This window comes from Pseudomonas sp. UYEF17, assembly GCF_040546125.1.
GTDB classification, from domain to species: Bacteria; Pseudomonadota; Gammaproteobacteria; order Pseudomonadales; family Pseudomonadaceae; genus Aquipseudomonas; species Aquipseudomonas putida_Z.
The window spans coordinates 1-55,428 of the sequence record NZ_JBEPNE010000024.1 but is presented as its reverse complement, the minus strand read 5'-3'; the positions used below and the strand labels follow the sequence as shown (position 1 = coordinate 55,428).

53 protein-coding genes (1 of these 53 only partly in view) are annotated in these 55,428 nt (G+C 63.4%); 29 read left to right on the top strand and 24 right to left on the bottom strand.

Annotated elements, in window-relative coordinates:
* The 4 genes from ABIB24_RS24580 to ABIB24_RS24565 form a co-directional block, all read right to left on the bottom strand.
* On the bottom strand, positions 1–924 hold the 5' portion of the coding sequence (locus ABIB24_RS24580) for an aldehyde dehydrogenase (NADP(+)) (protein ID WP_354317427.1). It extends 654 nt beyond the left edge of the window; only the first 924 of its 1,578 coding nucleotides appear in the window; it begins with the start codon at positions 922–924; its stop codon lies off the left edge, out of view.
* 189 nt (positions 925–1,113) lie between these two features.
* Positions 1,114–2,061, bottom strand: coding sequence for a dihydrodipicolinate synthase family protein (locus ABIB24_RS24575; protein WP_274079740.1), 948 nt, complete (start codon positions 2,059–2,061; stop codon positions 1,114–1,116).
* A 45-nt stretch (positions 2,062–2,106) separates the two neighbouring features.
* Positions 2,107–3,033: a 4-hydroxyproline epimerase gene (locus tag ABIB24_RS24570; protein WP_286918672.1), complete on the bottom strand. Its 927-nt coding sequence runs from the start codon at positions 3,031–3,033 to the stop codon at positions 2,107–2,109.
* 148 nt (positions 3,034–3,181) lie between these two features.
* Positions 3,182–4,798, bottom strand: coding sequence for an APC family permease (locus ABIB24_RS24565; RefSeq protein ID WP_354317425.1), 1,617 nt, complete (start codon positions 4,796–4,798; stop codon positions 3,182–3,184).
* Positions 4,799–5,176: 378 nt separating this feature from the next.
* Here ABIB24_RS24565 and ABIB24_RS24560 point away from each other — a divergent pair, with 378 nt between their 5' ends.
* A complete protein-coding gene (locus tag ABIB24_RS24560; RefSeq protein ID WP_238066829.1) occupies positions 5,177–5,959 on the top strand; it encodes an AraC family transcriptional regulator in 783 nt (260 codons plus the stop codon).
* Here ABIB24_RS24560 and ABIB24_RS24555 read toward each other — a convergent pair.
* Positions 5,947–6,834, bottom strand: a complete 888-nt coding sequence (locus tag ABIB24_RS24555; RefSeq protein ID WP_137164639.1) for a LysR family transcriptional regulator — start codon at positions 6,832–6,834, stop codon at positions 5,947–5,949. The genes ABIB24_RS24560 and ABIB24_RS24555 overlap by 13 nt on opposite strands.
* A 140-nt stretch (positions 6,835–6,974) precedes the next feature.
* On the opposite strand from ABIB24_RS24555, the gene moaB reads away from it, so the two are divergent.
* Entirely contained in the window at positions 6,975–7,514 is a 540-nt protein-coding gene (gene moaB, locus ABIB24_RS24550) for a molybdenum cofactor biosynthesis protein B (protein WP_003259533.1), read from the top strand.
* 130 nt (positions 7,515–7,644) lie between these two features.
* Here moaB and ABIB24_RS24545 read toward each other — a convergent pair whose 3' ends face one another.
* Both ABIB24_RS24545 and moaA read right to left on the bottom strand, forming a co-directional pair.
* Positions 7,645–8,544, bottom strand: coding sequence for a bestrophin family protein (locus ABIB24_RS24545; protein WP_137164638.1), 900 nt, complete (start codon positions 8,542–8,544; stop codon positions 7,645–7,647).
* A gap of 20 nt (positions 8,545–8,564) precedes the next feature.
* On the bottom strand, positions 8,565–9,569 hold the full coding sequence (moaA, locus tag ABIB24_RS24540; protein WP_075046042.1) for a GTP 3',8-cyclase MoaA: 1,005 nt from the start codon (positions 9,567–9,569) through the stop codon (positions 8,565–8,567).
* A 348-nt stretch (positions 9,570–9,917) separates the two neighbouring features.
* Between moaA and ABIB24_RS24535 the strand changes: the two genes are divergently transcribed.
* Entirely contained in the window at positions 9,918–12,248 is a 2,331-nt protein-coding gene (locus ABIB24_RS24535; protein ID WP_354317421.1) for an FdhF/YdeP family oxidoreductase, read from the top strand.
* A 116-nt stretch (positions 12,249–12,364) separates the two neighbouring features.
* Here ABIB24_RS24535 and ABIB24_RS24530 read toward each other — a convergent pair whose 3' ends face one another.
* On the bottom strand, positions 12,365–12,826 hold the full coding sequence (locus tag ABIB24_RS24530) for an Lrp/AsnC family transcriptional regulator (protein ID WP_039613985.1): 462 nt from the start codon (positions 12,824–12,826) through the stop codon (positions 12,365–12,367).
* A 92-nt stretch (positions 12,827–12,918) separates the two neighbouring features.
* Here ABIB24_RS24530 and ABIB24_RS24525 point away from each other — a divergent pair, with 92 nt between their 5' ends.
* Positions 12,919–14,100, top strand: coding sequence for a trans-sulfuration enzyme family protein (locus ABIB24_RS24525; RefSeq protein WP_354317419.1), 1,182 nt, complete (start codon positions 12,919–12,921; stop codon positions 14,098–14,100).
* 123 nt (positions 14,101–14,223) lie between these two features.
* Here ABIB24_RS24525 and ABIB24_RS24520 read toward each other — a convergent pair whose 3' ends face one another.
* Positions 14,224–14,460, bottom strand: a complete 237-nt coding sequence (locus ABIB24_RS24520) for an HP1242/YdcH family protein (protein WP_075046038.1) — start codon at positions 14,458–14,460, stop codon at positions 14,224–14,226.
* A gap of 116 nt (positions 14,461–14,576) precedes the next feature.
* Here ABIB24_RS24520 and ABIB24_RS24515 point away from each other — a divergent pair, with 116 nt between their 5' ends.
* The 5 genes from ABIB24_RS24515 to ABIB24_RS24495 all read left to right on the top strand — a co-directional run bounded on the left by ABIB24_RS24515 (position 14,577) and on the right by ABIB24_RS24495 (position 19,329).
* Complete coding sequence (locus tag ABIB24_RS24515; protein ID WP_137164634.1) at positions 14,577–14,942, top strand: 5-carboxymethyl-2-hydroxymuconate Delta-isomerase; 366 nt, start codon at positions 14,577–14,579, stop codon at positions 14,940–14,942.
* 165 nt (positions 14,943–15,107) lie between these two features.
* Positions 15,108–16,745 (top strand): phosphoethanolamine transferase, encoded by a 1,638-nt coding sequence (locus ABIB24_RS24510; RefSeq protein ID WP_137164633.1) that lies wholly within the window; start codon positions 15,108–15,110, stop codon positions 16,743–16,745.
* Between the two features lie 225 nt (positions 16,746–16,970).
* Complete coding sequence (rnd, locus tag ABIB24_RS24505; protein WP_075046034.1) at positions 16,971–18,104, top strand: ribonuclease D; 1,134 nt, start codon at positions 16,971–16,973, stop codon at positions 18,102–18,104.
* Positions 18,101–18,394 (top strand): YcgL domain-containing protein, encoded by a 294-nt coding sequence (locus ABIB24_RS24500; RefSeq protein ID WP_015271354.1) that lies wholly within the window; start codon positions 18,101–18,103, stop codon positions 18,392–18,394. The genes rnd and ABIB24_RS24500 overlap by 4 nt, the downstream gene beginning before the upstream one ends.
* A gap of 2 nt (positions 18,395–18,396) precedes the next feature.
* The gene (locus tag ABIB24_RS24495) at positions 18,397–19,329 is read left to right on the top strand and encodes a D-2-hydroxyacid dehydrogenase (protein WP_137164632.1); all 933 of its coding nucleotides are present in this window, start codon (positions 18,397–18,399) and stop codon (positions 19,327–19,329) included.
* Between the two features lie 114 nt (positions 19,330–19,443).
* Here ABIB24_RS24495 and ABIB24_RS24490 read toward each other — a convergent pair whose 3' ends face one another.
* Positions 19,444–20,037: a nitroreductase family protein gene (locus ABIB24_RS24490; RefSeq protein ID WP_075046033.1), complete on the bottom strand. Its 594-nt coding sequence runs from the start codon at positions 20,035–20,037 to the stop codon at positions 19,444–19,446.
* Between the two features lie 144 nt (positions 20,038–20,181).
* Here ABIB24_RS24490 and ABIB24_RS24485 point away from each other — a divergent pair, with 144 nt between their 5' ends.
* Positions 20,182–20,631, top strand: coding sequence for a YcgN family cysteine cluster protein (locus tag ABIB24_RS24485; RefSeq protein WP_025340222.1), 450 nt, complete (start codon positions 20,182–20,184; stop codon positions 20,629–20,631).
* Between the two features lie 41 nt (positions 20,632–20,672).
* Positions 20,673–21,881, top strand: a complete 1,209-nt coding sequence (locus ABIB24_RS24480) for a hypothetical protein (protein ID WP_137164631.1) — start codon at positions 20,673–20,675, stop codon at positions 21,879–21,881.
* A 240-nt stretch (positions 21,882–22,121) separates the two neighbouring features.
* Here the strand turns inward: ABIB24_RS24480 and ABIB24_RS24475 are convergent, their stop codons facing one another.
* Positions 22,122–22,463 carry a YgaP-like transmembrane domain gene (locus ABIB24_RS24475; protein WP_196178893.1) on the bottom strand — a complete coding sequence of 114 codons (342 nt, stop codon included), beginning with the start codon at positions 22,461–22,463 and terminating at the stop codon, positions 22,122–22,124.
* Positions 22,464–22,736: 273 nt separating this feature from the next.
* On the opposite strand from ABIB24_RS24475, the gene gabP reads away from it, so the two are divergent.
* From gabP to ABIB24_RS24445, 6 genes are all read left to right on the top strand, one after another.
* The gene (gabP, locus tag ABIB24_RS24470) at positions 22,737–24,134 is read left to right on the top strand and encodes a GABA permease (RefSeq protein ID WP_354317413.1); all 1,398 of its coding nucleotides are present in this window, start codon (positions 22,737–22,739) and stop codon (positions 24,132–24,134) included.
* A gap of 379 nt (positions 24,135–24,513) precedes the next feature.
* A complete protein-coding gene (locus tag ABIB24_RS24465; protein ID WP_075046029.1) occupies positions 24,514–25,230 on the top strand; it encodes a GntR family transcriptional regulator in 717 nt (238 codons plus the stop codon).
* A gap of 61 nt (positions 25,231–25,291) precedes the next feature.
* Positions 25,292–26,611: an NAD(P)/FAD-dependent oxidoreductase gene (locus ABIB24_RS24460; protein WP_274079730.1), complete on the top strand. Its 1,320-nt coding sequence runs from the start codon at positions 25,292–25,294 to the stop codon at positions 26,609–26,611.
* Between the two features lie 182 nt (positions 26,612–26,793).
* A complete protein-coding gene (locus ABIB24_RS24455; RefSeq protein WP_075046027.1) occupies positions 26,794–28,122 on the top strand; it encodes an MFS transporter in 1,329 nt (442 codons plus the stop codon).
* Between the two features lie 74 nt (positions 28,123–28,196).
* Positions 28,197–29,099: a dihydrodipicolinate synthase family protein gene (locus tag ABIB24_RS24450; RefSeq protein WP_025340215.1), complete on the top strand. Its 903-nt coding sequence runs from the start codon at positions 28,197–28,199 to the stop codon at positions 29,097–29,099.
* Between the two features lie 2 nt (positions 29,100–29,101).
* Complete coding sequence (locus ABIB24_RS24445; protein ID WP_025340214.1) at positions 29,102–30,592, top strand: aldehyde dehydrogenase; 1,491 nt, start codon at positions 29,102–29,104, stop codon at positions 30,590–30,592.
* 168 nt (positions 30,593–30,760) lie between these two features.
* On the opposite strand, the gene ABIB24_RS24440 is transcribed toward ABIB24_RS24445, so the two are convergent.
* Entirely contained in the window at positions 30,761–31,231 is a 471-nt protein-coding gene (locus ABIB24_RS24440; RefSeq protein WP_025340213.1) for an RNA methyltransferase, read from the bottom strand.
* A 72-nt stretch (positions 31,232–31,303) separates the two neighbouring features.
* Complete coding sequence (locus tag ABIB24_RS24435; protein WP_003259546.1) at positions 31,304–31,675, bottom strand: YajD family HNH nuclease; 372 nt, start codon at positions 31,673–31,675, stop codon at positions 31,304–31,306.
* A gap of 131 nt (positions 31,676–31,806) precedes the next feature.
* Between ABIB24_RS24435 and ABIB24_RS24430 the strand changes: the two genes are divergently transcribed.
* Positions 31,807–32,085 carry a hypothetical protein gene (locus tag ABIB24_RS24430; protein ID WP_137164629.1) on the top strand — a complete coding sequence of 93 codons (279 nt, stop codon included), beginning with the start codon at positions 31,807–31,809 and terminating at the stop codon, positions 32,083–32,085.
* Between the two features lie 158 nt (positions 32,086–32,243).
* Here ABIB24_RS24430 and ABIB24_RS24425 read toward each other — a convergent pair whose 3' ends face one another.
* Complete coding sequence (locus ABIB24_RS24425; RefSeq protein ID WP_075046023.1) at positions 32,244–34,286, bottom strand: S9 family peptidase; 2,043 nt, start codon at positions 34,284–34,286, stop codon at positions 32,244–32,246.
* A 246-nt stretch (positions 34,287–34,532) separates the two neighbouring features.
* Here ABIB24_RS24425 and ABIB24_RS24420 point away from each other — a divergent pair, with 246 nt between their 5' ends.
* The 3 genes from ABIB24_RS24420 to ABIB24_RS24410 are packed head-to-tail and all read left to right on the top strand — an operon-like array spanning position 34,533 to position 36,358.
* The gene (locus ABIB24_RS24420) at positions 34,533–35,039 is read left to right on the top strand and encodes a hypothetical protein (RefSeq protein ID WP_025340210.1); all 507 of its coding nucleotides are present in this window, start codon (positions 34,533–34,535) and stop codon (positions 35,037–35,039) included.
* Between the two features lie 14 nt (positions 35,040–35,053).
* The gene (locus ABIB24_RS24415) at positions 35,054–35,827 is read left to right on the top strand and encodes a class II glutamine amidotransferase (RefSeq protein ID WP_013973756.1); all 774 of its coding nucleotides are present in this window, start codon (positions 35,054–35,056) and stop codon (positions 35,825–35,827) included.
* Positions 35,828–35,836: 9 nt separating this feature from the next.
* A complete protein-coding gene (locus tag ABIB24_RS24410; RefSeq protein ID WP_137164628.1) occupies positions 35,837–36,358 on the top strand; it encodes a DUF2937 family protein in 522 nt (173 codons plus the stop codon).
* Between the two features lie 199 nt (positions 36,359–36,557).
* Here ABIB24_RS24410 and ABIB24_RS24405 read toward each other — a convergent pair whose 3' ends face one another.
* Complete coding sequence (locus ABIB24_RS24405) at positions 36,558–37,469, bottom strand: LysR family transcriptional regulator (RefSeq protein WP_274079911.1); 912 nt, start codon at positions 37,467–37,469, stop codon at positions 36,558–36,560.
* A gap of 129 nt (positions 37,470–37,598) precedes the next feature.
* Here ABIB24_RS24405 and ABIB24_RS24400 point away from each other — a divergent pair, with 129 nt between their 5' ends.
* The 4 genes from ABIB24_RS24400 to ABIB24_RS24385 are packed head-to-tail and all read left to right on the top strand — an operon-like array spanning position 37,599 to position 41,271.
* Complete coding sequence (locus ABIB24_RS24400) at positions 37,599–38,885, top strand: MFS transporter (protein ID WP_013973753.1); 1,287 nt, start codon at positions 37,599–37,601, stop codon at positions 38,883–38,885.
* A gap of 9 nt (positions 38,886–38,894) precedes the next feature.
* Positions 38,895–39,674, top strand: a complete 780-nt coding sequence (locus tag ABIB24_RS24395) for a 5-oxoprolinase subunit PxpA (RefSeq protein WP_085665286.1) — start codon at positions 38,895–38,897, stop codon at positions 39,672–39,674.
* Positions 39,671–40,357, top strand: a complete 687-nt coding sequence (gene pxpB / locus ABIB24_RS24390; RefSeq protein WP_137164626.1) for a 5-oxoprolinase subunit PxpB — start codon at positions 39,671–39,673, stop codon at positions 40,355–40,357. The genes ABIB24_RS24395 and pxpB overlap by 4 nt, the downstream gene beginning before the upstream one ends.
* Positions 40,354–41,271, top strand: coding sequence for a 5-oxoprolinase subunit C family protein (locus ABIB24_RS24385; RefSeq protein WP_137164625.1), 918 nt, complete (start codon positions 40,354–40,356; stop codon positions 41,269–41,271). Before pxpB ends, ABIB24_RS24385 begins: the two co-directional genes overlap by 4 nt.
* A 115-nt stretch (positions 41,272–41,386) precedes the next feature.
* Here the strand turns inward: ABIB24_RS24385 and ABIB24_RS24380 are convergent, their stop codons facing one another.
* The 3 genes from ABIB24_RS24380 to ABIB24_RS24370 form a co-directional block, all read right to left on the bottom strand.
* Positions 41,387–42,565, bottom strand: a complete 1,179-nt coding sequence (locus ABIB24_RS24380) for a vWA domain-containing protein (RefSeq protein ID WP_013973749.1) — start codon at positions 42,563–42,565, stop codon at positions 41,387–41,389.
* A gap of 13 nt (positions 42,566–42,578) precedes the next feature.
* On the bottom strand, positions 42,579–43,424 hold the full coding sequence (locus tag ABIB24_RS24375) for an AAA family ATPase (protein ID WP_013973748.1): 846 nt from the start codon (positions 43,422–43,424) through the stop codon (positions 42,579–42,581).
* Between the two features lie 221 nt (positions 43,425–43,645).
* Positions 43,646–44,719 carry a DUF748 domain-containing protein gene (locus tag ABIB24_RS24370; RefSeq protein WP_137164624.1) on the bottom strand — a complete coding sequence of 358 codons (1,074 nt, stop codon included), beginning with the start codon at positions 44,717–44,719 and terminating at the stop codon, positions 43,646–43,648.
* 134 nt (positions 44,720–44,853) lie between these two features.
* On the opposite strand from ABIB24_RS24370, the gene cysK reads away from it, so the two are divergent.
* Together cysK and ABIB24_RS24360 are read left to right on the top strand one after the other, a co-directional pair.
* Positions 44,854–45,828 carry a cysteine synthase A gene (cysK, locus tag ABIB24_RS24365; RefSeq protein WP_013973746.1) on the top strand — a complete coding sequence of 325 codons (975 nt, stop codon included), beginning with the start codon at positions 44,854–44,856 and terminating at the stop codon, positions 45,826–45,828.
* A gap of 172 nt (positions 45,829–46,000) precedes the next feature.
* Entirely contained in the window at positions 46,001–46,936 is a 936-nt protein-coding gene (locus ABIB24_RS24360) for an aspartyl/asparaginyl beta-hydroxylase domain-containing protein (protein ID WP_015271337.1), read from the top strand.
* A 136-nt stretch (positions 46,937–47,072) separates the two neighbouring features.
* Here the strand turns inward: ABIB24_RS24360 and ABIB24_RS24355 are convergent, their stop codons facing one another.
* The 3 genes from ABIB24_RS24355 to azu form a co-directional block, all read right to left on the bottom strand.
* Complete coding sequence (locus tag ABIB24_RS24355; protein WP_137164623.1) at positions 47,073–48,230, bottom strand: ATP-binding protein; 1,158 nt, start codon at positions 48,228–48,230, stop codon at positions 47,073–47,075.
* Positions 48,231–48,385: 155 nt separating this feature from the next.
* Entirely contained in the window at positions 48,386–50,038 is a 1,653-nt protein-coding gene (locus ABIB24_RS24350; RefSeq protein WP_013973744.1) for a cyclic peptide export ABC transporter, read from the bottom strand.
* A gap of 34 nt (positions 50,039–50,072) precedes the next feature.
* Positions 50,073–50,522: an azurin gene (azu, locus tag ABIB24_RS24345; RefSeq protein WP_274079914.1), complete on the bottom strand. Its 450-nt coding sequence runs from the start codon at positions 50,520–50,522 to the stop codon at positions 50,073–50,075.
* 181 nt (positions 50,523–50,703) lie between these two features.
* On the opposite strand from azu, the gene ABIB24_RS24340 reads away from it, so the two are divergent.
* Both ABIB24_RS24340 and ABIB24_RS24335 read left to right on the top strand, forming a co-directional pair.
* The gene (locus tag ABIB24_RS24340; protein WP_025340200.1) at positions 50,704–51,687 is read left to right on the top strand and encodes a TauD/TfdA family dioxygenase; all 984 of its coding nucleotides are present in this window, start codon (positions 50,704–50,706) and stop codon (positions 51,685–51,687) included.
* 646 nt (positions 51,688–52,333) lie between these two features.
* Positions 52,334–52,594: a DUF3077 domain-containing protein gene (locus tag ABIB24_RS24335; RefSeq protein ID WP_015271332.1), complete on the top strand. Its 261-nt coding sequence runs from the start codon at positions 52,334–52,336 to the stop codon at positions 52,592–52,594.
* Between the two features lie 357 nt (positions 52,595–52,951).
* Here the strand turns inward: ABIB24_RS24335 and ABIB24_RS24330 are convergent, their stop codons facing one another.
* The 3 genes from ABIB24_RS24330 to ABIB24_RS24320 form a co-directional block, all read right to left on the bottom strand.
* Positions 52,952–53,338 (bottom strand): hypothetical protein, encoded by a 387-nt coding sequence (locus tag ABIB24_RS24330; RefSeq protein ID WP_082888320.1) that lies wholly within the window; start codon positions 53,336–53,338, stop codon positions 52,952–52,954.
* Between the two features lie 495 nt (positions 53,339–53,833).
* A complete protein-coding gene (locus ABIB24_RS24325) occupies positions 53,834–55,141 on the bottom strand; it encodes a PAAR domain-containing protein (protein ID WP_346655014.1) in 1,308 nt (435 codons plus the stop codon).
* 107 nt (positions 55,142–55,248) lie between these two features.
* The coding region (locus ABIB24_RS24320; protein WP_354317403.1) for a hypothetical protein at positions 55,249–55,428 on the bottom strand (180 nt) is incomplete at its 5' end.

Below are 55,428 nucleotides of genomic sequence, written 5' to 3'. Positions count from 1 at the left end.
CACCAGGCCGGGGTTGGTGCAGAACTGGCCGGCACCCTGGGTCAGCGAGGCGACGAAGCCTTGTGCCAGTGCCTCGGCGCGGGTCTGCAGGGCGGTGTCGAACAGGAACACCGGGTTGATCGAGCTCATTTCGGCGTACACCGGGATCGGCTCCGGGCGGGCCTGGGCCGCCTGGCACAGCGCAATGCCACCGCTGCGCGAGCCGGTAAAGCCAACGGCCTTGATGCGCGGGTCGCTGACCAGCGCAATGCCCACTTCACGACCGGAGCCGTACAACAGCGAAAACACACCGGCCGGCAAGCCGCACTGCTTCACGGCCTTTGCCACTGCCTGGCCGACCAGCTCGCTGGTGCCCGGGTGGGCGCCGTGGGCCTTGACCACCACCGGGCAACCGGCGGCCAGGGCCGAGGCGGTGTCGCCACCGGCCACCGAGAAGGCCAATGGGAAGTTGCTGGCGCCGAATACCGCCACCGGCCCCAGGGCCACCTGGCGCTGGCGCAGGTCGGCACGCGGCAGGGGCTGGCGCTCAGGCAGGGCGTTGTCGACCCGCACGTCCAGCCATTCGCCGGCCCGCACCACACGGGCGAAGGTGCGCAGCTGGGTGCAGGTGCGGCCACGTTCGCCCTGGATGCGCGCCTTGGGCAGGCCGCTTTCGGCCACGGCGCGATCGATCAGGGCATCGCCCAGCGCTTCGATCTGCGTGGCGATGGTTTCGAGGAATTGTGCCCGTTGCTCGAGCGAGGTTTCGCGGTAGGCATCGAACGCCGCCCAGGCCAGGGCGCAGGCCTGGGCCACGTGTTCGCCGGTGCCGCCGAGGTAGGCCGGTTCCAGCGCCTGGCCGGTGGCCGGGTCGATGGCACGGATGGCGTCGCGGCTGCCGGTTACCGGCGTCTGGCCGATCAGCAGGTTGCCTGTGAGGGTCATGGAGCCTCCTTTGGAAATTACATGCAGTTGCAAGGGTGTACTGCTTACCCTGTGGGAGCGGGCACTTTCTGAGCCTCGCACCAAACCTGTGGGAGCGGGCGAGCCCGCGAACACCGGCAAAGCCGGTGCCAGGCACCGAGTCGCCTGCTTCGCGGGCATGCCCGCTCCCACAGAGAAAGCAGTGGCTGCTTAGGCGATGTTCTGCTCAGCCGACCAGCTGGCGTACCAGTTGCGGAACAGCGCGTACTGCTGCTCGGCATAGTTGCACTGGGCGTCGGTCAGCACGTCGGTCTCGTTGAAGTGCAGGCTGTATTCGCTGTCACCGTTCAGCACCATCAGGTGCTTGTAGTAGAGCACCAGGTCGCAGCCTTCATCGAACGACGACAGCACCGCCAGCGCCGCCTCCAGCTCACGCGCCAGGCGGCGGGCCTTGGCATCACCCTTGGCCGCCTGCTTGCTCAGGCTCACCAGGTGCAGCACCTCACGCGGCAGGGCGTTGCCGATGCCGGTGATGGCGCCGGTGGCGTTGCAGTTGACGAAGCCATGCACCACCTGGGTGTCGACGCCGACCATCAGGGTCACGTCGTCATCCTTGGAGGTGATGTGCTCGGCGGCGTAGCGCAGGTCGGCGCCACCGCCGAACTCCTTGAAGCCGATCAGGTTGGGGAACTCGCTGCGCAGTTCGAAGAACAGGTCGGCGCGGGTGGCGAAGCCGTAGTACGGGCTGTTGTAGATAACCGCCGGCAGCTTCGGCGCGGCTGCAAGGATGGCCGAGAAGTGGTGCTTCTGGGCAATCAGCGAGGCGCCGCGGCTGAGCACGCGGGGGATGACCATCAGGCCGGCGGCGCCAACCTTGGCCGCATGAGCGGCGTGGGATACCGCCTCACGGGTGTTCACCGCGCCGGTACCGACGATGGTCGGGATGCCGGCGGCCACCAGGCGCGCTACACCTTCCTGGCGCTCGGCTTCGGTCAGCAGCGGCCAGTCGCCCATCGAGCCGCAGTACACCACGGCGCTCATGCCGGCCTCGATCAGCTCGCGGCCCTTGCGCACCAGGGCGTCGAAGTCCGGCTTGCGCTCGGCGGTGCAGGGGGTCATCAGGGCGGGCATGGTGCCGGTGAAGATGTTGTTGGTCATTGTTGTCACTCCTCGCGATATTCGATTTTTTGGAAAAAGCCGGGGTCAGATGCCCCAGGCGAACGGGTCCTGTTCGTCGATCAGCAGTGTGCTGTCGGCGGTCATGTAGGCGCGGCCGGTGATGAACGGGCGAATGCGTTCGCCGTCGCGCTCGTAGCGGCCCTGGAACTGGCTGCCGGTGATACTGGCCTGTACCCAGGTCTGGCCTTCGTCGAGCTTGCCGTCGGCGGCCAGGCAGGCCAGCTTGGCGCTGGTGCCCGTGCCGCAGGGCGAGCGGTCGTAGGCCTTGCCGGGGCACATCACGAAGTTGCGGCTGTTGGCGTTGGCGTCGTCGGCGAACAGTTCGACGTGGTCGATGGGGGCACCGTTTTCACCGGTGATGCCCTGGGCTTCGAGGGCCTTGAGCATCGCCCAGGTGTACTCGGTCAGCGCCTCGCGGTTGCCCAGCTCTATGCGCTGGCCGTGTTCGGAGACGAGGAAAAACCAGTTGCCACCCCAGGCGATGTCGCCGCGCACCGGACCATGGCCGGGCACGTCCACCAGCACTTGCTGGCGGTAGCGGTAGGACGGCACGTTGCCAACGGTTATGGCGCCGTCTTCATGCAGGGTGGCGCTGACCTGGCCGACCGGGGTATCGATCTTGTGCACGCCCGGTGCGATCAGGCCCAGGTGCTGCAGCGAGGCGACCAGGCCGATGGTGCCGTGGCCGCACATGTTCAGGTAGCCAGCGTTGTTGAAGAAGATCACCCCGCAAGTGGCGTCGGCCGATACCGGTGGGCAGTACAGCGCACCGACCAGCACATCATTGCCACGTGGTTCCAGCAGGCAGGCGCGGCGCCACTGGTCGTGCAGCTCGCGCAGCTCGTCGCGCTGCTCGGCCATGCTGCGGCCATGCAGTTGCGGGAAGCCTTTCATCACCAGGCGAGTCGGTTCCCCGCCAGTGTGCGAGTCGATGACGTGAATCTGTTTCATGAGCTTGTCCATTCTTTGATCAGCCAAGTCTTGTGCTGTTTGTGCGGGCCTCATCGCCGGCAAGCCAGCTCCCACAGGTATTGCATCGGCCTCTGGGGCAGCGCGGCCCCTGTGGGAGCCGGCTTGCCGGCGATAGGGCCAGTAGCCGTTACGGAGCCAGTGCAGCCGGACGCTGGCCTACCAGAGGTTCATGGCTGGCTTCGCTTTCGTCCTCACCTTCCAGGCGCACCAGGTGGGCAGGCACGCCGGTGGCAGCGCCCCAGTAGTAGATGCCCAGCGCACAAGCGGCCACGACCACGGTGTCGAACGGGTGGCCGAGTACTCCCATGCCGCCGAAGCTGCCCAGCCACGACAGCAGGATGGTCACCGCGTAGAAGCCGATCAGCCACGCCGATGAGCGCACTTGCTGGGCCAGCGACAGGTGCTGGGTCGGCACGAAGCGGCCGCACAGCAGGTACAGCACGAACATCACGATCTGCAGGGCCAGCAGCCACGACACGGTTTTCCAGCCCGACCAGTACACGATCAGCGCGGCGATGATGAACGACAGCGGGCCGAGCACGCCCATGCCCTTGACCCGGAACGGGCGCGGCATGTCGGGGGCGTTGCGGCGCAGGGCGGCGACGGTGACCGGGGCCACGGCGTAGCTCAGTACCAGGGCGGCGGAAACCACGTTGATCAGCGCTTCCCAGGACGGGAACGGCAGGGTCCAGAACACCGACAGGCCAAAGGTCAGCCACAGCGCCGGGCGCGGGATGCCGGACTCGGCGTCGATACGGGTGAAGTACTTGAAGAAGGTGCCGGTCTGCGCCCAGCCATAGACCACGCGCGGGGTGGCGTTCATGTAGATGTTGCCGCAGCCGCTGGGCGAGATCACCGCGTCGGCCACCACCAGATAGGCCAGCCAGCCCACACCCAGGGCCAGGGCGATGTCGCGGTAGGGCAGGGCCAGTTCCTTGGTCACTGCGGCCCAGCCGTTGCTCAGCATTTCGGTCGGCACGCTGCCGAGGAAGGCCAGTTGCAGCAGGGCGTAGATCGCGGTGGACAGCAGTACCGAGAGGATCAGCGCGATGGGGATGGTGCGTTGCGGGTTCTTCACCTCGCTGGCCACCGAAATGATTGGCGTCAGGCCCAGGTAGGCGAAGATGATGCCACCGGCCGATACCGCCATTTCAACGCCGGACAGACCGAACGGGGCAAAGCCCTGGACCTCGAAGTTTTCCGGCTTGAAGAAGGTGAACAGCACGCCGATCACCAGCAGCGGCACGATGAACTTGAACACGCTGACCAGGTTGTTGGCCTTGGCGAAGGTTTTCACGCTGCGGTAGTTGAGGAAGAAGAACAGCCCCAACAGGGCGAACTGCACCAGCCAGCCGAGTACCGTCGGGTCGCTGGAGCCGGCCTTGGTCAGCCCGGGGAACCAGGCGGCGGCGTATTGGCGCGAAGCGACCACTTCGATGGCGATCAGGCTGGAAAAGGCGATCAGGGTGATGAAGCCCATCAAGTAGCCCAGCAGCGGGCCGTGGGAGTACACCGGGTAGCGCACCACGCCCCCGGCACGTGGCAGGGCGGCGCCCAGTTCGCAATAGACGATGCCCAGCAACAGTACGGCGAAGCCGCCAAGGAACCAGGACAGGATGCCGGCCGGGCCGGCGATGGCCGAGACGTGGCTGGCGGCGAACAGCCAGCCGGAGCCGAAGATGGCGCCTAGGCCGATGAAGGTGAGGTCCAGCAATGACAACTGTTTTTTGAATTTGCCTGACATGGGTTCGCCTTTTTGTTGGTTATTGGATAGGCAGGTCTGATGTCACGAGATGCGGCTTTTTGGGCCGCGCTCTTGTAGGACTTGGGGCGGCTTGCGTGGGGCATAGAGTGGACCGATCGGGGCGGCGGTTCTTGATGGTTTTCTGCAGGGGGGATGACGAAATCGGCACAGTTGCAAAAAAGAAATGGCGGGATGGCAAGGTGGTGGATAGGCTGTAAGCCATACCGAGCAAGGGCTGTAGAGGTATGTGGGTATCGTTGGCCTCTTCGCGGGCGCGCCCGCTCCCACAGGTACAGCACAGGATTCGAAATTTGTGGGGGACCTGTGGGAGCGGGCGTGCCCGCGAAAGGGCCGGCACAGCCAACAGAGAACCGACAGATGACCGACACCCCCCTGGCAACCCTGTACCAGTCCCTCGACCAACACCGCCCCGCCAACCTCGAGGCCCTGCTCGCCGGTGTGTCCCTGCTGCTGCCGATCCTCGACGCCATCCCCAACGCCGCGATCTTCATCAAGGACCCGGCCGCCCGCTATGTGCTGGCCAACAACACCTTGGTCCAGCGCTGTGGCCTCAAGCGCCTGCAACCGCTGCTGGGCAAGACCAGCGCCGAAGTGTTCCCGGCACAGCTGGGCCCCGGCTACACCGAGCAGGACCGTCGCGTTCTCAAGGAGGGCCTGGTGCTGGAAGACCAGCTGGAGCTGCACCTGTACGGCAGCCGAGAGCCTGGCTGGTGCCTTACCCACAAGCGCCCGCTGTACAACCAGGCCGGCGAGATCATCGGCCTGGTCGGCATCTCGGTCGACTTGCAGTCAGCCGCCGACAGCCACCCCGCCTACCAGCGCCTGGCGGCGGTGGACGAGCATATTCGTCGGCATTTCCACCAGCCGATCAGCATGGGCGAGCTGACCCGTATCGCCGGCATTTCCGTGGCCCAGCTGGAGCGCTACTGCAAGCGGGTGTTCCACCTCACGCCACGGCAGATGATCCACAAGGCGCGCCTGGAGCACGCCCACCGTTTGCTGCACTCGGAACTGCCGATCACTGAAGTGGCGATGTGCTGCGGCTATACCGACCACAGCGCCTTCAGCCGCCAGTTCAAGCAACTGACCGGCTTCACCCCGCGCCAGTACCGCCAGGCAACCAGCGATCAGTTGGCCTGAAACAGCGCCCGCGCCTCATCGAAGCACTGCTCGGCAATTGCCGAACGCGGCTCGCTGCGGCGCAGCAGAAGGCCGACCGGGCTGTGGATGGCGGCGTCGGCCACCGGCAGGATGCGCAGGTGTTCGCTCAAGTCTTCCAGGCCGCAGTCCAGCGGCATGACCGCGCAGCACATGCCGGTGTTGATGGCCTGGATCAGCTGGAAGCTCGAGTCGCTTTCCAGTACCGCATTCGGCTCCAGGCCACGGCTGCGGAAACTCAGGTCCAGCGACTGGCGGTAGTGCATGCCCTTGCTCAGCAGGCCCAGCGGAATGCCGCCCAGCTCGTCCCAGCGCAGGGTGTCGCTGGTGAACTTGAAGTGCCGGGTATCGTGCAGCAGGCCCATGGTGGTGGTGCCCAGTTCGATCACTTCGAAGAAGCTGGTGTTGACCTGGTCCAGGTAGCAGATGCCCAGGTCGAGCTGGTTGCGGCTGAGCCCGTCGATGACCTGTTCCGAGCTGAGCGAGCTGATCTGGAAGTGCAGCTCGGGGTATTTTTCACGCAGCGGCAGCAGCAGGTGCATGGGGTTGAAGCTGGCCAGCGGCACCGTGCCAAGGCGCAGGCTGCCGACCACCTGGCCGCGGCAGCTGGCGGCCTCGGCCTGCAGGCCGTCGTGGGCGGCGAGCAGCGTACGGGCCCAGGCCAGGATGCGCTCGCCGGCCTCGGTGAAACCTTCGAAGCGCTGGCCGCGCTTGACCAGCACCAGGTCCAGCTCGTCCTCCAGGTTGCGCAGGCGCATGGACAGCGTCGGCTGGGTGATATGGCATAGCGCCGCCGCCTGGCCGAAGTGGCGTGTCTGGTCGAGCGCGATGAGGAATTTGAGCTGCTTGATGTCCATGGAAGTGCCTGGTATCGGGTTATGCAGACCTTAACCCACGTCTGCGATAGATGTCATTGATCAGTCGGTACGCCATATCGATTGGACGCCCCCGGGCCATGCCTCTAGCGTGGCGGCAATGCCACTCGAGGAGCCCCACCGTGCGCGTCCAACCCGACGCGGTCTTCGTACCGCTCAATATCGCCGTGCTGACTGTCAGCGACACCCGTACCTACGACAACGACACCTCCGGTGAGCTGCTGGCCAGCCGCTCGGTGGAGATCGGCCACCGCCTGGTGGCGCGGGCGTTGCTCAAGGACGACCTTTACAAGATCCGCGCCCAGGTCGCCACCTGGATTGCCGACGAGCAGGTGCAGGTGGTGCTGATCACCGGCGGTACCGGTTTTACCGGGCGTGACAGCACGCCGGAAGCGGTCGAGTGCCTGCTGGACAAGCGCATCGATGGCTTTGGCGAACTGTTCCGGGCCCTGTCGATTCTCGATATCGGCACCTCGACCGTGCAGAGCCGGGCGCTGGCCGGGCTGTCCAACCGCACGTTGGTGTGCTGCCTGCCGGGCTCCACCGGGGCCTGCCGTACGGCGTGGGAGGGCATCCTGGCGGAGCAGCTGGATGCGCGGCACCGGCCGTGCAACTTCGTCAAGCACCTGAAACCGATCGAGGCCTGTGCAAGCCGGGGTTGAGTTTTCTCCTGTACCGGCCTCTTCGCGGGTAAACCCGCTCCCACAGGTACCGCGCAGGGTTCGAAACCTGTGGGGGCCCTGTGGGAGCGGGTTTACCCGCGAAAGGGCCGGCACAGGCCACTGCATTCAGTCAGCTCAATACATGGTCCACCGGCAACAACGCCGGCGGTAGCTGTTGTTCCCCCAACCCCGCCAGCACATCGCGCTCCACGGTCCGCACCATGGCGTCGGTCGGCAGGTCGTTCTCATCGCGCCCGAATGGGTCTTCCAGTTCGTTGCCAATCGCGTCCAGCCCGAAGAATGTGTACCCCACGATGGTGGTGAACAGCGGCGCCAGCCAGCCCAGCGGCTCGGCCAGGGCAAACGGCAGCAGCAGGCAGAAGATGTAGATGGTGCGGTGCAGCAACAGCGTGTAGGGGAACGGCAACGGTGTGCCCTTGATCCGCTCGCAGGTGGCCTGCACTTCGGTCAGGCCCACCAGCCGCTGCTCCAGCAGGCTGTAGCGCCAGTCACTGATCTGCTGCTGTGTTGCCAGCCGCGAGCAGTGCCCGCCGATTTCGCGCAGGATGGCGTCGCACACGTTGTGCGGGCTGATCGCTTCGGGCCGGGCCAGCCAGGGCCGGGCGGCGGCCAGTTCGTCCTCGCTGCGCAGCCGTGCATTCAGCGCATGGGCAAAGCCGCACAGGCTGCGCAACAGTTCGGCACGCAGGGTTTTGTCGGTAATCACCAGGCTTTCGCGCACGAACGAACGGGTTTCGATGATCAGCTTGCCCCAGGCCTTGCGCCCCTCCCACCAGCGGTCATAGCAGGCGTTGTTGCGAAAACTCATGAAAATCGACAGCGACAGGCCCAGCAAGGTGAACGGGGTGGCGCTGACCGGGTAGAAAAACGCCGGGAAATGCCGCTCGACCAACACGATCAGTGCGGCCAGCAGGGTGACCGTCAGGCAGCGCAGGGCAATGCGTTTGACGATCGAACCCTTGAGGGTGAACAGCACACGCAGCACATCGGGGGTGGGGTGGACGATCATGGAAATCCAGAGACGGCTGCCTAGCCGCCGGTCATGTTCATGAAGCGCAGAATCTGCACGTCGCCACCGACTTCGAAATGATGGCGGTAGGGCTTGAGGTGCAGCGAGTCACGAATGGCCTTTTCCAGGCGTTCGGGGTTGCCGGGGTGGGCGCGCAGCACCTGCTTCAGGTCTACCGAGTGTTCATTGCCCAGGCACAGCAGCAGGCGGCCTTCGACGGTGAGGCGTACGCGGTTGCAGGTGGCGCAGAAGTTGTGGCTGTGTGGCGAAATGAAGCCGACCCGAGTGTTGGCGGCTTCGGCCAGGCGCCAGTAGCGGGCCGGGCCCTGGGACGACTCGGTCGATTCGACCAGGGTGAACTGCTCGGCCAGCAGCGCACGTACTTCATCGCTGGAGCAGAACGACTCGCCGCGCTCATGTTCGCTGATCACGCCCAAGGGCATTTCTTCGATGAAGGTGATGTCCAGCTCGCGGTCGATGGCAAAGCGCACCAGGTCGACCAGTTCATGATCGTTGCGGCCCTTGAGGACCACGCAGTTGAGCTTGGTGCGCTTGAAGCCGGCCTGGCGGGCGGCGTCGATGCCGGCGATCACCTGGTGCAGGTCGCCGGTGCGGGTCAGTTGCTTGAAGCGCTCGGCGTCCAGGCTGTCGAGGCTGATGTTCAGGCGCGTGACCCCGGCGTCGAACAGCGGCTGGGCCAGGCGCCCGAGTTGCGAGCCGTTGCTGGTCAGGCACAATTCGCGCAGGCCGGGCAGGGCGGCGATGCGCCCGCACAGGTCGACGATGCCCTGGCGCACCAGCGGCTCGCCGCCGGTCAGGCGGATCTTGCGGGTGCCGAGGGCGACGAAGCGCTCGGCCACCTGAAACAGTTCCTCGAGGCTGAGGATTTGCTGGCGCGGCAGGAACTGCATGTCTTCGGCCATGCAGTACACGCAACGGAAGTCGCAGCGGTCGGTGACCGACATCCGCAGGTAGTCGATTTTCCGGTTGAAGCCGTCGATCAGGGCCCGGCTGTTCTGTTCCACGTTCGCGCTCGAATGGGTAGGGACTCGATTCAAGCTATAACTTGGGCGCAGGGCCGTCAAATTGCTTTGTCCGACCGATTGATCGATGGCCTCTATCATGGCTGCAGGCCACGTATTTCAAAGTGTTGACCGCGTCGCACCGTTCGCGGGCATGCCCGCTCCCACAGGGTTACCGCTGCTCTCGGGAACTGCACTGTACCTGTGGGAGCGGGCGCGCCCGCGAAGGCCGTGACGCGGTTCCAGCCCGTGATCGAAACCACCTATCACCCCGTAAGATCTTTCGATTGGACGGCTCTACCCCACGCTCCATAGGCTGAAAAAAAGCATCGAAGCGTGAGGATTCATCGCATGAGCCAGGACCAACACATCAGGGACTACAAGGGCGCCGCCGCCGGCTGGGGGGCGCTCAAGAGCGTGACCAAGAGCTGGCTGGGCAGCGACAATGCCTTCAAGAACCTGCGGGCCATGCTCAAGACCAACCAGAACGGCGGCTTCGACTGCCCCGGTTGCGCCTGGGGCGAGTCGCCGGAAAACGACATGGTCAAGTTCTGCGAGAACGGCGCCAAGGCAGTCAACTGGGAAGCCACCGGCCGCTCGGTGGACCCGGCGTTCTTCGCCAGGTACAGCGTCAGTGCGCTGGCCGAGCAGACCGACTACTGGCTGGAGTACCAGGGCCGCCTGACCCACCCGATGCGCTACGACGCGGCCACCGACCACTATGTGGAAACCAGCTGGGAAGAAGCCTTTGCGCTGGTTGCCCAACACTTGCGCGCACTCGAATCGCCCGACCAGGCCGAGTTCTACACCTCGGGCCGGGCCAGCAACGAGGCGGCGTTCCTCTATCAGCTGTTCGTCCGCGCCTACGGCACCAACAACTTCCCCGACTGCTCGAACATGTGCCATGAAGCCAGCGGCGTGGGCATGTCGGAAACCCTCGGCGTGGGCAAGGGCACCGTGGTGTTCCACGACCTGGAGCTGGCCGACGCCATCTTCGTCATCGGCCAGAACCCCGGCACCAACCACCCGCGCATGCTCGAGCCGCTGCGTGAAGCGGTGAAGCGTGGTGCCCAGGTAGTCTGCTTCAACCCGCTCAAGGAGCGCGGCCTGGAGCGCTTCCAGCACCCGCAGCACCCGTTCGAGATGCTCAGCAATGGCTCCGAACCAACCAACACGGCCTACTTCCGCCCGGCCCTGGGCGGCGACATGGCAGTGATGCGCGGCATTGCCAAGTACCTGCTGCAGTGGGAACGCGAAGCCCAGGCCAATGGTGAACCGGCGGTGTTCGACCATGCCTTCATCGCCGAGCACACCAGTGGCATCGACGCATACCTGGAAACCGTGGATGCCACGCCCTGGGCGCACATCGTCGAGCAATCGGGCCTGACCCAGGCCGAGATCGAACTGGCCGCGCGCATGTACCGCAAGGCCGAACGGGTAATCATGTGCTGGGCCATGGGCGTCACCCAGCACCGCCACTCGGTGCCGACCGTTCAGGAAATCGTCAACCTGCAGCTGCTGCGCGGCAACGTCGGCAAGCCCGGTGCTGGCCTGTCACCGGTTCGTGGCCACAGCAACGTGCAGGGCGACCGCACCATGGGCATCGACGAGAAGCCGGGGGCGGCGCTGCTCGATGCCATTGAAAAACGCTTCCAGTTCCGCGTGCCGCGTGCCCACGGGCACAACGCCGTGCTGGCGATCAAGGCCATGGAAGAGGGGCGGGCCAAGGTGTTCATCGGCCTGGGTGGCAACTTTGCCCAGGCCACGCCGGATACGCCGCGCACCCATGCGGCCATGCGCAATTGCGCGCTGACCGTGCAGATTTCCACCAAGCTCAACCGCTCGCACCTGGTCACCGGCCGCGATGCGTTGATCCTGCCGTGCCTGGGCCGTACCGAAATCGACATGCAGGCCAGCGGGCCGCAAGGCGTGACCGTGGAGGACACCTTCAGCATGGTGCACATCTCCCACGGCCAGCTGCGCCCGCGCTCGCCGCACCTGCGCTCGGAGCCTTGGATCATCGCCGGCATGGCCCAGGCGACCCTGGGCAAGCAGCCGATCGACTGGGAGTACGCAGTTGCCGACTATGGCCGTATCCGCAGCATGATTGCCGATGTGATCCCCGGCTTTACCGATTTCAACGAGCGTCTGCAGCACCCGGGCGGCTTCCACCTGGGCAACAATGCCGCCGACCGTACCTGGCGCACGGCCACAGGCAAGGCGCGCTTCAGCCCGCACCAGCTGCCGGAGCAACTGGTGAATGCCAAGGTGCTGGCGCGCGGTGACAAGCCCGACCTGATCCTGCAGACCCTGCGCTCGCACGACCAGTACAACACCACCCTGTATGGCCTGGACGACCGTTATCGCGGGGTGTTCGGCCTGCGTGAAGTGGTGTTCGTCAACGAGGTGGACATCCGCCGGATGGGCTTCGAGCCGGGCGAGCATGTGGACCTGGTGTCGCTGTGGGAGGATGGCGTGGAGCGGCGGGTGTCGGGCTTCCGCCTGGTGGCGTATGACGTACCCGAGGGGCAGGCGGCGGCCTATTACCCGGAGACCAACCCGCTGGTGCCGCTGGAAAGCTATGGCGAGGGGACCTATACCCCGACCTCGAAGTTCGTGGCGATCAAGGTCGAGAAAGCCAAGGCCGGGAACCGGATTGCGGCGGTGCTTGCTTCGGAATGATGGGTTGCCTGTACCGGCCTCTTCGCGGGTAAACCCGCTCCCACAGGGACCTCACAGGCCTGAGGGCACGGTGATCCTTGTGGGAGCGGGCAAGCCCGCGAAGAATCCAGCACCGATCAGGAACGATGCACCGGGTAAGCCGTGGTGTACTTCATCTGCTCCATGGCAAAACTGGAAGTGATGTTCGACAGCCCGTCAGTACTGGTGATCAGCTTTTTGTAAAACCGGTCATACGCCGCAATATCCCCCACCACCACCCGCAGCATGTAATCCCAGTCCCCCGACATGCGGTAGAACTCCATCACTTCCTCGAACCCGGTCACGGTCGCGGCAAACTGCTCCAGCCAGGCGCTGTCGTGGCGCTGGGTCTTGAGCTGGACGAACACCGTCAGCCCCAACCCCAGCCGTTCTGGGTCGAGCAGGGCGACACGGCCGACAATGTAGCCGTCTTCCTCCAGGCGCTTGACCCGCTTCCAGCACGGCGTGGTAGACAGGTTTACGGCCTCGGCCAGGTCCTTGAGCGAGATCGAGGCGTCGCGCTGAAGCAGGGTGAGAATGTGCTGGTCGAAGCTGTCCATATCGCGCGTGGGCCGTGGAGAAAAATATTTCACAGATTACCCCAAGGCTAGAAGATTTGGGTTGTGCGATAGTTGCAGCTTTCACTCTGCCAATGGGCCTGACCATGTCCGACAAGCCGCGCAATTTCGCCACCCGTACCATTCACGCCGGTGAGCAGTTCAGCGTCGCCGATAACGCTATTTTCCCGGCGATCGTCACCGCCAGTTCGTTCACCAAGCGCAGCCTGGACGACAAGCCGGAATACTCCTACAGCCGCGTCGGCAACCCCACCCGGCATGCCTATGAAACCTGTGTCGCCGCCCTGGAAGAGGGCGTTGGCGCGGTCGCCTGCGCCTCGGGCGTGAACGCCACCGCCACCGTGCTGGAGCTGCTGCCCAAGGATGCCCACGTGATGGTGATGAACGGCGTGTACGGCGGCACCTTCCGCATCATGGAAGACTACCGCAGCCGCACTTCGGGCCTGACCACCACCTACGTCGACCTGAACGACCTCGAGGCGGTGGCCGCCGCCATCAAGCCGGAAACCCAGCTGATCTGGATCGAATCGCCGACCAACCCGTTGCTGCACCTGGTCGACATCAAGGCGGTGTGCGACCTGGCCAAGGCGCGGGGCATCCTCACCTGTATCGACAATACCTTCTGCTCGCCGTGGAACCAGCGCCCGATCACCCTGGGCGTGGACCTGGTGATGCACTCGGCCAGCAAGTATATCGGCGGCCATTCCGACCTCACCGGTGGCGTGGTGGTAGCTGCCAATGATGCGCTGTTGGCGCGCCTGCGCCGCATCAGCATGGCGATTGGCGCAGTGCAGGGGCCGTTCGACTGCTACCTGGCCCTGCGCGGTCTGAAGACCCTGGATGTGCGCATGGAGCGCCAGTGTGCCAATGCCCTGCAGGTGGCGCGCTTCCTCGAAAGCCACGCGCAGATCGAGCAGGTGTATTACCCGGGGCTGGAGAGCCACCCGCAGCATGAGCTGTGCAAACGGCAGATGCGCAGTGGCGGGGCGGTGGTGGCGATGAAGGTCAAGGGCGACCGCGCCGCGCTCAACCGCCTGGTGGAGGCGCTGCAGATCTTCGTGCTGGCCGACTCGCTGGGCGGGGTGGAAAGCATGATCAACCACTCCTGGAGCATGTCGCACTGCTCGCTGAGCCCGGAGCAGAAGGGCGTGATGGGTATCAGCGAAAACCTGCTGCGGTTGTCGGTGGGGATCGAGGATTATCGCGACCTGGTCGAGGACCTGGATGGGGCGCTGAAGGCTGCGGCTGCTATGTGAGGGCTGCTGGCCTCTTCGCGGGTAAACCCGCTCCCACAGGGGCTCCGTTGCCTTCAGGTCTGGCGCTGTACCTGTGGGAGCGGGCTCACCCGCGAAGAGGCCGGTGGATTCAATGAATTCCTGTCAGGATTTGGGCGGATGAATGATCCGTTCGATCTTGTCCTTGATCAGCAACCGTTCCTTGCGCAGGCGGTTGACGGCTTCGTCGTTGGTGCCGTTGCCTTCGGCGGCGACCACCTCTTTGTCTTTGGCGTTGTATTCCTTGTGCAGTGAGTGCAGCGTCTGGTCCTTGTCCATGAGCGCCTGGAATGCATCAGCGGTAACGTGCAGGTCAGCGAGCAGATCATGCGGAACTGGCATTTCTTCACCTCTGTCGGGGGTTGGCGGATGGTTCTGACCTTTGAGGATAGTCGTCTTTGCGCAGGTAGGGGACTGGGGTAGGCTGTCGCATCTCCCCGTGCCCCGGAACCTGCGCCATGCCTCACCTGAACCTGGAATACAGCGAAAACCTGAGCGAGCTGAACGTCGACGTCCTGCTGCTGCGCCTGAACCATGCCCTTGTCGGCAGTGGCCAGTTCGCCGACGAGGCCGACATCAAGAGCCGCGCCCAGGCCTTCGGCCAGTTTCGCGTGGGTACCGCGCCCGGCGAGCGTGCCTTTGCCCATGTGCGCCTGGCCATCCTCAGCGGGCGCTCGCCCGAGGTGAAGACGCAACTGTCCGCCAGCCTGCTGGATGTGCTGCGTGAGGCCATCCCCGAGCAACCGGGGCTGGACATCCAGCTGTGCGTGGAAGTGCTGGACATCGACCGCGAGCCGTATGCCAAGGCACGCCTGCCAGGCTGAACAAGCGCTGAATGAACTTCTTTTAATGTAGAAAAGGCGCCTGCTCACGAATTTGTTGGCGTCTTTTTCACAAAATATTGATGGCACGCTTTCTAGAGTTCAGCCAAGTTTCCCCGGTGCCGCGCAGGCCCTCGGGCTGATAATCACTCTTGATTGCGAACACTGATGCTCAACTTCAAATCCCTGCGGACTGAATGGGTCACGCTGCTGGCCAGCCTTTACCTGCTGATCGGCTTCAATGTCTTCCTCTGGCAGCATCTTGAACAGGTCGTGCCGCCCGGTTTGCCGGGGCTTTGGCTGAGCCTGGCGTTTGCCGTGCTGATGCTGTTCGCGTTCAACCTGATCCTTACGTTGTTCGCCTTCCGTTATGTATTGAAGCCAATACTTATCGTGTTGTTCATGAGTGGCGCGGGCGTGGCTTACTTCATGAACCAGTACGGCGTACTTATTGACGCGGGCATGTTCCGTAATATCGCGGAAACCAACGTGGCGGAAGTGCGTGACCTGCTTTCGTTGAAGTTTGCCTTGTATATCCTGGGCCTCGGTGTAGTGCCTTCGGTGCTGTTGTGGAAGGCGCCGATCGCCTATCGCGCCTGGCACCGTGAACTGCTCGGCAAGCTGGTGGTTGGCGGTGCCTGCGTGGTGGCCCTGGGCTCGGTGGCACTGGTCAACTACCAGGGCCTGTCGTCGCTGTTTCGCAACCACCACGAACTGCGCCTGATGCTCACCCCCAGCAATATCGTGGGTGCCTCCATCGGTTATGTCAGCGAGCGCGTCGGTACCGCATCACGGCCCTTCCAGCATTATGGCGAAGATGCCAAGCGTGATGCTGCCTGGCAAAAGCACGAACGCAAGTCGCTGACCGTGCTGGTGGTGGGCGAAAGTGCGCGGGCAGACCACTTCGGCGTGCTTGGCTACAACCGCGATACCACACCGAACCTTGCCAGGGAACAGGGCCTGCTGGCGTTCTCCGATGTGCACTCCTGCGGCACGGAAACCGCCGTTTCGGTGCCGTGCATGTTCTCTGGCATGAAGCGCAAGGACTACGATGCCCGCGTGGCGAAGAACCGCGAAGGGTTGCTGGACATCCTCCAGCGTACCGGCCTGGCGGTGCAGTGGCGTGACAACCAGTCGGGCTGCAAGGGCACCTGCGACCGCGTGCAGTTCATCGATGTCAGCAAGCTCCAGGACCCGCAGTTGTGCGCTGATGGTGAATGCCATGACCAGATCCTGCTGCAGGGCCTGGGTGAGCTGATCGACAACCTCGACAAGGACACCGTGCTGGTGCTGCACCAGATGGGCAGCCACGGGCCTGAATACTTCAAGCGCTACCCCGGCGCCGACCAGCGCTTTGCCCCGGTGTGCCAGAGCAACGCGCTGGACCAGTGCAGCGAACAGGAAATCGTCAACGGCTACGACAACACCCTGGCCTATACCGACAAGGTGCTGGCCTCGCTGATCGACACCCTGCGCAGCAAGCAGGACAAGGTCGACACGGCGATGATCTACCTGTCCGACCATGGCGAGTCGCTGGGTGAGTACAACCTGTTCCTGCACGGCACGCCTTACGCCATCGCCCCCGAGCAGCAGAAGCACGTGCCGCTGCTGACCTGGTTCTCCGACAGCTACAAGGAGGACTTCGGCGTCGACACCGACTGCCTGGCCAAGCTCAGCGATGCACCGCTGTCGCAGGACAACCTGTTCCACTCGATGCTCGGCCTGTTGCAGGTACACACCGAGGTCTACCAACAGTCGCTGGACATGTTCGCCAGCTGCCGGCCATGGCTGGCGGCCAAGCGCTGAGTCTGACTGCACGCGGGCACTGTAGGAGCAGCCTTGTGCTGCGAAGGGGCCGGTACAGCCAATACAGCACCATGATCAGTGCTCCGGCCCTTTCGCAGCACAAGGCTGCTCCTACAAAAAAAACGCGCCGGTGCAGCACCGTTTATCTATTCCAGGGATGGCGCAGGTTTCACCAGCAGTGCCCGCGCCGTATATACTGCGCGCCAATGTTAGTGGGAGAGCCTCGTGGCCATCGAAATACACTGGATCCGTGACGACCAGAGCCTGGCCGAACACTGCCGCGACTGGCATCAGCTGCCCTTTGTCGCCGTCGACACCGAATTCATGCGGGTCGACACCTTCTACCCGAAAGCCGGGCTGATCCAGATCGGCGATGGTCAGCGTGCCTTCCTGATCGACCCGTTGCTGATCGGCAACTGGCAACCGCTGGCCGAACTGCTGGATGACAGCGGCGTGGTCAAGGTGCTGCACGCCTGCAGCGAAGACCTCGAAGTGCTGCTGCGCCTGACCGGCAAGCTGCCACAGCCGCTGTTCGACACCCAACTGGCCGCCGGCTACCTGAACCTGGGCTTCTCCATGGGCTATTCGCGCCTGGTGCAGGAAGTGCTGGGGATCGACCTGCCCAAGGGCGAAACCCGCTCCGACTGGCTGCAGCGCCCGCTCTCGGAAACCCAGGTCAGCTATGCCGCCGAGGATGCCGTGCACCTGGCCGAGCTGTTCACCGTGTTACGCCCGCGCCTGAGTGACGACAAGTACGCCTGGGTGCTGGAGGACGGCGCCGAGCTGGTGGCTGCATTGCGCCGCGAAGTCGAGCCCGAAAGCCTGTACCGCGACGTCAAGCTGGCCTGGAAGCTGGCTCCCCAGCAACTGGCAGTGCTGCGTGAGCTGTGCGCCTGGCGCGAGCGTGAAGCGCGCAACCGCGACGTGCCGCGCAACCGCATTCTCAAGGAGCACTCGCTGTGGCCCATGGCCAAGAGCCAGCCGAACAACCTGTCGGCACTGGCCAAGATCGACGAGATGCATCCGCGCACCATTCGTCAGGACGGTGAGTTCCTCATCCAGCTGATCAAGCGTGCCGCCAGCCTGCCAGCCGAGCAATGGCCACAGGCCTTGCCCGAGCCTTTGCCGATCGAGGCCAGCGGCATCCTCAAGCAGCTGCGTGCCATCGGCCAGGCCGAAGGTGAGCGCCTGGGCATTGCCCCCGAGCTGATGCTGCGCAAGAAAGCCCTGGAAGCGCTGCTCAAGAGCGGCTACCCCAATGGCCCCTATCAATTGCCCGATTCGCTGCGCGGCTGGCGCCGTGAGCGCATGGGCCAGGCCCTGCTGGACAGCCTGGCAGGCGCCGGAGAGACCCGATGAAACGCATTTGCTCTATCTACAAGAGCCCCCGCAAGAACGAAATGTACCTGTACGTGCTCAAGGCCGACGGCCTGGAGCGCGTGCCCGAAGGCCTGCTGCCGTTCTTCGGCACCCCCGTGCACGCCTTCGACCTGGTGCTTACCCCCGAGCGCAAGCTGGCCCGCGAGGATATCGCCAAGGTGCTGGAAAACCTCGACAACCAGGGTTACCACCTGCAGATGCCGCCGCCGGAAGACGACTACATCGAGCATCTGCCCGAAGAGTTGCTGCGCCGTAACGACCCTGCCTGATCATGCGAGTATTGATTGCTGAGCATGATCATGCTCGATACGCCGAGATTTTGCGTGCAGCCGCGCCAGAGCTGGAGATCCTGACCAGCGGCGACTCCGCCGAACTGGCCGGCCAGGCGCCACAGTGCCCGGTGTGGCTGGGCCAGCCGGACCTGCTGGCAAGCCTGCTGCGTCAGGGCCACAAGCCGGCCTGGATGCAGTCCACCTGGGCCGGTATCACCCCGCTGCTGGCCGAGGGCCTGCCGCGCGACTATCGCCTGACCCGCGCCGTGGGCATCTTTGGCCAGGTGATGGCTGAGTACATGCTCACCTACATGCTCGGCCATGAGCGCGAGGTGCTGTCGCGCCTGGTCAGCCAGGTCGAGCGGCGTTGGGACGACCGCCCGGGGCGTACCCTGGAAGGGCGCAAGGTGCTGATCGTCGGCACTGGCGACATTGGCCAGCGGGTGGCCGAGTTCCTGCAGGCGTTTGGCGTGGTGCTGTATGGCGTTGCCAGCAGCGCCCGCGAGCAGGCGCCGTTCGTCGAGGTAGCGGCGCTGGCCGACCTGCCGCGCATGGTTGGCCAGGTCGACTACGTGCTCAACCTGCTGCCGGATACCCCGGCCACCCACGACCTGTATGACGCGGCACTGTTCAAGTGCTTCCAGCCCACGGCGCTGTTCATCAATGCCGGGCGTGGGGCGGCGGTGGTCGACGCTGACCTGGTCGAGGCGCTGAAGGAAGGGCACCTGGCGGGGGCGGTGATCGATGTCTGCCGGCAGGAGCCGTTGCCCAGGCAACACCCGTTCTGGACGGCGTGGGGCTTGCTGCTGACCGGGCACAGCTCGGCGCCCACCTCGCCGGCGGCGATGGTGCGGTTGTTTGTCGAGAATGTGCGGGCGTATGAGGCGGGGCAGGGGTTGCGAGGTGAAGTGGACTTCGCCCGGGGCTATTGATTTTATAGTGCCTGTACCGGCCTCTTCGCAGCACAAGGCTGCTCCTACAGGTTTTTCACTTTGCTGTAGGAGCAGCCTTGTGCTGCGAAGAGGCCGGTACAGCCAATGCAAGGCTTACAGGCTGAAATCACCCTCGGCAGCCAGCTCGCTCAGTGGCTTGCGCGGGCTCGGTACTTCACGCGCCTGCAGGGCTTCGTCCAGGCTGGCCTTGTCACCCAGCTTGCCAATCGCCACCATGGCATGCAGCACGTAGCCTTCCGGAACCTTCAACTCCTGACGCGCCAGTTCCTGGTCGAAGCCGGCCATGCCATGGGTGTGCCAGCCGCTGATGCTGGCTTGCAGGGCCAGGTGCCCCCAGGCGGAACCTGTGTCGAAGGTGTGCCACAGCGCCGGCTTTTCTTCAGTGGCGCCGGGTGCCGCGAAGGTGGTCTTGGAAATGACCAGCACCAGCGCCGAAGCCTGTTGCGCCCAGCTGCGGTTGAACGGCACCAGCAGGTTCAGGTAGCGCTCCCAGTTCGGCGTGTCGCGGCGGGCATACAGGAAGCGCCAAGGCTGCGAGTTGTACGCCGACGGTGCCCAGCGTGCGGCTTCGAGGAAGCTCAGCAGGGTTTCTTCGCTGATCGGCTCGGCGGTGAAGGCACGTGGCGACCAGCGGTTGATGAATTGCTCGTTGATGGCGTAATCGGCAATGCGGGGGGTGGCGCTCATGGCGGCTCCTGCAAAAGGACGGGAAACGCGCACGCTACTGCGTCGCGTCGCGACTGACAAGCGGTCTGGCTTTGCCGAAGGCCAGGCTCTAGACTGGCGCCGCCGCGCGCCGTGGCCCCAAGATGAATGCAGGAAACCCGTGTCATGATCGCTGAAAACGCGCCGTTCTGGCGGCGCAAGACCCTCGAACAACTCAGCCCGCAAGAGTGGGAGTCGCTGTGCGACGGCTGCGGCCTGTGCTGCCTGCAAAAGCTCGAGGACGAAGACGACAACAGCGTCTATTACACGCGCATCGCCTGCAAACTGCTGGATCTGCACACCTGCCAGTGCAGCGATTACCCCAACCGCTTCGCCCAGGTACCTGACTGCATCCAGCTCACCCCGGGCAAGGCCGACCAGTTCAAGTGGTTGCCGAGCACCTGCGGCTACCGCCTGGTCAGTGAGGGCAAGGACCTGCCGGCCTGGCACCACCTGGTCTGCGGCGATCGCCAGCAGGTCCATGAACAGCGCATTTCCCAGTCGGGGCGCATGCTCAGTGAACACGATGTGCACGAAGACGACTGGGAAGACCACCTGATCTTCCGCGCCAGCTGACCGGCGCGGCCCGCTGCCACGGGGAAACAAGGAGTTTCTGTATGCGTTGCCAGCTGTTGTTGCTGTTTGGCCTGATGGCCAGTTCGCCGGCCTGGGCGAAAAAGGTCGACCTCGACTACCAGGTGCGCCTGTTGCCGGCCAGTGGCCAGGCGGAGGTCCGCCTCACCTTGGCCGAAGGCAGTGCCGTGCGCAGCCTGGACTTCGACCTGGGCAAGGCCGGGGCCTACAGCGGCTTCCAGGCTGATGGCCGATGGCAACTGCAGGGCCAGCGCGGCGTGTGGCAACCGGCGGCCGGCAAGACCAGCCTCAGCTACCGCGTGCAGCTGGACCAGAAACGCGGCAGCGGCGCCTATTCGTCGCGCATCACCCCGCATTGGGCGCTGTTCCTCGGCGACCAGCTGGTACCGCCTGCGCGCCTCGACCAGCAGGATGGCACCGAGCTGGTGGCGCGGCTGGCGTTCGACCTGCCCGAAGGCTGGAAGAGCATCGAGACTTCCTGGCCGCGCATCGGCAAGGACAAGTTCCGCATCGACAACGTTTCGCGCCTGTTCGACCGCCCCACCGGCTGGATGCTCGCCGGCGACTTGGGTAGCCGCCGCGCCCGCCTGGGCGAAACCGACGTCACCGTGGCCGCACCGGTGGGGCAGGGTATGCGGCGCATGGACAACCTGACCTTGCTGACCTTTGTCTGGCCGCAATTGCAGGCGGTGTTCCCGCGCAACCCGCCGAAGCTGCTGTTGGTCGGTGCCCGCGACGGCATGTGGCGCGGGGCGATGGCCGCGCAGGGCTCGTTGTACCTGCACAGTGCCCGGCCTATGGTCAGCGAGAACGGCAGCAGCCCGTTGCTGCGCGAAGTGGTGCAACTGTTTGCGCAGATCCATGGGCGTGACGGCAGTGACTGGCTGGTGGAAAGCCTGACCGACTACTACGCCAGCGAGTTGCTGCGCCGCTCGGGCGGGGTGAGTGACGACCGTTACCAGGCCTGGCAGGCGCGCCTGAGCAAGCAGGGCGCCAAGGTCACCCGGCTCAAGGGCGAGCATGCCACCCCGGCGCAAGTGGCGCGGGGGGTGATGTTGCTGCAGGCGCTGGACAAGGAAATCCGCATCCATACCCAGGCCAAACGCTCGCTGGACGATGTGGCGCGCGGGCTGATGCGCCTGCCCAGCGTCAGCACCGAAGACTTCATACAGATCAGCGAGAACGTGCTGGGGCGGCGCTCCGAGGTGTTGCAGAGCAAGGCGTTGCGCTGAGCACCTCTTTCGCCCGTACCGGCCTCTTCGCGGGTGAACCCGCTCCCACAGGTTTCTCGTTGCCCTGTAGGAGCAGCCTTGTGCTGCGAAGAGGCAATTACAGCCGCAGACCCTCTTTGATCATACTGGCCCTTTCGCAGCACAAGGCTGCTCCTACAGGTAATGTACTGCCCTCAAGACGGCGCCGTCCCTGTGGGAGCGGGTTCACCCGCGAAGAGGCCGGCACAGGCAGTGCAAAACTCAACTGCCAGCCAACGGATCCTTCCCGGTCACCGTCACCCCCTGCGTCGCCGCGTCGGCACTGGCCCTCAACGCCTCCAGCTCTGCCGCACTGCGCTCGATGTCCGCACGCAACCGCTGGTATTCCTGGCGATGCCGCTGCCACCAGGCCTTGGTCGAACAATGCCCGCTGACCCCGCGGGCCACCGCCAAACCTCCCACCACCATCTGCAGCAAGCCGACCAGGCCGCCATGGCGCATCCCCTTGGTGAACATCAGCGCCCCCCCGGCCAGCGAGCTGACCCGTTCCAGCCCATGAACATTGTGCTGCGACGATGCCGTCGCGGAATGGATATCGAGCATGGCATGGCCTCCTCGTGAAGTGTAAGCAGCTGACCCGCTGGCCGCCGTCATCGTTCACTCGGTATGCCGAACGACATCCCCTGTCGCATAGAAGGCTCTGCCATGCGCCTTTCAAAGGAGCCGATGTCACTTATGGTCAAGTCCGTGGCGGATCCAGGCAACTTGACCGCCCCCTCGCTGGCGTACCGTGACCGGGCGCGAAGCTCATCCACGCTGGGTTTCGATCCAGGAGCTTCACGTCCCCCCACAAAGAAAACAAAAGCAGGGATCAGGATGACAATGACAAGCGCGAGTGGCGCCAGCAATCAGCTGGCGCAAGGCTTCAAGCAACGCCATGTGACCATGCTCTCCATCGCCGGGGTGATCGGTGCCGGGTTGTTCATCGGCTCCGGGCACGCCATTGCGGCGGCCGGCCCTTCAGCCATCGTCGCCTATGCACTGGCCGGCGCGCTGGTGGTGCTGGTGATGCGCATGCTCGGGGAAATGGCCGTCGCCAGCCCCGATACCGGCTCGTTCTCCACCTACGCAGACCGCGCCATCGGCCGCTGGGCCGGCTTTACCATCGGCTGGCTGTACTGGTGGTTCTGGGTGCTGGTGATTCCCATCGAAGCCATTGCCGCCGGCGTGGTGCTCAACAACTGGTTCCCGCACATCGATGCCTGGTTCTTCGCCCTGAGCATGACCGTGCTGCTGACCGCCACCAACCTGTTCAGCGTGGCCAAGTACGGCGAGTTCGAGTTCTGGTTCGCCATGCTCAAGGTCATCGCCATCGTCGCCTTCATCGCCCTCGGCGCCGCAGCCCTGGCCGGCGTATTGCCGGGGCGTGAAGTCAGTGGCCTGCCACTTCTGCTGGAGCAGCAGGGCGGCTTCATGCCCAATGGCTGGACCGCGATCATCGGCGCCTTGCTGACCACCATGTTCAGCTACCTGGGCACCGAAGCGGTCACCATCGCCGCCTCCGAATCGAAAGACCCGGCGCGCAACATCGCCAAGGCCACCCGTTCGGTGATCTGGCGCATCAGCGTGTTCTACCTGCTGTCGATCTTCGTGATCATCTCTGTGGTGGCGTGGAACGACCCGCTGCTGCCGGTACAAGGTTCGTACCAGCGAGCGCTGGAAGTCATGAACATTCCTTACGCCAAGCAGCTGGTGGACATCGTGGTACTGGTGGCGGTGGCCAGTTGCCTGAACTCGTCGATCTACATTTCGTCGCGGATGCTCTACTCGCTGAGCAAGCGCGGTGATGCGCCAGGCTTCATCCAGCGCACCTCGAAGGTGGGCGTACCACGTGCGGCGGTGATCGGCAGCACGCTGATCGGCATGCTGGCGACGATCGTCAACTACTTTGCCCCGGCCGAGGTGTTTGCCTTCCTGCTGGCCAGTTCCGGGTCGATCGCGTTGCTGGTGTACCTGGCGATTGCCTTCTCGCAACTGCGCATGCGCGCCATCCTGCAGCGGCAGAATGTCGAGATTGCCTTCCGCATGTGGCTGTACCCATGGCTGACCTATGCAGTGATCGGTTTCATCATCTTTGCCCTCGGCACCATGTTCGTCATGCCCAAGCACCGCATGGAGGTATCGCTGACCCTGGCGCTGGCCCTGGTGATCCTGGTGCTGGGGGTGATTACCAGCAAGCGGCATGCGCGGCGGGAGGCCTTGGCAACCGCGTGAAGGGATTTGTATGAATGGAAGAGAGCCACCTGCCTGCAGGTGGCTTTTTTGTTTGTGCCGGCCCTTTCGCGGGTAAACCCGCTCCCACAGGGGTACCACTGTGCTCAGGTCCTGTGGTGATCCTGTGGGAGCGGGTTTACCCGCGAAAGGGCCGGCAAATTTTGCCCATTTGTCTGATCTGGATAATTTTCTGCCCGGTTTGGCAATGCAGCCCCAAGGGGTGTTTAATCTCACCCCTGAACCCGCTGGACCCCCTGAAAACAAAGGCCCAGACAGATTTCACCGTTCATCGAAAATGCTGTAGACATATTGTCTAACAGTGCCCTATAGTCGTTATACAAATAGTAGACACAGCTCTATGACAACAAAGAAGGCCGCCATGAAAGCCACCGTCCAACCACTCAGTGCAGAAGTGCCGCAGGACCGCAAGGCCGTCCTTGCCGAAGCGCTGCGCCGCCGGATCCTCAGCATGGAACTGGCCCCGGGCGCGGTGGTGGATGAACTGGCCCTGTGCGACGAGTTCGGCCTGTCGCGCCCGCCAGTGCGTGAGCTGCTGCGCCAGATCGCCGCCGAAGGCTACATCGAACTGGAAGCCAACCGCGCGCCACGTGTCGCTGCCATGAACCACGAGTCGCTGCACAGCTTCTTCGTCGCCGCCCCGCTGATCTACATCGCCACCACCCAGCTGGCCGCCACCTATGCCAGCGCCGCCGAGATCGAAGTGCTCAAAGGTATCCAGGCCCTGTTCCGCCAGGCCATCGAAGAGCGCGACGTGGAAAACCGTGTGCTCTACAACGACGCCTTCCACCTGGAAATCGGCAAGATGGCGCACAACGACTACCTGCTGCCAAGCCTGCGTCGCCTGCTGATCGACCACACCCGGCTGGGCAAGATTTTCTACCGCCACCCGACCACCGATGACATGCAGCACGACCTCGAGATCGCCTGCGAGCAGCACGAGCAGATGATCCAGGCCATCGAGCGCCGCGACCCGCAAGCTGCCGGCCAGCTGGTGCGCGAGCACTTCGAGCTGTCGCGCCGGCGCATGGCCGAGTACGCCGCGCCGCAAGGGCTGGATGTACCGATTCAGATATGAGTTACCAAGGTCAGGCAACTGGCGCTGACCACCCGTCGACAACAAGAACCAGGTTAGTGACATGACAAGAATTAGTTCGTTACCTGCCGATGATGCCACCTGTGGCTGGTATCACCTGAGCAAGCCCCGCACGCCAAGGCCGGCCCACAGTGGCCACAGCCAGGCGCGCTGGGTGGTGGTCGGCGCCGGTTTCACCGGCCTGGCTGCCGCACGGCAGCTGGCAACGAACTTCCCGGACGACGAGATCGTGCTGATCGAGGCCCAGGAGGTCGGCTTTGGCACCTCCGGGCGCAACGCCGGCTTTGCCATCGACCTGCCGCACGACATCGGCGCCGAGGACTACATCGGCGACATCGACATCGCCAAGACCATCCTCAAGCTCAACCTGGGTGGCCAGTCCTACATCAAGGAGCTGATCGAGCGCTACGATATCGAGTGCCAGTTCCGCCACTGCGGCAAGTACCAGGCGGCCGTCGAAGACCGCGGCATCGCCGTGCTGGATGCCTACCGCCGCGGCCTGGACAAGCTCGGCCAGCCCTACGAAGTGATCGAAGGCCGCGACCTGCCCGAGCACATCGGCACGCATTTCTACCGCAAGGGCCTGTTCACCCCCGGCACCGCCCTGCTGCAGCCGTCGGCGCTGGTCAAAGGCCTGGCCGACAGCCTGCCGTCCAACGTTTCGCTGTATGAACGCACGCCCATCACCGAGGTCGACTACGGCGACAAGGTAGTGCTGCGTCATGCCAACGGTTCGATCACCGCCGACAAGCTGGTGCTCACCACCAACGCCTTCGGCATGAGCTTCGGCTTCCTCAAGGGCCGCATGCTGCCGGTGTTCACCTACGGCAGCATCACCCGCCCGCTGACCGAGGAAGAGCAGGCGCGCCTGGGCGGCAAACCCTACTGGGGCGTGATCCCGGCCGACCCGTTCGGCACCACCATGCGCCGCACCGTCGACAACCGCCTGCTGATCCGCAACAGCTTCAGCTACAACCCCGACGGGCGCAGCAACCGCAAGTACCTGGACCGCTTCGTCCAGCGCCACCGCGAATCGTTCGCCCGGCGTTTCCCGATGCTGCCCGGGGTGAACTTCGAATATACCTGGGGCGGTGCACTGGCACTGTCGCGCAACCACATGGGGTTCTTTGGCAAGTTGGCGCCCAATGTTGTCGGCGCACTGTGCTGCAACGGCCTGGGTGTTACCCGTGGCACTGTCACCGGCAAGTTGCTGGCCGACTGGCTGGCCGGCGACAAGAACGAACTGATCGAGTTCTTGCTCAACGCTCCCGGGCCTTGTGCAAACCCGCCGCAGCCCTTGGTTTCCCTGGGCTTGAACGCCAACCTGATGTGGGGGCAGTTCCGCGCTGGCAAAGAAAGCTGACCGCTGACGGCGTTGCAACTTTGAACACTTGATGCCGGTGGCGATTTAGCCGGCACGGGCACCCTTTGCCCGAAATTGATGATCGGCCAACAGGCCGGTCACCCGGGGCTGAACGCTGTTTTCAGTTTCGCGGGCACGCTCGCCTTGAATATGTGCATGTAACAGAAGTGGCAGGAACAACAATGACAAGTCCAAATGTTTCGATTGAAGATGTACCGATCAACAACTTTCACCAGTTGCTGACCCTGCGTTCCGGTGGCGGCTCGTTCGTCGATGGCTATGTATTGAGCATCATCGGCGTTGCCATGGTGCAGATGTCGGCAGGCCTCAACCTGACCAGTTTCTGGCAGGGCATGATCGCCGCTTCGGCGCTGATCGGCATTTTCTTCGGTGGCTTCTTCGGCGGCTGGTTGACCGACCGCTTCGGCCGCAAGCGCGTGTTCTTCGTCGGCCCGACCCTGTTCATCCTGGCCTCGATCGCGCAGTTCTGGGTGGAATCGGCGATGGTCCTGTTCCTGCTGCGCTTCGCCATCGGCATCGCGGTGGGCATCGAATACCCGGTGGCCACCTCGCTGCTGGTGGAGTTCCTGCCCAAGAAGAACCGTGGCCCACGCCTGGCCACCCTGACCGTGCTGTGGTTCGCCGGTGCCGCCTGCGCCTACATGGTCGGTGAAGCGATCCTGCGCCACGGTGGCGACGATGCCTGGCGCCTGGTGCTGGCCAGTGCCTCGGTGATCGGCGCGCTGCTGTTCGCGATCCGTATAGGCACCCCCGAATCGCCGCGCTGGCTGATCAGCAAAGGCCGTTCGGCCGAAGCCGAGCAGGTGATCAAGCGCGTCTACGGCAGAGATTTCTCGCTGAAGAACCTGCCGGAAGAGCCCAAGACCCGCAAGCTGTCGTTCTTCAGCCTGCTGCACTCCGGCTATGGCAAGCGCATGCTGTTCGTCACCATGTTCTGGACCTGCTCGGTGATCCCGGTGTTCGCCGTCTACGCCTTCGCTCCGAAAGTGTTGGGTGCACTGAACCTGAAAGGGGACTGGGCCGCCATCGGCTCGGTCGCCATCACCTGCCTGTTCGTGGTCGGTTGCATCATCGGCACCCGTCTGCTGAACACCATTGGCCGCCGCACCACGCTGCTGCACAGCTTCTTCTGGTCGGGGCTGGCGTTGCTGGGCCTGGGCGCTTTCAGCAACGGCAACGAGATGCTGATCCTCGCCCTGTTCGGCGCCTACGCTCTGTTTATCGGTGGCGCCCAGGTGTTGCAGCTGGTGTACCCCAACGAACTGTTCCCTACCGAAATCCGTGCCGGTGCCGTTGGCGTGGGCACCTCGATGTCGCGGGTCGGTGCTGCGGTCGGCACTTGGCTGGTGCCCATCGCCCTCGATAGCTATGGCATCGGCGCCACCATGTATGCCGCCGCCGCGGTGACCTTCGTCGGCCTGGCGTTCTCCGTTGCCCTGGCCCCGGAAACCCGCTCGCTCAACCTGCAACAAGCGGCTTCGCTGAGCTGAATTCATGACGACCCGCCGCAGCGTCGATCCGCTGCGGCCTTTACAACACTGAGCAACGCACTGGAGAACCTACCGTGAAATTCGAAGGCATCTACACCCCGGCAATCACTCCGCTGGCTGCGGACGGCTCGATCGACAAGGCGGCGTTCGCCGAGGTCCTCGAATACCTGGTCGAGTCGAAAATCCACGGCGTCATCATTGGTGGCTCCACCGGCGAGTACTACGCCCACACCACCCAGGAGCGCATCGACCTGGCCGCCCAGGCCAAGGACGTGCTGGCCGGCCGCCTGCCACTGATCGTCGGCACCGGTGGCATCCGCACCGAAGACGCTGTGGCTTTCGCCCAGCACGCCAAGGAAATCAAGGCCGATGCACTGCTGGTGGGCACCCCGCCGTACGCACTGCCGACCCAGCAGGAAATCGCCCTGCACGTCAAAGCTGTCGACGCTGCCGCCGGCCTGCCGATCATGCTCTACAACTACCCGGGCCGCATGAGCGTGAGCATGGGCGAAGAGTTCTTCGACGCCGTGGCCGACGTGAAGAACATCGTCGCCATCAAGGAAAGCTCCGGTGACATGGGCCAGTTGCACCGCCTGGCTATCCAGCGCCCGAACATCCAGCTGTCGTGCGGCTGGGACGACCAGGCCCTGGAGTTCTTTGCCTGGGGTGCCAAGAGCTGGGTCTGCGCCGGCTCCAACTTCATCCCGCGCGAGCACGTGGCCCTGTACGAGGCCTGTGTGATCGAGAAGGACTTCGACAAAGGCCGCAAGATCATGGGCGCCATGATGCCGCTGATGGACTTCCTCGAAGGCGGCAAGTTCGTCCAGTCGATCAAGTACGGCTGCGCCCTCAATGGCCTGAGCACCGGTGGCGTACGCAAGCCGCTGTATGACCTGGATGCGGCCGAGAAGCAGGAACTGCAGCGCGTGGTCACTGAACTCAAGCGCAACATCGCACAGATCACCGGAGGTGCTTGAAAATGGCCGATTTGCTGAGCAAGGAACAATACGCGGCCCTCGCCGCCGAACTGCAACTGCGTACCCAGGCGTTCATCGACGGTGAGTTCCGCGATGCCATCTCGGGCAACACCTTCGTCACCACCAACCCGGCCACCGGCAAGCAGCTGGCCGAAGTCGCCGCCTGCGATGTCAACGACGTGAACGTGGCCGTGGCCGCCGCCAAGCGCGTGTTCGAACAGGGCACCTGGTCGAAGATGCAGCCGAACGACCGCAAGCACGTGCTGCTGAAGTTCGCCCAGCTGCTGGAAGACAACGCCCATGAACTGGCCGTGCTGGAAGCGCTGGACAGCGGCAAGCCGGTCAGCGAGTGCCAGAACGTCGACGTGCCGGAAACCATCCACACCATCCGCTGGCACGCCGAGCTGATCGACAAGATCTACGACGCCACGGCCCCGACCGGCAATGCCGCCGTGACCATGGTGGTGCGCGAGGCCATCGGCGTGGTCGGCCTGGTACTGCCGTGGAACTTCCCGCTGCTGATGCTGGCCTGGAAGATTGCCCCGTCGCTGGCCGCCGGTTGCTCGATCGTGGTCAAGCCAGCCAAGGAAACCACCCTCAGCGCCCTGCGCGTGGCCGAACTGGCCCATGAGGCGGGTATTCCTGCAGGCGTGTTCAATCTGGTACCTGGCGGTGGCCGTGAAGTGGGCGAGGCCATTGGCCGCCACATGGACATCCCGATGGTCAGCTTCACCGGCTCCACCGACACCGGCCGCCTGTTCCTGAAGTACGCCGCCGAGTCCAACCTCAAGCGCATCGTCCTGGAGCTGGGTGGCAAGAACCCGGCCGTGGTCATGAACGACTGCGAGGACCTGGACGAAGTGGCCCAGTTCGTCACCGCCGGTGCGTTCTGGAACATGGGCGAAAACTGCTCCGCTTCTTCGCGCCTGATCGTGCACAAGGACGTGAAGGACCAGCTGCTGGGCCTGATCGCCAAGCACCTGAAGGACTGGAAGCTGGGCGACCCGCTGGACCCGGACAACCGCCTGGGCGCCATGGTCAGCAAGTCGCACTTCGAGAAGGTCAAGTCGTACCTGGAATACGCCGCCGAGCACAAGCTCAGTATCGTCCAGGGTGGCGAGACCGAGGACGGCGTGTTCGTGCAGCCGACCATCGTCGACAACGTTGGCCGCGACAACAAGCTGTTCGTCGAGGAAATCTTCGGCCCGGTGCTGAGCGTGACCAGCTTCGAGACCATCGACGAGGCGATCGAGCTGGCCAACGACACCGTCTACGGCCTGGCGGCCTCGGCCTACACCGGCAGCCTGCGCAATGCGCTGCGCCTGTCGCGTGAAATCCGCGCGGGCGTGGTTACGGTCAACTGCTTCGGCGAAGGGGATGTCACCACGCCGTTCGGTGGCTACAAGGAGTCCGGCTTCGGTGGGCGCGACAAGTCCATCTGGGCCCATGACCAGTATACGGAGCTGAAGACCATCTGGATCAACGCTTCGTGACCTGAGCAAGACCGGTGCTGTTCTGACGGAGTTCGGCACCTGGCCGCCCTGTGTTGTCAGTGCCGGCCTCTTCGCGGGTAAACCCGCTCCCACAGCGAATGCACAGTCTGTGGGAGCGGGTTTACCCGCGAAAGGGCCGGTCCTGCTGCCGCAGTGGCGGCTTTTTTATTACTTGAACTTGGGCCCCGAACGGGTATTCAGCCCCTTGGCCATGCGGTCATACAGCACCACATTCACCGTCGCTGCCAGGTTCATGCAGCCCTCGGTCGGAATGTAGATGGTCTCTTCGCACCACGCCCGCACATCGGCACTGAGGCTGCCGTCTTCCGGCCCGAAGATGTAGATGGCCCGGTCCGGGTGGGTGTATTCCGGCAATGGCCGCGCGCCTTCCACCAATTCCACAGCCACCGGCGTGCAGCCCAGCGGGATGATGCGCTGCAGGTCGTCGATGCCGATCAGCGGGATGTCGTAGTGCACGCGCTTGGTGTCGGTGACGAAGTCACGGGCACGCTCGTAGCGTTTGCCGGTGTAGAACACCGAATTGACGCCGTAGCAACCCGCGGCGCGCATCACCGAGCCGACGTTTTCTGCCGACTTGGGGTTGAACAGGCCGATGCAGCTGTATCGTTTGTTTGCCACGTACCGGGGCCCTTCGCGAAAAAAAGCGCGATTATACGGGCTGCCCGGTAGCAGCGGGGGGCGAATCGATGGTCAGTCTTTCTTCAGCATGCCCGCCAGCCCGGCGAACGGGTTGTGGGTGGCCTTGGCGATGCTCGGGGTGCTGGTGGAGCCTTCGCTGAAGTACTGCTGGTCGGTGTAGCGCGAGTGCTCGTTGTCGTGGCAGTACAGGCACAGCAGCTCCCAGTTGGAGCCGTCCTGCGGGTTGTTGTCGTGGTTGTGGTCGCGGTGGTGCACGGTCAGCTCGCTCAGGCGCTTGCCGGAGAACTCGCGGGCGCAGCGGCCGCAGACGTGCGGGTACATTTTCAGGGCCTTGTCGCGGTAACCCATTTCCTTGTCGCGCTTGGCATCGGCCAGGATGCGGTCCAGGCGCGCGGTGGCGGCGGCGGAAGAGGTGGAGCTCATGGTGTTTCCTTTGTTCTGATCAGGCAAATGACGGTTATGCATTGAGTCTAGCGCGCTTGCGGGGCAGGCGGACAGGCGAAAGCCGTGATTTAGGCGTAGCCTGTAGGAAGGTTCCCGACAGGAGGTTGCTGATGTTTCGCGCGATCCTCGTTGTGCTGTTGTTCGCCGGCCTGCCCATGGCCGAAGCTGCCAGCACGCCACCCCGGTTGAGCACGCCGGTGCCCGGTGCACCGGGTACCCCTACGCCTACGCCATATCCGCAGATTACCCCGAGTACGCCGCCCAAAGCCTATGACAGCCGCCCGGGGGCGCCCCTGTTGCCGCCGATGCCGGTGCCCGGGCCGCCGAAGGACCAGCCATTGCCGGGGTTGCGCCAGGACCCGCCGAAGCCGGCGGTGCAGGATGATTGACTTAGAGGGCCGTGTTGGCTTTGGGATTTTGGGGCTGCTTTGCAGCCCATCGCGACACAAGGCCGCTCCTACAGGGATCGCGCAGGATTCAGGACATGCGCGATCCCTGTGGGAGCGGCCTTGTGTCGCGAAAGGGGCGCAAAGCGCCCCCGGCTCTCTCAAGCCAGACCTAGCTCACCAAACACGAACGCGTACTCAAGGGCCACATCCTTGAGCCCCTGATACCGCCCGCTCATCCCGCCATGCCCAGCCCCCATCTCGGTCTTGAGCAGCAGCAGGTTGTCGTCGGTCTTGTGCGTACGCAGCCGCGCCACCCACTTGGCCGCTTCCCAGTACTGCACGCGGCTGTCGTTGTAGCCCGCCACCACCAGCATCGCCGGGTAGGCCTGTGCCTTCACGTTCTCGTACGGTGCGTAGGCCTTGATCCGCTCATACACCTCCGGTTCCTCAGGGTTGCCCCATTCGTCGTACTCGGTCACGGTCAGCGGCAGCTCGGGGTCGAGCATGGTGTTGAGCACGTCGACGAACGGCACTTCGGCAATCGCACAGCGGAACAGCTCGGGGCGCAGGTTGAGCACCGCGCCCATCAGCAGGCCACCGGCGCTGCCGCCACTGATGGCCAGGCGGTCGGCAGCCGTGACACCCTCGGCGATCAGGTGCTCGGCACAGGCGATGAAGTCGCTGAAGGTGTTGTGCTTGTGCTCCTGCTTGCCGGCGCGGTACCAGGCTTCGCCCAGTTCGCCGCCGCCACGCACATGGGCGATGGCAAAGGCCACGCCGCGCTCCAGCAGGCTCAGGCGCGCGTGCGAGAACCACGGGTCGAGGCTTTCGCCATAGGCGCCGTAGCCATACAGGTACAGCGGCACGGTCTGGCCCAGGTCCTGGCGGCGGCGCACCAGGCTGATCGGCACCCGGGTGCCGTCCGCTGCGGTAGCCCACAGGCGCTCGCTGACATAGTCGTCGGCATCGAACGGCCCCAGCACCGGGGTTTGCTTGAGCACCGCCTGGGCACCGCTGGCCAGCTCCAGCTGGCGTACCTGGGCCGGGCGGTTGAGTGCTTCGTAGCGCAGGCGCAGGCGTGGGCTGGCGAACTCCAGGCTGTCCTGCACGTACAGGCTGTAGGCCGCGTCGGGCAGTTCGACGCGGTAGGCCGCCAGGCCCTGCGGGCGTACCTCGATGATCGGCAGGCCGCCTTCGCGCAGGCTCAGGGTCAGCGCGCCGGCATTCAGGCTGAGGCCTTCGAGCATGATCGCGTCGCGGTGCGCTACCAGCACCTGCCATTGCTCACGGCTGGGCACCGGTGCGACCGGGGCGTGGTACAAGGCGAAGTTGATGCCGTCCTGGTTGGTGCGGATGAACCAGCGCCACTGGCCGTCGAGCTGGCCGTGGTCGGGGAAGTACTCGTGGCCTTCGACCCGTGGCGCCAGGCAGGTGAACGGTGCCTGCGGGGTTTCCGCGTCCAGTACCCAGGCTTCGCTGGTGGTCTTGCTGTTGAGCAGCAGCACCAGCTGGCGTTCGGAGCTGGTGCGGTAGCAGTGCAGGAAGAAGCGCCCGTCGGGCTCCTCGAACACGGTCTGCGCGCCTTCGTTGCCCAGGGTGTGGCGACGCAGGCGCCACGGGCGGTGGGTGTCGTCCAGTTCGGCGAAGAACAGCGTCTGGCTGTCGTTGGCCCAGGTCAGGCTGCCGTCGCAGTCGTCGAAGGGCAGGGTAGTGACGCTGCCACTGGCCAGGTCCTTCACGTACAGGGTGAAGATTTCGTCGCCGCTGGTGTCCAGGCTGTAGGCCAGCAGGCGGTGGTCGGGGCTGACGTTGAACGCGCCGAGGGACAGGAAGCCGCCATTGGCCAGGGCGTTGGGGTCGAGCAGTAGTTGCTCCTGGCTTTCATCGACCGTGTTGGAGTCGTCGGCCGGGCGCGGGCAGCGGTAGTGGCGCGGGTACTCGTCGCCTGCGGTGGTACGGGTGTAGTACAGGTAGGGGCCCCAGGGCGCCGGCAGCGACAGGTCGGTTTCCAGGATGCGGCCCTTGATCTCTTCGAACAGTTGTTCACGCAGCGGCGCCTGGTCGGCCAGGCAGGCTTCCTGGTAGGCGTTCTCGGCCTGCAGGTAGGCAAGCACCTCGGGGGTGTCACGCTGTTGCAGCCAGGCGTACGGGTCGCTGGCCTGGGCCTGGTGGGCAATCGGGGGTTGGGGCTTGGTTGGCATTGAGGATCTCTTGATTGGGGTTGCCTGTGCCGGCCTCTTCGCGGGCTTGCCCGCTCCCACAGGGACCGCACAGCTTTCAAGAACTGTGGTGTTCCTGTGAGAGCCACAGGCACTGCACAGTTTCAAGATCTGTGGTGATCCTGTGGGAGCGGGTTTACCCGCGAAGAGGCCGGTACAGGCAAACGCTGTCTGCGCCCGGAAAAGTGTTTATCATAGGCATCTCTTTGCCTGGCTTGCACGAACACCATGACCGAGAACGACTACACCCTCGCCTGGGGCCTTTACGCCGTTGCCGCCCTGGGCTGCCTGATGGTGGGCTTCAAGCTCACCGGCTGGATGTGGCGCTGGCTGCGCGAACCGCTACGGGTGGTGCTGGCGGTGCTGCTGCTGACCCCGACCATCGTCGACCCGGTCAAGGACAGTTTTGCCCCGGCCATTGCCATCACCGCCCTGGATGTCGCCTTCAAGGTCGGCAACAACGCCTGGCGCGCGGTATCCGACTTCGCCATGTACGGCATGGGCGCGTTTTCCCTGTATTTCCTTTTCGTACTGCTGCGCTTGCCGCTGGAAAAGCGCGCCCGCGAGCGCCGCGCGCAGGCCGAGGCCGCTGCCCAGCGCCAGGCTGCCGAAGATGACCAGCTTGGCGCCCAGGGCCCGCTGGCCGCAGAGCGCCGCGACCGTTACCGTGATGCGCCACCCCCTGCCGCCCCAGCCGTCTCCCGAGGCGGCGGCCGGGTCGAGCCCCGTCTGTAAGCGGAGACACGCCTATGTGCGAACTGCTGGGCATGAGTGCCAACGTCCCCACCGACATCGTCTTCAGCTTCACCGGCCTGATGCAGCGCGGCGGCCGTACCGGCCCGCACCGTGACGGCTGGGGCATCGGCTTCTACGAAGGCCGTGGCCTGCGCCTGTTCCAGGACCCGGCCGCGAGCAGCGAGTCGGAAGTGGCCAACCTGGTGCAGCGTTACCCGATCAAGAGCGAAGTGGTCATCGGCCACATCCGCCAGGCCAACGTGGGCAAGGTGTGCCTGTCCAACACCCACCCGTTCGTGCGGGAGATGTGGGGCCGCAACTGGTGCTTCGCGCACAATGGCCAGCTGGGCGACTTCAAGGGCCAGGCCAGTTTCTACCGGCCGGTGGGCGATACCGACAGCGAGGCGGCCTTCTGCGACCTGCTCAACCGCATCCGCAGCGCCTTCCCCGAGCCCGTGCCGGTGGAACAGCTGCTGCCGGTGCTGGTCGAAGCCTGTGCCGGCTACCGCGGCCAGGGCGTGTTCAACTGCATGCTTAGCGACGGCGACTGGCTGTTCTGCTTCTGTTCGACCAAGCTGGTGCACATTACCCGCCGGGCACCTTTTGGTGCGGCGCGGTTGAAGGATGTCGACCTGATCGTCGATTTTCACACCGAAACCACCCCTAACGACGTGGTCACGGTGATCGCCACCGAGGCCTTGACCGAGAACGAGACCTGGCAGCGCTATGAGCCGGGTCAGTGGGCCCTGTGGCGGCACGGCGAGTGCGTGGCGCACGGCCAAAGCTAAGGACGCGGCATGTTCAGAAGTTACCTGCGGTTGCTGTTGTTTACCTTCGGCCTGCTGGCCGGTATCCAGGTCCCGGGGCTGGTGAAGGACTACAGCCAACGGGTCGAGGCGCACCTGTTCGAATCACGCGAGGCGCTCGACGGCTTCCGGCAGACCGCCGAACGCTTCTTCAATGGTGACCTGCAGGCGCTGCTGCGGCATTACCGCAGCAGCGACGACCCGGTGTTCAACAGTGATGCCAACAGCATCGAAAGCCTGATGATCCGCAACGAACTGCTGGAAAACGAATGGCAGGCGCTGCAAGCGCCATGGGCGCAGCGTACCTGGCACGTGCTGGTACAGGCCGACCCGCAGTTGCGCGAAGAAACCCTCAATGGCTACAGCTACCAGATCCTGCTGGTGCCCGAGGCGATTGGCTGGGGGCTTGGTGCAGGGTTTGTGCTGGCCTTCGTGGTCGAGAGCCTGTTGCTGGCGATTGGCTGGGTGATCCTGGGCGGGCGGCGTGGGGCGGTGAAAGAGAGCTGGCGCTGAGCTGATTCGATTTGCCCGAGCGACGCGGTCCTTGTAGGAGCGGCCTTGTGTCGCGAAATGGCCGCAAAGCGGCCACAGGGTTCTGCAGCGCTGCACTAATTGCTGGGGCTGCTCTGCAGCCCTTTCGCGACACAAGGCCGCTCCTACAGGGGCTGCGCCAGTCGTTCAAAAGTGAGTCAGCAGGTGAAAAGGTATTCAGTCAGACCAACACGATCCGCTGCCCACCCACATCCCGCGCATACCTCTCCAGCACCTGCCGGCAAACCCCGACCACTTCATCCACCAACGCCACCCCGGTCTGCCAGGCCACCACCAGCTCCAGGCTCGGCGGCGGTTGCAGCCCCTGCAGTAATACCAGTTCACCCCGGCTCAACTCGGCATCCACCAGCGCCGGCGGCAACGCACCAATGCCAAACCCGTCGCGCAACAGCCGGGTAATCGCCGCCACCGAGTTCACGCAGTTCAGCCGCGGCGTTTCGGCCCCGGTACTCAGCAGCAGGCTCAGCACTTCCTGGTGCGGCCGCGAGTTCTTCGAGAAGGTGATGATGCGCTCACGCCCAAGCTCGGCCAGTGAGGCGTAGTCGCGGTGCTGGTGCGAGCCGGCGGCCACCACCCAACCCATCGGGTAGCGCGCCAGGTCCAGGCTGCGGATCGACTGCTCGCGCAGCAGGTCGGTCTGCAGGATCACGTCGAGAAAGCCCTTCTGCAATTGCTCGCGAAGGTTCAGTGCAGTGTCGGCCACCAGTTCGATTTCCACCTGCGGGTAACGCTCGGTCAGCTCCGCCACCAGCGCGCTCATCCAGGTGTGGATCACCGTGTCCATCACCCCGATACGGATGCGCCCGACCTTGGCCCGGTCGCTGTCCAGCGACTGCTTCATGGCCTTGGCGGTTTCCAGCATGCGCTCGGCATATTCCAGTACCTTGCCGCCCTCCGGGGTCAGGCTGACGCCGCGTGAGTCGCGCAGCAGCAGCTTCACGCCCAGGTCGGCCTCCAGCGCGGCAATGCGGCTGGACACCGAGGCCTGGGTGGTGAACAGCTTTTCCGCGGTCAGGCGGAAGCTCTTGAGCCGGGCGACCCAGACGAAGGTTTCGAGGAAGCGAAGGTTCATGATCAGTTTTTCTTGTTCCAGACCGGCGGTTTTTCTCGTTGGACGCAAATGGCGCGGCCTCTGAACAATGGCAGCCAGGCCGCGACCCCATTGTCGCCCATAAAACAATACCAACAAGCCGAGGCAAGCATGAACCCCACCGGCGTGCAGCAGCAGGTCAGTTCCCCATCTTCGTCCGGGCCTTTCGCCTGGTATCGCGACATCGACTCACAGCAGCGCCGGACGTTCTGGAGCTGCAAGATCGGCTACGGCCTGGATGGCATGGACACACAGATGCTCAGCTTCGTCATTCCGACGCTGATCATGCTGTGGGGCATCACCACCACCGAAGCCGGGTTGATCCACACCAGCACCTTGATCGCCTCGGCCGTGGGTGGCTGGGTGGCCGGCATTCTCTCCGACCGCATTGGCCGCGTGCGCACCCTGCAACTGACGGTGCTGTGGTTTGCCTTCTTCACCTTCCTCTGCGGCTTCGCCCAGAACTACGAACAGCTGCTGATCGCCCGTACCCTGATGGGCTTCGGCTTTGGCGGTGAGTGGACCGCCGGTGCGGTGCTGATTGGCGAGGTGATCCGCGCCCAGGACCGTGGCAAGGCGGTGGGCATGGTGCAGTCCGGCTGGGCCCTTGGCTGGGGCCTCACCGCCATCCTCTACGCGCTGCTGTTCTCCTGGCTGCCGGCAGAGCAGGCCTGGCGTGCGCTGTTCCTGCTGGGCCTGGTACCGGCGATCTTCGTGATCTTCGTCCGCCGCCTGGTCAAGGACCCCGAGGTATACCGCGAGGCCAAGGCGGTGGAAAACGCCGAGGCACCTGCGCAGTTCTACGAGATCTTCGCCCCGGGCATGCTCTGGACCACCGTGCGTGCGTCCCTGCTGACCACCGGCGCGCTGGGCGGCTACTACGCCATTACCTCGTGGCTGCCGACCTTCCTCAAGAACGAGCGCGGCCTGAGCGTGCTGGGCACCGGTGGCTACCTGGCCATGGTGATCGTCGGCTCCTACGTCGGCTATGTGGTCAGTGCGTACCTGTCCGACCTGCTGGGGCGCAAGAAGAACTTCATCCTGTTCGCCGTGGGCTCGTTCGTCATCGTGCTGCTGTACACGCAAATGCAGGTCAGCGACGGCGTGATGCTGTGGCTGGGCTTCCCGCTGGGCTTCTTCGCCTCGGGCATCTTCAGCGGCATGGGCGCGTTCCTCACCGAACTGTTCCCCACGCGTATCCGCGGTTCGGGGCAGGGCTTCTGCTACAACATCGGCAAGGTTATCGCGGCACTGTTCCCGCTGCTGATCGGCGTGCTCGGCCAGAAGGTACCGCTGGGCCTGGGTATCGGCGTGTTCTCCGCCGTGTCCTACGGGGTGGTGATCGTGGCGGCGCTGAGCCTGCCGGAAACCCGCGGCAAACAGCTGCAGGCGCGTTAAGGTAGGCATATGAACAACGACAACGGAGGCCGTGCGGTGGAACGCCTGCTACTCAATTGCGACATGGGCGAGAGTTTCGGCAGCTGGCGCATGGGCCTGGATGCCGAAGTCATGCCCTACATCGATTGCGCCAACATCGCCTGCGGCTACCACGCCGGCGACCCCAGCATCATGCGCCGCACCGTGGCCCTGGCGCTGGAGCACGGCGTGACCATCGGCGCGCACCCGGCCTACCCGGACCTGGTCGGCTTCGGCCGCCGCTCCATGGCCTGCAGCCCGGAGGAAATCCGCGACCTGCTGCATTACCAGATCGGTGCGCTGGACGGCATCTGCAAAGTGTTGGGCGGCCGCGTGGCCTACGTGAAACCCCATGGCGCGCTGTACAACGACATGATGGCCGACCCGCTCAAGCTGCGTACCGTACTGGAGGCAGTGGCGGCCTATGGCGGCGGCCTGCCGCTGATGCTGATGGCCACCGCCGACAACCGCGCCGCCCAGGCCCTGGGTGATGAGATTGGCGTGCCGCTGTGGTTCGAAGCATTCGCCGACCGCGCCTACACCGCCAGTGGGCACCTGGTGTCGCGGCGCCTGCCCGGCGCGGTGCACCACGACCCGGCGCTGGTGGTGGAGCAGGCCGTGCGCCTGGCCCGTGGCGACACGCTGGTGGCGGACGATGGCAGTGCGTTGAGGCTGGCGGCCAGCACCCTGTGCGTACACGGCGACAACGACAGTTCGGTTGCGGCAGTGCGGCAGATTCGCCAGGCCCTCGATGCCCTGGAGTCGCGATGAAGCCGCGTATTGAAGTTGTGGCCATCGACAGCCTGATGGTGCGCCTGTTTGATTCGATCGACGAGGGCAACATGCCGTGGATGCTTGCCGCCAGCCAGCGCCTGCGTGCAGCGTTCGGCGAGCACTTGCTGGACCTGGTGCCGTCCTACACCACGCTGATGGTGCAGTTCGACCTGCCACCGGGTGAGGCGAGGGCACTGATCATCCGTGCGCTGGAGGGCTTGCAGCCAGACACGGGCAGCGGTGGCCGCCGCCATGAGATCCCGGTGTGGTACGACGCCAGCGTCGGCCCGGAGCTGCCGGTGTTGGCGGCCCGCAGTGGCTTGAGTGAAGCAGAGGTGATCCGTTTGCACAGCGAGCGCGAGTACCCGGTGTTCGCCCTGGGTTTCGCCCCCGGTTTCGGCTTCATGGGCCTGGTGGACGAACGCCTGGCCAGCCCGCGCCTTAGCACCCCGCGCAAGCGCGTGGCGGCCGGCAGCGTCGGCATTGCCGAGCGCCAGACGGCGGCCTATCCGGCGGTATCGCCGGGGGGCTGGAACCTGATCGGGCGTACCCCGGTGCGCCTGTTCGACCGTGAACGCGAGGGCTACAGCCTGTTGCAACCCGGTGACCGGGTGCGCTTCGTGCCGGTTTCGCGCAGCGAGTTCGTGGTGTTGGGCGGTGATGTGGAGGCACAAGCATGAAGCAGTTGAAGATCGAGGCCAGTACGCCGCTGTGCCAGTTGCAGGATGCCGGGCGCTTCGGCGTACGCCACCTGGGCGTGACCCAGGGCGGGGCGCTGGACTGGGTGGCGATGCACTGGGCCAACTGGCTGCTGGGCAACCCGTTGGCGGCGCCGGTGGTCGAGGTGGCGCTAGGTGGTTTCTGTGTGGTCGCAGAGCAGGATTGTGTGCTGGCCCTGGCCGGTGCCGACCTGGATGCGCGGGTCGATGATCAGCCGCTGGCGCCCTGGCGCAGCTTTGCGTTGGTCAAGGGGCAGCGGTTGACCCTGAAGCAGCCGAAGCAGGGCGTGCGGGCCTACCTGGCAGCACCTGGCGGCTTCCTGGGCGAGGATGTGCTGGGCAGCCGTGCCACGGTCGTGCGGGAGGAACTGGGCGGTATCGATGGCCAGGGCTCTGCGCTCGGCAAAGGCCAGCTGCTGGCATTTTCCAGCGCTTCAGCGGCCTTGCGTGAGGTACCGGCAGCGCTGCGGCCACAGTACGCACAAAAGCCTGTGCTTGACCTGGTGATCGGCGCACAGATCGGTGACTTCAGCGGTACCAGCCTGTTCGAGGCGTTCAACCGCGAGTGGACGCTGGACAGCCGTGCCGACCGCATGGGCATCCGCCTGCTGGGGCCGCAGTTGGTCTACCAGGGCGCACCGATGATTTCCGAGGGGATTCCGCTGGGGGCGGTGCAGGTGCCGCCGGATGGGCAGCCGATCGTGTTGCTCAATGACCGGCAGACCATTGGCGGCTATCCGCGGCTGGGGGCATTGACGCCGTTGGCGCTGGCGCAACTGGCGCAGTGCATGCCGGGGGCGGTGGTGCGGTTCCGGGCGGTGGTGCAGGATGAGGCGTGGCGGGAGCAGCAGGCTTACGGTGCGCGTTGGCATTGAGATTTTTGGGGCTGCCTTGCAGCCCTATCGCGACACAAGGCCGCTCCTACAAGGTTACGCGATCTCCTGTAGGAGCGGCCTTGTGTCGCGATAGGGCCGCAAAGCGGCCCCATACTTACTTGGATAGATAGCGCATCCCTTCCTCCAACCCCTGCAAGGTCAGCGGGTACATCTTGTCCTCGATCAAGTCCCGCACCAGGTGGGTCGATGCGGTGTAGTCCCAGGCCTGCTTCGGGTACGGGTTGATCCAGATGATCTTCCTGAATTTTTCCATGAAACGCTGCATCCACACATACCCGGCCTCTTCGTTCCAGTGCTCCACGCTGCCACCCGGCTGGGTAATCTCGTAGGGCGCCATGGCCGCGTCGCCGACGAACACAACCTTGTAGTCATCGCCGTACTTGTGCAGCAGGTCGAAGGTGGAATAGCGCTCCGAGGTGCGGCGCAGGTTGTTCTTCCACACCGACTCGTACACGAAGTTGTGGAAGTAGTAGTACTCCAGGTGCTTGAACTCGGTCTTGCACGCCGAGAACAGTTCTTCGCAGACCTTGACGTGGGCGTCCATCGAGCCACCGATGTCGAACAGCAACAGCAGCTTCACCGTGTTGCGCCGCTCGGGGCGCATCTGGATGTTCAGCAGCCCGGCATCCCGCGCGGTGTGGTCGATGGTGCCGTCGATGTCCAGCTCTTCGGCGGCGCCTTCACGGGCGAACTTGCGCAGCCGGCGCAAGGCCAGCTTGATGTTGCGCGTGCCCAGCTCCACCTGGTCGTCCAGGTTCTTGTATTCGCGCTGGTCCCACACCTTCACCGCCTTGCCCTGGCGCTTGCCGGCCTCGCCCACGCGGATGCCCTCGGGGTTGAAGCCGCCCGAGCCGAACGGGCTGGTGCCGCCGGTGCCGATCCACTTGTTGCCGCCTGCGTGACGCTCCTTCTGCTCCTCGAGGCGCTTCTTGAACTCTTCGATCAGCTTGTCCAGGCCGCCCAGCGACTGGATCTGCGCGCGCTCCTCATCGGTCAGCGAACGCTCGAACTCCTTGCGCAGCCAGTCTTCGGGAATCAACGCCTCGATATGCCGATCGAGGTTTTCCAGGCCCTTGAAGTAGGCGGCGAAGGCGCGGTCGAACTTGTCGAAGTGGCGCTCGTCCTTCACCAGGATGGCGCGGGCGAGGTAGTAGAACTCGTCCATGTCGGCGAACACCACGCGCTTTTGCAGGGCCTGGTGCAGGTCGAGCAGTTCGCGTACCGACACCGGCACCTTGGCCGCGCGCATTTCATTGAACAGGTTGAGCAGCATGGCCCGGCTCCTGTCAGCGGTTGCCGCGCCGGCTCATGAAGGCCAGGCGCTCGAGCAGTTGTACGTCCTGCTCGTTCTTCACCAGCGCGCCGGCCAGCGGTGGAATGGCCTTGGTCGGGTCGCGTTCGCGCAGCACCGCTTCACCGATGTTGTCTGCCATCAGCAGCTTGAGCCAATCGACCAGTTCGGAGGTGGACGGCTTTTTCTTCAGGCCTGGTACCTTGCGCACGTCGAAGAACACGTCCAGCGCCTCGCTGACCAGCGACTGGCTGATGTTCGGGTAGTGCACGTCGACGATCTGCTGCAGGGTGGTGCGGTCGGGGAAGGCGATGTAGTGGAAGAAGCAGCGGCGCAGGAAAGCGTCCGGCAGCTCCTTTTCGTTGTTGGAGGTGATGATGATGATCGGGCGCTGTCTGGCCTTGATGGTCTCGTCGATTTCGTAGACGTAGAACTCCATCTTGTCGAGTTCTTGCAGCAGGTCGTTGGGGAACTCGATGTCAGCCTTGTCGATTTCGTCGATCAGCAGGATGACCCGTTCCTCGGCCTCGAAGGCCTCCCACAACTTGCCCTTTTTCAGGTAATTGCGCACATCGTGGACTTTGTCCACGCCCAGCTGCGAGTCACGCAGGCGGCTGACCGCGTCGTACTCGTAGAGGCCCTGGTGGGCCTTGGTGGTGGACTTGATGTGCCAGGTGATCAGGCGCGCACCGAACGAGGCTGCCAGCTGCTCGGCGAGCATGGTCTTGCCGGTGCCGGGTTCGCCCTTGACCAGCAAGGGGCGTTCGAGGGTGATGGCCGCGTTTACCGCCAGTTTCAGATCGTCTGTGGCGACGTAGTCGCGGGTGCCTTCGAACTTCATGGGTCTGTCCTCTGCCGTATGCCTGTCAGGGCCTCTTCGCGGGCACGCCCGCTCCCACAGGAATTGCACAAACTTCCGGATCTGTGGGGTACCTGTGGGAGCGGGCGTGCCCGCGAAGAGGCCCAACACCTGTTTTCGATTTGTCACCGACTATAACGCGGGGTTCGCCGACTGGAAACGCAGACCAGGTATTCAGTCCCTGAATGCCCCGTCACTCGATCCTAGTCGGAATCCGGCGCGTCACGCTCATACCGCGCATTGAACGCCTGAATGAACCCGTTGCGCAGGATCTGCAGAAACGCCTCGAAGGCGCTGATATCCTGCTTGTGCACGCTACCGCTGAGCTCTACCCGGGTCGCGAACTGGTTCTTCGGCTGGTTCTTCAATACCGTCTCGGTCGCGCCCACCAGCGCTTCCCAGACTGAGCGGAAGAAGCCTTTGTCCTTTTCCTGCACATCCTGCTGCCAGTCGAACACATCCACATCCCGCAACAGTGGCTTGATGTACCCATTCAATCGGCCGTTGGTCGCCTCGGCCTCTATCACCACATCGCCGTGCCCGGCATTGAAGTCGAACTTGCCGTATGCGCTGGCGAAGTCGTTGAGCTTGCGCAACTCGATACCCGTGGCGCGCAGGCGGAACTCGAAGTCGTCGAAATCGCTGAACGGGTCGAAGGTGGCGCGACTTTCCACCTTGGCATCGCCTACGATCAGCGCCGTGCCATCAAAGCTGGCATCACGTCGGCCCTTTTCGTCACGGATGTTGGTGAGGTTGCGAATACTGGCATCGAGCTGAGTGGCCTTCAGGTTGACGGGTGGCTTGGAGTTGAAGTTGCGGAAAGTCAGCACGCCTTTGTCGATGCGAACCTCGTTAAGGGTGATCGGCAGCAGTTTTTCCAGTTGCTGGCGCCAGTCGGTGCCCTGACCGGTCTGCGAGTTCTGTTTGTTGCCGCCATCGACGAAGTTGAGCTCCGGCCGGTCGAACACCACTTCGGCAACTACTGCGCGGTCGTACCACAAGGCGTGCCAGCTCACCGACAGGTCGATCAGCGGCGCGTCGAGAAACGGCACCGGTACCTTGCCGGTGGTCTTGACGATCTTCAGCCCATTGATCTGGTACGCGCCGCGCCACCAGGCCAGGTCCACATCGGCCACCTGGCCACGGTAGTCGCCCATGTCGGCCAGTTTGTCGTTGAGGTAGTCGCGCACCAGGTAGGGCAGGGCCAGATGCAGCGCCACCAACAGCACGATCAGGCTGGCCAGGCCGATCAGCGGCCAGCGATAACGGGCTCTCATCGAAGTGTCTCCAACGCAGGATATGCGGTTGACCGCAACGAGTCCGCGTCAGTTCGAACAGGCTTTACGGGCCACCGGCCCGGGCTTACCCTTGAGGTCTTTCCCTGCTTTTTTTCATGCCAAGGACCCCTGCCATGAGCCGTATCTTTGCAGACAACGCCCACTCCATCGGTAACACGCCGCTGGTGCAGATCAACCGCATTGCCCCGCGCGGCGTGACCATCCTGGCCAAGATCGAAGGGCGTAACCCGGGCTATTCGGTCAAATGCCGCATCGGCGCGAACATGGTCTGGGACGCCGAAAGCAGCGGCAAGCTCAAGCCGGGCATGACCATCGTCGAACCCACCTCGGGCAACACCGGCATCGGCCTGGCCTTCGTCGCCGCCGCCCGTGGCTACAAGCTGATGCTGACCATGCCCGCCTCCATGAGCCTGGAGCGCCGCAAGGTGCTGAAGGCGCTGGGGGCCGAGCTGGTGCTGACCGACCCGGCCAAGGGCATGAAGGGCGCCATCGAGAAGGCCAACGAAATCGTCGCCTCCGACCCGGCCCAGTACTTCCTGCCGGGCCAGTTCGAAAACCCGGCCAACCCGGCGATCCACGAAAAAACCACCGGCCCGGAAATCTGGAACGACACTGACGGCGCGGTCGATGTGCTGGTGGCGGGCGTCGGCACCGGCGGCACCATCACCGGTGTTTCGCGCTACATCAAGCATACGCAGGGCAAGGCGATCCTGTCGGTGGCGGTGGAACCAGTGGCATCGCCGCTGATCAGCCAGACCCTGGCCGGCGAAGAGCTCAAGCCCAGCCCGCACAAGATCCAGGGCATCGGCGCAGGCTTTGTGCCGAAGAACCTCGACCTGTCGATCGTCGACCAGGTGGAAACGGTGACCGACGAAGAGTCCAAGGCCATGGCCATCCGCCTGATGCAGGAAGAGGGCATCCTCTGTGGCATTTCCTGTGGTGCGGCGATGGCAGCGGCCGTGCGCCTGGCCGAAAAGCCGGAAATGCAGGGCAAGACCATCGTCGTGATTCTGCCGGACTCCGGTGAGCGCTACCTGTCGAGCATGCTGTTCAGCGACATGTTCAGCGAGCAGGAAAACCAGCAGTAATGGCCTTGCCGCTGATCCCGCGCAACGTTCGGCGGCTTGGTTTATTGCAAAATCTTCATGATTGAGTTGCTGCCAGGGCTGTTTTTACCCTGGCGGCATCAGTTTATGATGGCAGGATGATTTATCGGAGTGCAGGGCGCGCAGCCCTGTTTCTTCCTCAAGGAGTGAAAGCATGACCTTTTCCTTTGCAGCCAAGGCGGGTGTCTTGCTGGTGTTTTTTGGCAGCGTGCTGTTCGTGCACCTGCGCGGCAAGGCTCGCTTGCCGGTGTTGCGCCAGTTCGTCAACCATTCGGCGCTGTTCGCCCCTTATAACAGCCTGATGTACCTGTTTTCCGGCGTACCGTCCAAGCCCTACCTGGACCGCCAGCGCTTCCCCGAGCTGGACGTGCTGAAGGACAACTGGCAGGAAATCCGCGAAGAGGCCATGCGCCTGTTCGACGAGGGCTACATCCGCGCCGCCGAGAAGGATAACGACGCAGGCTTCGGTTCGTTCTTCAAGAAAGGCTGGAAGCGCTTTTACCTGAAGTGGTACGACAAACCGTTGCCTTCTGCCGAAACCCTTTGCCCGCGTACCGTCGAGCTGGTCAGCAGCATACCCAACGTCAAGGGCGCGATGTTCGCCCTGCTGCCCGGCGGCAGCCACCTGAACCCGCACCGCGACCCGTTCGCCGGTTCCCTGCGCTACCACCTGGGCCTGTCCACCCCCAACTCCGATGCTTGCCGCATCTACGTCGATGGCGAGGAATATGCCTGGCGTGACGGTGAGGACGTGATGTTCGATGAAACCTACGTGCACTGGGTCAAGAACGAGACCGACGTTACCCGGGTGATCCTGTTCTGCGACATCGAACGCCCGCTGAGCAGCCCACTGATGACCCGCATCAACCGCCAGGTCAGCGCCTTCCTCGGCCGTGCCACCGCGCCGCAGAACACCGACGACGAGCGTGTGGGCGGGATCAACCAGGCCTACGCCTGGAGCAAGCGCTTCAGCAACCGGATCAGTAGCCAGGTCAAGCAGTTCAAGCGCGCCAACCCCAAGGCCTACCGCGTGCTGCGGCCGGTGCTGGCGGCGGTGGTGGTGTACCTGTTGTATCACTGGTTGTTCTGATTTCTGCCTGTTGGGGCTGCCTTGCAGCCCATCGCGACACAAGGCCGATCCTACAGGTGATTGCGTACTCCTGTAGGAGCTGCCTTGTGTCGCGATAGGGGCGCAAAGCGCCCCCGGCGCCCTCTCAGCAAACCACTCAGGCAAGACCCTCCAGCAAACCGTCCGCTCGCACGATATCGACTATCACCTGTTCATCTACCGCGTACACCCCCCGCGATGCTTTCCAGACCAGATTCTTGTCCTGCAAGGCGATAAGCGCTTGCTGCACCCCCGGTACCTCGGCCTTCACTTCGCTCGCATCCACGCCAGCCTGTTCCATCGCTTTGGCGTACAGTGCCAGGGTCGGGGCCTCGAACGGCGCGTAGTCGTTCCCCTTTGCGCACATGACACGTAGAACCGCAGCCTGGATAGGCGTGAGGCTGTGGATCACCTTTTTCAGGTTTGCGTTCAAGTCATTGGCTTGTGCCTGAACAAGCTCTCTGAAGCGTGCCGGAATGGCCTCGGGTTCAATGCCGAAGTCGAAGCGGATTTCATCCGCGGCCGCACCCAATAGCTCTGGGCGATAGCCGCTTTCCTTGAAGAGCTGAAACACCTCCGTTGTATCGAGTGCGCATGGCAGGTCGATATTGGCGCACAGCCAGTCGATGAAGTCCTGGTCCAGGGTCGGGAACTGCACCATGGAGGCGCCGAAGAACGCCTGGTCCTTGCTGTTGCGCAGCATGGCCAGCTTGTCCCGGTTTGAACCGGTGCAAACGATGCGCAAGCCATGGTGCTTCGAACTGTTGAGTTCGTCTCTGGCTGCCTTGAGGGCGAACAGCGCCGCTATTCCTTGCTCGGTCGTGATTGCATGCTGTGCTTCGTCGATGATCAGCACGATGATCTTGCGGGACTCATCGGAGAGCGCCGCAAGGGCGGTGGTCAGGTCGACATCTTGCCCCAGCCCGATCTTGTCCACGCTGAAATTCAGGCCGCCGACAGTGACCTTCTCCATGCCAGATGACTTTGCCAGCCGCGTGATGAAGCCTTCGTTACGCCCGACCGCCTCACGCACCGCTTCTACGATGACTTGCCCGGGATCTTTGGTCAGGTCTTTCCACAGATCGGCATACAGCACAATGGCCCCGGCTGTTTCGAGGGCAGGGCGCAGGTCTTCGCGGGCAAAGGTGGATTTCCCGGTACGTCGTGGCGCAGCGAGAAACACACCAGAGCTTGCTGCGCTGCCCACGGCGACTTGCAGGATCAATTTCGACAGGCGGGACGCAAGCGCCGGGCGGTGATAGACAGTTTCAGGCATCTCGGCCCCTCCGTTTCAATTTATAGTCGATTATAGATTGATTATAGAGGCATTATAGATCTGACAGGGGCGGTGTTTATAGGGAATTATAGACAGACTATAGAGCGATTATAGATTGTGGTTGATGAGGGGGCGCGCAGCCCCCCTTTGCTGCCTCAAGCCGGCTCCAACGCCTCCACCACTTTCCCCCGGCTAAGGTGCACCACCTTGTCAGCCGTATCGAAGTACCGGTCATCATGCGAAATCACGATGATGGTCTTGCCCAAACGCTTCAGGTCCGGCAGCAGCTCGGTGTAGAACACCCGGCGGAAGGTCGGGTCCTGGTCCGCTGCCCATTCGTCGAACACCAGCACCGGCCGCCCGTCCAGCCAGGCATTGACCAGTGCCAAGCGCTTGCGCTGGCCGGTCGACAGGTCGGTGGTGGTAAAGGCACCATCGCGCACGCTCACCTTGTGGGCGATCTCCAGCCGCTCCAGGTAGCGTGTGGCATCGCTGGGCAGGCTGTGTTCATGCTCGGGCAGGTCGTCGAACAGGTAGTAGTCGGCGAATACCGTGGTGAACAGCTGGCGATAGTCATCCAGCCCCTCCGGGCCGACGGCCTTGCCGTTCAGGCGCACTTCGCCGCGTTGCGGGGTGTACAGGCCCAGCAGCAGCTTGATCAGCGAAGTCTTGCCGCAGCCGTTCTCGCCGACGATGAACAGGATCTCGCCCGGTTCGATGCTCAGGTTCACCGGCCCCACGCGGAACGGCTCGTTGCCGTCCACCGGCGGGTAGGCGTACTCGACGTTGTGCAGCTCCAAGTGCGCGCTGGCCGGGGCGGCGCGCTTGACCGGCGGCTCCAGCAGCAGGTGCGGCTCGGGCGAGGAGAAGCGCTCGGACAGGTCGGCAATGCGGCGGAACGCCACCTGGGCGCGGCCGAGGATAGGCAGGTTGCCGATCAAGGTTTCCAGCGGGCCTTTCATGTACAGCAGCACCAGCACGAAGCCGCTCATCACCGCCGGGTCGTTGCTCGGCCATAGCGATTGCAGGGCCAGGGTCAGGCCGATGACCACGAAGAACAGCATCGACCCCAGGCTCTTGGCCGCGACGAAGATGTTGATGGCGCGGATATGGGTGTTGGCGATGAAGTCGGCGGTGCCCTGGATGTTACGGGTCAGCATGGCGTGGCGGCGGCGGCGGTCGATGCGCAGCTCCTTGGCGCCCTCGGCGATGGCCGAGTAGTGCTTCTGCAGGTTGTCTTCGGCATCGCGGGCGGCGTTGAAGCCGGCCACGCCTTTCTGCCTGGCCACGTATTGAATGCCACTGCCAATGCCGATGGCCGCCAGGGTGATGAGGAAGATCGGCCACGACAGCCAGGCCAGGTAGGCCATGCAGCCAGTCACGGTGGTGAGCGAGATGGCCAGCGGGGCGAAGGCGAAGGCAAAGTCGCTGATGGTGTCGACGTCGCGGGTCAGCACCGGGATCAGGCGATGGGTGCGGTAGCGCTCGATCTGCTCGATCGGCGCTGACAGCACCTTGGCGCCGAGGTCCTTGCGCAGCCTGGCGATGACTTTCTGCCCAACGTAGTTGGTGCCGCTGTCGGCCGCCACGCTGCTGACCAGGGCCAGCACGCACAGGCCGGCGAAGGCCAGGATCACGCCCTGGCTCATGCCGCCAGCGGCATGCAGGCCCTGGTTGACGGTGGCCAGCAGGGCGGTCACGGCCAGGCCGCCGAGCATGCCCAGCAGCACCGAGACGATTACCGCCGGGCGGTAGGGTTTCAGCAGGCCCAGCAGTTCGCGGATGGCCCCGGGGGAGGAGGTTTTCATGAAGCGTGATCTCGCTGGTGAGGTGGGGGCGGGGTCAGCTGCCTAGGGTCAGGGAGCCTTTCATCAAGGTGCCGTGGAATGGGAACGAGCAGTAGAAGCTGTACGCGGTACCTGCCTTCAGCGACCGGACGTCGAGGCTGATGCTGTCTGTTTCACCGCCGCCGATCAGGCGGGTGTGGGCGATCACCCGGGGGTCGCCGGGCTTCACGTAGTCCAGTGCCTCGCCGGCTTTCTGGCCGTCGTCGAGCACGCCTTGCATGTCGGCCTGGGTACTCAGCACCCAGTTGTGGCCCATCACGTTCTTCGGCATGTCGCCAGGGTGGGTGAGCGTGACGGTGAACACGGCGCAGGCCTTGGGCACGGTGATGGCGGCCTTGTCGAAGGTCATCTGGTCGGTGCCATGGATTTCCACGGCGCATGGCTCTGCCGACCACGCGGCAGGGGCCACGGCGAGCAGGGCGAGGAGCAGAAGCTGGCGAGTCATGTACGGTTCCTGGGCGATAGAAGGGTGCACATCGTTCAGACGAACCGGCGCGCGCCGGCTTTACCTGTGTGTGCGGCCCAGGTGAATTTCCCCATCGCCCGCTCGTTCATTCAGTCAGGCGCCGACATGGCGCACATCCCGATTTCGCCGCCTATGCGGCCCTGGCCTGAGGTGACCGGACATGAGTGAACTGCTGAGCTTTGCGATCGAACCCCTGGACGCCGCACGCGGCAACCTGCCATTGCTGGTGCGCGCGCCGGAGCCGGGTATCGACCTGCTGGAAGCCTTTGCCGAGTTGCAGCCGCTGGTGGACCGGCACCTGCTGCAGGCTGGCGGCATCCTGTTTCGCGGCTTCGAGGTGGGTGGTGCCGAAGCTTTCCGCCAGTTCGCCGCTTCCTTCGGGCACCCGCTGCTCAACTACGAGTTTGGCTCCACCCCGCGCAGCAACGTGACCAAGGGCGTGTACACCTCCACCGAGTACCCGGCGCACCAGAGCATCCCCCTGCACAACGAGCAGGCCTATACCCTGGAATGGCCGATGAAGATCTGGTTCTACAGCGTGATCCCCGCCGAGACCGGTGGCGAGACGCCGATTGCCGACAGCCGCGAGGTGTACCGGCGCATGCCGGCGCGCATTCGTGAGCGGCTGGTGGAGAAGGGGCTGATGTACGTGCGCAACTACGGCAACGGCCTTGATGTGGAATGGTCGCAGGTGTTCAACACTGAAGACCCGCGCCAGGTCGAGGCCTATTGCCGGGCGCATGCCATCGAGTGCATCTGGAAGGATGACGGCGAATTGCGCACCCGCCAGCGCTGCCAGGTGGTGGCGCGCCACCCGGTGACCGGGGATGACGTGTGGTTCAACCAGGCGCACCTGTTCCATGTGTCGAACCTGCAGCCAGAAGTGCGCGAGTCGTTGATGGACATCGTCGAGGAAGAGGACCTGCCGCGTAACGTGTACTACGGCGACGGTACGACCATCGAGGATTCACTGCTCGATGAAGTGCGCGGGGTGCTGGACGAATGCACCATCAGCTTCCCTTGGCTGGAGAACGATGTGCTGATGCTGGATAACATGCTCGCGGCGCATGCGCGGTCGCCGTTTACCGGCAAGCGCAAGGTGGTGGTGGCGATGGCGCAGGGGTATAGCGAGGGGTTGGGCTGACAGGTGTATGCCTTGGGTTTTGCAGCGCCTGTGAGATCGAGCGCCGCCCGCGCGGCGCTTCGCAGCACAAGGCTGCTCCTACATCTGTTTCGGACCAGTAACGCCTGTGCCAGTGCACGCGACCGCCTTGTTTTTCTGACACGATATCGAGGTGAACGCCAAGGGGCCGCGTGCTTGTATCGCAGGAATAAATGGCCCGAAACAGATGTAGGAGCAGCCTTGTGCTGCGAAGCGCCGCGCGGGCGGCGCTCGATCTCATAGGCGCTGAACCTGTCATGGCGAACGCCTGTCAGCCCAGATGCATTCCCCAGACATGCCTCCTGCAGCCTTCAAAAATCCCAGACTCTTCCTACGCCTCGGGACTGGCAACTCCACCCCCTGCGAAATACCCTACAACCTCTGTCGACACGCGTCTGATTGTTCCTGCAAATCCCGCACTCTAGGCTTTGCCCGTCGCTGACGGTTCAGCGATCGGGTGTGGAAACCTGCAGCAAGCATTTCAGGTTATGTCGTTCATGGCGGCTGTACCCGGGAGGCCTCGTGCCTACCGAGTTTCTCTGAATGCACTCGGGTTTCCACCCCGTGTACAGCCGCCACCCTTCGTGTGGAAACGGAAGAGGCGGTCAACGAGCATTCAGGAAAACCCATGACCGACGAAACCAAAACCACCCCCGGCGTTACCTACTTCTACCAAGGCGAAGGCCAAACCCATCCGCTGTTCCGTATCGCTGAGGGCATCCCCTGCCGCAGCGCCCGAGAGCAAGCCTCGGAGTTGATGGGCTATGCACGCGACTTGTCACTGACCGGCTTGATGGATGGCGATCAGCAGATGCTCTGGGCTTCGCATTACTTCGCAGCCATGGCCAAGGCGCTGCTGGATGATGCCGAGTTGGGTTTGCTGCGCTGATCCTTGTATTGGCTGGGCTGGCCCTTTCGCGACTAAAGCCGCTCCTACAGGGATTGTGTATGCCTCAGGTTATGCAGAATGCCTCAGGCTGTGCACAACTCCTGTGGGAGCGGGCGTGCCCGCGAACACCGGCGCAGCCGGTACCATACAATCAGTGGCAAACCGATCTTTACGTCATTTAGTGGTTGGCATAATGAGAAATTAGTGCAAGTAGAGCGGCGGAGGGCGACCAGCTGATAATTAGGTAATGGTGATCAGCTTCGATGTAGAGACTGCGTGAAGTCGGTGTTTTTGAGTGCGCTGGTTTGCTTGAGGTTCGGTGTTATATGAAAGATTTGAGTTCATCTGTTTTGTCTCTCAGTCTAGCAGTTTCATCAGGTAATAGATGGCTATCCAAGCGATGCCAATGGTGTTTAGTGATGATGCAATAAGGATTTTTCTTCTTAACTTCTCAGGGAATTGTAAATGGTCTTGCTCATCCAATAGCCCGCTGCGAATGCTTGAGGCGGGGGACCCAATGGCGCCAGCGATTACAGAAATAACTAGAATTCTGGAACCTATTTTTTTCTCTCCCCACATGCCGGTCGCAAATGGAAGGCACGCGCTCCGTTGGAGTGCTGAGGTCATTTCTTTATATTGGCGAGAGCACGCAATGTGAAGGTCAGATACAAGCCCGATTAAGGCGAGGCAGATAGGAGTGCCTAACAGAAATAGTCTTAGTTTTACATCAAGATGCTCAATCATTTTGAAAATCTCGAAGCTCTGTTGTGGTTATATTATGAAATAGTTTATGATTAGCCAGCTGAAACCGGCGGTGTTAAGCCATGATGCGATAGTGATTTTGGATTTCAGATGTTTAGGGAGCTGCTCAAAATCCCGGGCATCAAGCGAGCCTTTTCGAATGCTGGAGTTTGGCAGTGTGATAGCACCCGCTATCATGAACGTTACCAGCATTCTTGAACGTACACTTTTATCTCCCCAAAGTCTGACGGAATATGAGAGGCATGGGCTTCGGTGGAGTGCTGCGGTCATTACTTCATATTGACGAGAGCATGCGATATGAAGATCCATCGCGAGTGCGGTTAGGCAGAGGCAGAAAGGGGAAGCGACTAAAAATAGTTTTAGCTTGATGTCGAGATGATCAATCATCTTGAAAAGCCTCGAAAATTATTTCGCCGATTTTTTCACCGCCTTTCATGCCTGCAAGGCTTCCCGCCAATGCTCCTCCGCCAGTGATAACTATTCCGCATACCAAGCTCGCAGGACCTGCTCTCCAACAAACTTGGGTTGCGGCCTTCCTCCCATCTTTGCGCCAAACCATCCCCCGGCTAAGCCGCCAGAAAAATTTCCCGCTTCAGTAACTCGGACTTTTTCACAGGCCTTTGTATTGCCAGCCTGGCATACTTCGGAGACTTTTATTGCTGAGCCAATTCCGCCAACAGCAATACCGATGCGCCCTCCGTGTTTCAAGTATTTAGCCATTTTGGCCAGCTTGTTTAAGTGTGTCGAGTAGCCAGGGATATGTCCTGGGGCGCCAGCTTTGCTCCAATGGTGCACCAAGCTTCTCGATGAGATTCCCAAGTCCCGTCGTAGGCTTTCATAGTTGCCAAGGTTGAGGTGTTTGTTCAGAACAGTCGCATTCAGGTTTGTGCTTAATTTTTTGAACAGTTTTTGACGTTCCGAAAAAAACTCTGGATGGCGAAGATGCCCATGCTTGATGAATTGCTGTCTATGCAGGTCTTCAATTTTTTGTAATGTGACGCTGATTTCATCCAACGATTTGGCAACCATCGCCTCGGTCACCCCCATCGCCAAGCTCACATCGCTGAGTAATCCGGCAATTTCGGCCTGATGGCGCACCAAGAAGTCAGCTTCTTCCGCTGTGAGATCTGCCAAGTCCTCCCGCGCCTGTTTCGCCGCACTCATCGCAAAATTCTCTTCCCGAGTGCACACCGGGCGCCTCAAACCATCGCCAATGACAAAGATCTCGCCCGCCTTGAACCCCTGCTGATAGGTCGGGTTCAGCCGCTCCAGAATTGACCGAGGCAGGTTGGCCTGCGGCGCGCCCAGCTCTGCCAGGACTTCCTCGTATGACATGCAGCGCGGAACGATGTAGAAGCCGGGCTCCATGCCTTGAGGAGTGGGCGAGGGCTGAACCACCTCAGGCTGATAGGTACTTCTTGCCGGGTTACCCGTCCGGGCCTGTGCTGGTGCCTCACGAACAGGCTCAGGTGCGGGTGCCCTGCGCGAAGCCGGAGGTGCGTACCCACTTGCAACCAGGCGATTGCTGCCCTGTGGGCATCCGCATTGCACAAGTGCTCCGTCCAGAGCCGTGGGAATACCATCCTGCCGCCAGCGGACTTCGCCCTCGACGATGGTGCCCGCTTGTCCACATAGCGGGCAGGGTGTGGTCGGGTCGCCTTGAAGTAGCCAGTCGCGGCCATGCACACGGCCCCTGGCTTGGCTGGCAATGCAGATGGCGCCTGTGGTGGTCTCGTCGCCGTCCAGGCCTTGGTATCGGCCGAAGATGTTCATGCGCATGCTCATGGCTCGCCTCTTTTTAAGGTGGAAGCCAGGAACCTAGCAGGCGGTTGGCGGGTATTTTCGGGGTGGTGGGGGTTTAGGAAGGGTCCTACAAGGGATAGAGATTTGGACTACGTTATTTTATTGATGGCAATGCCGGCCTCTTCGCGGGCATGCCCGCTCTCATAGAACAACACATGACTCATTGGTTTGGCGAGGTTCTGTAGGAGCAGCCTTGTGCTGCGAAGAGGCCGGTACTGACAAAGCCTGTCTGTTGCTTGTACCGGCCTCTTCGCAGCACAAGGCGGCTC

Coding starts and splice junctions, on each gene's coding strand:
- ABIB24_RS24385 (WP_137164625.1), top strand. CDS start 40,354: ATGAAGCAGTTGAAGATCGAGGCCAGTACGCCGCTGTGCCAGTTGCAG.
- ABIB24_RS24500 (WP_015271354.1), top strand. CDS start 18,101: ATGAAACGCATTTGCTCTATCTACAAGAGCCCCCGCAAGAACGAAATG.
- ABIB24_RS24370 (WP_137164624.1), bottom strand. CDS start 44,719: ATGAGAGCCCGTTATCGCTGGCCGCTGATCGGCCTGGCCAGCCTGATC.
- ABIB24_RS24545 (WP_137164638.1), bottom strand. CDS start 8,544: ATGATCGTCCACCCCACCCCCGATGTGCTGCGTGTGCTGTTCACCCTC.
- ABIB24_RS24420 (WP_025340210.1), top strand. CDS start 34,533: ATGACCGAGAACGACTACACCCTCGCCTGGGGCCTTTACGCCGTTGCC.
- ABIB24_RS24525 (WP_354317419.1), top strand. CDS start 12,919: ATGGGCCTGACCATGTCCGACAAGCCGCGCAATTTCGCCACCCGTACC.
- ABIB24_RS24395 (WP_085665286.1), top strand. CDS start 38,895: ATGAACAACGACAACGGAGGCCGTGCGGTGGAACGCCTGCTACTCAAT.
- ABIB24_RS24475 (WP_196178893.1), bottom strand. CDS start 22,463: ATGCTCGATATCCATTCCGCGACGGCATCGTCGCAGCACAATGTTCAT.
- ABIB24_RS24355 (WP_137164623.1), bottom strand. CDS start 48,230: ATGCCTGAAACTGTCTATCACCGCCCGGCGCTTGCGTCCCGCCTGTCG.
- ABIB24_RS24425 (WP_075046023.1), bottom strand. CDS start 34,286: ATGCCAACCAAGCCCCAACCCCCGATTGCCCACCAGGCCCAGGCCAGC.
- ABIB24_RS24430 (WP_137164629.1), top strand. CDS start 31,807: ATGTTTCGCGCGATCCTCGTTGTGCTGTTGTTCGCCGGCCTGCCCATG.
- ABIB24_RS24340 (WP_025340200.1), top strand. CDS start 50,704: ATGAGTGAACTGCTGAGCTTTGCGATCGAACCCCTGGACGCCGCACGC.
- ABIB24_RS24565 (WP_354317425.1), bottom strand. CDS start 4,798: ATGTCAGGCAAATTCAAAAAACAGTTGTCATTGCTGGACCTCACCTTC.
- ABIB24_RS24560 (WP_238066829.1), top strand. CDS start 5,177: ATGACCGACACCCCCCTGGCAACCCTGTACCAGTCCCTCGACCAACAC.
- ABIB24_RS24570 (WP_286918672.1), bottom strand. CDS start 3,033: ATGAAACAGATTCACGTCATCGACTCGCACACTGGCGGGGAACCGACT.
- gabP (WP_354317413.1), top strand. CDS start 22,737: ATGACAATGACAAGCGCGAGTGGCGCCAGCAATCAGCTGGCGCAAGGC.
- ABIB24_RS24375 (WP_013973748.1), bottom strand. CDS start 43,424: ATGAAGTTCGAAGGCACCCGCGACTACGTCGCCACAGACGATCTGAAA.
- pxpB (WP_137164626.1), top strand. CDS start 39,671: ATGAAGCCGCGTATTGAAGTTGTGGCCATCGACAGCCTGATGGTGCGC.
- ABIB24_RS24445 (WP_025340214.1), top strand. CDS start 29,102: ATGGCCGATTTGCTGAGCAAGGAACAATACGCGGCCCTCGCCGCCGAA.
- cysK (WP_013973746.1), top strand. CDS start 44,854: ATGAGCCGTATCTTTGCAGACAACGCCCACTCCATCGGTAACACGCCG.
- ABIB24_RS24515 (WP_137164634.1), top strand. CDS start 14,577: ATGCCTCACCTGAACCTGGAATACAGCGAAAACCTGAGCGAGCTGAAC.
- ABIB24_RS24555 (WP_137164639.1), bottom strand. CDS start 6,834: ATGGACATCAAGCAGCTCAAATTCCTCATCGCGCTCGACCAGACACGC.
- ABIB24_RS24405 (WP_274079911.1), bottom strand. CDS start 37,469: ATGAACCTTCGCTTCCTCGAAACCTTCGTCTGGGTCGCCCGGCTCAAG.
- ABIB24_RS24400 (WP_013973753.1), top strand. CDS start 37,599: ATGAACCCCACCGGCGTGCAGCAGCAGGTCAGTTCCCCATCTTCGTCC.
- ABIB24_RS24325 (WP_346655014.1), bottom strand. CDS start 55,141: ATGAGCATGCGCATGAACATCTTCGGCCGATACCAAGGCCTGGACGGC.
- ABIB24_RS24490 (WP_075046033.1), bottom strand. CDS start 20,037: ATGAGCGCCACCCCCCGCATTGCCGATTACGCCATCAACGAGCAATTC.
- ABIB24_RS24410 (WP_137164628.1), top strand. CDS start 35,837: ATGTTCAGAAGTTACCTGCGGTTGCTGTTGTTTACCTTCGGCCTGCTG.
- ABIB24_RS24360 (WP_015271337.1), top strand. CDS start 46,001: ATGACCTTTTCCTTTGCAGCCAAGGCGGGTGTCTTGCTGGTGTTTTTT.
- ABIB24_RS24510 (WP_137164633.1), top strand. CDS start 15,108: ATGCTCAACTTCAAATCCCTGCGGACTGAATGGGTCACGCTGCTGGCC.
- ABIB24_RS24435 (WP_003259546.1), bottom strand. CDS start 31,675: ATGAGCTCCACCTCTTCCGCCGCCGCCACCGCGCGCCTGGACCGCATC.
- ABIB24_RS24480 (WP_137164631.1), top strand. CDS start 20,673: ATGCGTTGCCAGCTGTTGTTGCTGTTTGGCCTGATGGCCAGTTCGCCG.
- ABIB24_RS24520 (WP_075046038.1), bottom strand. CDS start 14,460: ATGCCAGTTCCGCATGATCTGCTCGCTGACCTGCACGTTACCGCTGAT.
- azu (WP_274079914.1), bottom strand. CDS start 50,522: ATGACTCGCCAGCTTCTGCTCCTCGCCCTGCTCGCCGTGGCCCCTGCC.
- ABIB24_RS24460 (WP_274079730.1), top strand. CDS start 25,292: ATGACAAGAATTAGTTCGTTACCTGCCGATGATGCCACCTGTGGCTGG.
- ABIB24_RS24495 (WP_137164632.1), top strand. CDS start 18,397: ATGCGAGTATTGATTGCTGAGCATGATCATGCTCGATACGCCGAGATT.
- ABIB24_RS24380 (WP_013973749.1), bottom strand. CDS start 42,565: ATGCTGCTCAACCTGTTCAATGAAATGCGCGCGGCCAAGGTGCCGGTG.
- ABIB24_RS24485 (WP_025340222.1), top strand. CDS start 20,182: ATGATCGCTGAAAACGCGCCGTTCTGGCGGCGCAAGACCCTCGAACAA.
- ABIB24_RS24335 (WP_015271332.1), top strand. CDS start 52,334: ATGACCGACGAAACCAAAACCACCCCCGGCGTTACCTACTTCTACCAA.
- ABIB24_RS24465 (WP_075046029.1), top strand. CDS start 24,514: ATGAAAGCCACCGTCCAACCACTCAGTGCAGAAGTGCCGCAGGACCGC.
- ABIB24_RS24530 (WP_039613985.1), bottom strand. CDS start 12,826: ATGGACAGCTTCGACCAGCACATTCTCACCCTGCTTCAGCGCGACGCC.
- ABIB24_RS24535 (WP_354317421.1), top strand. CDS start 9,918: ATGAGCCAGGACCAACACATCAGGGACTACAAGGGCGCCGCCGCCGGC.
- ABIB24_RS24455 (WP_075046027.1), top strand. CDS start 26,794: ATGACAAGTCCAAATGTTTCGATTGAAGATGTACCGATCAACAACTTT.
- ABIB24_RS24330 (WP_082888320.1), bottom strand. CDS start 53,338: ATGATTGAGCATCTTGATGTAAAACTAAGACTATTTCTGTTAGGCACT.
- ABIB24_RS24415 (WP_013973756.1), top strand. CDS start 35,054: ATGTGCGAACTGCTGGGCATGAGTGCCAACGTCCCCACCGACATCGTC.
- ABIB24_RS24575 (WP_274079740.1), bottom strand. CDS start 2,061: ATGACCAACAACATCTTCACCGGCACCATGCCCGCCCTGATGACCCCC.
- ABIB24_RS24350 (WP_013973744.1), bottom strand. CDS start 50,038: ATGAAAACCTCCTCCCCCGGGGCCATCCGCGAACTGCTGGGCCTGCTG.